The 54948-nt window shown below is 66.2% G+C and carries 53 protein-coding genes, 1 tRNA gene, 1 rRNA gene and 2 pseudogenes (2 of these 57 running past the window's edge); 40 read left to right on the top strand and 17 right to left on the bottom strand.

The features are described from left to right. From EH209_RS04835 to EH209_RS04825, 3 genes are all read left to right on the top strand, one after another. Positions 1–2394: the 3' portion of a PAS domain S-box protein gene (locus tag EH209_RS04835; RefSeq protein WP_126661790.1), read on the top strand. Its footprint begins 804 nt before the window's first position; only the last 2394 of its 3198 coding nucleotides appear in the window; its start codon lies off the left edge, out of view; it ends in the stop codon at positions 2392–2394. 162 nt (positions 2395–2556) lie between these two features. Further along, positions 2557–5976 (top strand): PAS domain-containing sensor histidine kinase, encoded by a 3420-nt coding sequence (locus EH209_RS04830; protein ID WP_126661789.1) that lies wholly within the window; start codon positions 2557–2559, stop codon positions 5974–5976. 895 nt (positions 5977–6871) lie between these two features. After that, positions 6872–8047 (top strand): enolase C-terminal domain-like protein, encoded by a 1176-nt coding sequence (locus EH209_RS04825; RefSeq protein WP_126661788.1) that lies wholly within the window; start codon positions 6872–6874, stop codon positions 8045–8047. A gap of 313 nt (positions 8048–8360) precedes the next feature. Here EH209_RS04825 and EH209_RS04820 read toward each other — a convergent pair. After that, positions 8361–8434, bottom strand: a tRNA-Tyr gene (locus EH209_RS04820). A gap of 126 nt (positions 8435–8560) precedes the next feature. Between EH209_RS04820 and EH209_RS04815 the strand changes: the two genes are divergently transcribed. The 4 genes from EH209_RS04815 to EH209_RS04800 all read left to right on the top strand — a co-directional run bounded on the left by EH209_RS04815 (position 8561) and on the right by EH209_RS04800 (position 11345). Next, complete coding sequence (locus EH209_RS04815; protein WP_126661787.1) at positions 8561–9172, top strand: double zinc ribbon domain-containing protein; 612 nt, start codon at positions 8561–8563, stop codon at positions 9170–9172. 196 nt (positions 9173–9368) lie between these two features. Next, a complete protein-coding gene (locus EH209_RS04810; protein ID WP_008894261.1) occupies positions 9369–9548 on the top strand; it encodes a ribbon-helix-helix domain-containing protein in 180 nt (59 codons plus the stop codon). Positions 9549–9550: 2 nt separating this feature from the next. Beyond that, positions 9551–10744 carry a cell division protein FtsZ gene (ftsZ, locus tag EH209_RS04805; RefSeq protein ID WP_126661786.1) on the top strand — a complete coding sequence of 398 codons (1194 nt, stop codon included), beginning with the start codon at positions 9551–9553 and terminating at the stop codon, positions 10742–10744. A 418-nt stretch (positions 10745–11162) separates the two neighbouring features. Next, positions 11163–11345: a double zinc ribbon domain-containing protein gene (locus tag EH209_RS04800; protein WP_249038748.1), complete on the top strand. Its 183-nt coding sequence runs from the start codon at positions 11163–11165 to the stop codon at positions 11343–11345. 28 nt (positions 11346–11373) lie between these two features. On the opposite strand, the gene ncsA is transcribed toward EH209_RS04800, so the two are convergent. Next, a complete protein-coding gene (ncsA, locus tag EH209_RS04795; protein ID WP_126661785.1) occupies positions 11374–12333 on the bottom strand; it encodes a tRNA 2-thiolation protein NcsA in 960 nt (319 codons plus the stop codon). Positions 12334–12471: 138 nt separating this feature from the next. Here ncsA and EH209_RS04790 point away from each other — a divergent pair, with 138 nt between their 5' ends. Then, positions 12472–13182 (top strand): hypothetical protein, encoded by a 711-nt coding sequence (locus EH209_RS04790; protein WP_126661784.1) that lies wholly within the window; start codon positions 12472–12474, stop codon positions 13180–13182. Between the two features lie 95 nt (positions 13183–13277). Continuing rightward, positions 13278–14171, top strand: coding sequence for a sensor histidine kinase (locus tag EH209_RS04785; protein WP_126661783.1), 894 nt, complete (start codon positions 13278–13280; stop codon positions 14169–14171). A gap of 57 nt (positions 14172–14228) precedes the next feature. Here the strand turns inward: EH209_RS04785 and EH209_RS04780 are convergent, their stop codons facing one another. After that, on the bottom strand, positions 14229–14969 hold the full coding sequence (locus tag EH209_RS04780) for an alpha/beta fold hydrolase (protein ID WP_126661782.1): 741 nt from the start codon (positions 14967–14969) through the stop codon (positions 14229–14231). A 158-nt stretch (positions 14970–15127) separates the two neighbouring features. Here EH209_RS04780 and EH209_RS04775 point away from each other — a divergent pair, with 158 nt between their 5' ends. The 3 genes from EH209_RS04775 to EH209_RS04765 all read left to right on the top strand — a co-directional run bounded on the left by EH209_RS04775 (position 15128) and on the right by EH209_RS04765 (position 17344). Beyond that, on the top strand, positions 15128–15793 hold the full coding sequence (locus EH209_RS04775) for a DUF7095 family protein (protein WP_126661781.1): 666 nt from the start codon (positions 15128–15130) through the stop codon (positions 15791–15793). Positions 15794–16155: 362 nt separating this feature from the next. Further along, positions 16156–16362, top strand: a complete 207-nt coding sequence (locus EH209_RS04770; protein ID WP_008894268.1) for a DUF2196 domain-containing protein — start codon at positions 16156–16158, stop codon at positions 16360–16362. 124 nt (positions 16363–16486) lie between these two features. Then, complete coding sequence (locus EH209_RS04765; protein WP_126661780.1) at positions 16487–17344, top strand: YihY/virulence factor BrkB family protein; 858 nt, start codon at positions 16487–16489, stop codon at positions 17342–17344. Positions 17345–17437: 93 nt separating this feature from the next. Here EH209_RS04765 and EH209_RS04760 read toward each other — a convergent pair whose 3' ends face one another. Both EH209_RS04760 and EH209_RS04755 read right to left on the bottom strand, forming a co-directional pair. Beyond that, positions 17438–17644, bottom strand: a complete 207-nt coding sequence (locus EH209_RS04760; protein ID WP_126661779.1) for a hypothetical protein — start codon at positions 17642–17644, stop codon at positions 17438–17440. A gap of 143 nt (positions 17645–17787) precedes the next feature. Continuing rightward, positions 17788–18450 carry an ERCC4 domain-containing protein gene (locus EH209_RS04755; protein WP_126661778.1) on the bottom strand — a complete coding sequence of 221 codons (663 nt, stop codon included), beginning with the start codon at positions 18448–18450 and terminating at the stop codon, positions 17788–17790. Positions 18451–18555: 105 nt separating this feature from the next. Here EH209_RS04755 and EH209_RS04750 point away from each other — a divergent pair, with 105 nt between their 5' ends. From EH209_RS04750 to EH209_RS04735, 4 genes are all read left to right on the top strand, one after another. Next, positions 18556–21534: a bacterio-opsin activator domain-containing protein gene (locus EH209_RS04750; RefSeq protein ID WP_126661777.1), complete on the top strand. Its 2979-nt coding sequence runs from the start codon at positions 18556–18558 to the stop codon at positions 21532–21534. A gap of 91 nt (positions 21535–21625) precedes the next feature. After that, entirely contained in the window at positions 21626–21766 is a 141-nt protein-coding gene (locus tag EH209_RS04745) for a rubrerythrin-like domain-containing protein (protein WP_126661776.1), read from the top strand. A gap of 16 nt (positions 21767–21782) precedes the next feature. Next, positions 21783–23096 (top strand): glutamate dehydrogenase GdhB, encoded by a 1314-nt coding sequence (gdhB, locus tag EH209_RS04740; protein ID WP_126661775.1) that lies wholly within the window; start codon positions 21783–21785, stop codon positions 23094–23096. Positions 23097–23177: 81 nt separating this feature from the next. Next, positions 23178–23975: a TraB domain-containing protein gene (locus EH209_RS04735; protein ID WP_126661774.1), complete on the top strand. Its 798-nt coding sequence runs from the start codon at positions 23178–23180 to the stop codon at positions 23973–23975. Between the two features lie 7 nt (positions 23976–23982). Here the strand turns inward: EH209_RS04735 and EH209_RS04730 are convergent, their stop codons facing one another. Continuing rightward, complete coding sequence (locus EH209_RS04730) at positions 23983–24612, bottom strand: phosphoribosyltransferase (RefSeq protein ID WP_126661773.1); 630 nt, start codon at positions 24610–24612, stop codon at positions 23983–23985. Positions 24613–24779: 167 nt separating this feature from the next. On the opposite strand from EH209_RS04730, the gene EH209_RS04725 reads away from it, so the two are divergent. From EH209_RS04725 to EH209_RS04715, 3 genes are all read left to right on the top strand, one after another. Next, positions 24780–25553 (top strand): NAD(P)H-hydrate dehydratase, encoded by a 774-nt coding sequence (locus tag EH209_RS04725; protein WP_126661772.1) that lies wholly within the window; start codon positions 24780–24782, stop codon positions 25551–25553. Positions 25554–25618: 65 nt separating this feature from the next. Beyond that, on the top strand, positions 25619–26299 hold the full coding sequence (locus EH209_RS04720; protein WP_126661771.1) for a class I SAM-dependent methyltransferase: 681 nt from the start codon (positions 25619–25621) through the stop codon (positions 26297–26299). Positions 26300–26423: 124 nt separating this feature from the next. Further along, the gene (locus EH209_RS04715; RefSeq protein ID WP_008894279.1) at positions 26424–26702 is read left to right on the top strand and encodes a hypothetical protein; all 279 of its coding nucleotides are present in this window, start codon (positions 26424–26426) and stop codon (positions 26700–26702) included. 58 nt (positions 26703–26760) lie between these two features. Here EH209_RS04715 and EH209_RS04710 read toward each other — a convergent pair whose 3' ends face one another. Next, positions 26761–27597 (bottom strand): lipoate--protein ligase family protein, encoded by an 837-nt coding sequence (locus EH209_RS04710; RefSeq protein WP_126661770.1) that lies wholly within the window; start codon positions 27595–27597, stop codon positions 26761–26763. Between the two features lie 177 nt (positions 27598–27774). Here EH209_RS04710 and EH209_RS04705 point away from each other — a divergent pair, with 177 nt between their 5' ends. From EH209_RS04705 to EH209_RS04680, 6 genes are all read left to right on the top strand, one after another. Further along, positions 27775–28812, top strand: coding sequence for an ABC transporter substrate-binding protein (locus EH209_RS04705; RefSeq protein ID WP_126661769.1), 1038 nt, complete (start codon positions 27775–27777; stop codon positions 28810–28812). Continuing rightward, the gene (locus EH209_RS04700) at positions 28809–29648 is read left to right on the top strand and encodes an ABC transporter permease (protein ID WP_126661768.1); all 840 of its coding nucleotides are present in this window, start codon (positions 28809–28811) and stop codon (positions 29646–29648) included. The genes EH209_RS04705 and EH209_RS04700 overlap by 4 nt, the downstream gene beginning before the upstream one ends. Further along, positions 29645–30427 (top strand): ABC transporter ATP-binding protein, encoded by a 783-nt coding sequence (locus tag EH209_RS04695; RefSeq protein ID WP_126662522.1) that lies wholly within the window; start codon positions 29645–29647, stop codon positions 30425–30427. The genes EH209_RS04700 and EH209_RS04695 overlap by 4 nt, the downstream gene beginning before the upstream one ends. Before the next feature lie 356 nt (positions 30428–30783). Next, the gene (locus EH209_RS04690) at positions 30784–31695 is read left to right on the top strand and encodes a serine/threonine-protein kinase RIO2 (RefSeq protein WP_126661767.1); all 912 of its coding nucleotides are present in this window, start codon (positions 30784–30786) and stop codon (positions 31693–31695) included. 465 nt (positions 31696–32160) lie between these two features. Next, positions 32161–32781 (top strand): TetR/AcrR family transcriptional regulator, encoded by a 621-nt coding sequence (locus EH209_RS04685; RefSeq protein ID WP_126661766.1) that lies wholly within the window; start codon positions 32161–32163, stop codon positions 32779–32781. A 179-nt stretch (positions 32782–32960) separates the two neighbouring features. Beyond that, positions 32961–34190 carry a cytochrome P450 gene (locus EH209_RS04680; RefSeq protein WP_126661765.1) on the top strand — a complete coding sequence of 410 codons (1230 nt, stop codon included), beginning with the start codon at positions 32961–32963 and terminating at the stop codon, positions 34188–34190. 82 nt (positions 34191–34272) lie between these two features. On the opposite strand, the gene EH209_RS04675 is transcribed toward EH209_RS04680, so the two are convergent. Continuing rightward, the gene (locus EH209_RS04675; RefSeq protein ID WP_126661764.1) at positions 34273–35043 is read right to left on the bottom strand and encodes an SDR family NAD(P)-dependent oxidoreductase; all 771 of its coding nucleotides are present in this window, start codon (positions 35041–35043) and stop codon (positions 34273–34275) included. A gap of 315 nt (positions 35044–35358) precedes the next feature. On the opposite strand from EH209_RS04675, the gene rrf reads away from it, so the two are divergent. Next, positions 35359–35480 (top strand): 5S ribosomal RNA (rrf, locus tag EH209_RS04670). 219 nt (positions 35481–35699) lie between these two features. Here the strand turns inward: rrf and EH209_RS04665 are convergent. Together EH209_RS04665 and EH209_RS25070 are read right to left on the bottom strand one after the other, a co-directional pair. After that, positions 35700–36047: pseudogene (locus tag EH209_RS04665) on the bottom strand (iron chelate uptake ABC transporter family permease subunit); the annotation flags it as partial. A 142-nt stretch (positions 36048–36189) separates the two neighbouring features. Continuing rightward, positions 36190–36291: pseudogene (locus EH209_RS25070) on the bottom strand (ArsR family transcriptional regulator); the annotation flags it as partial. Between the two features lie 289 nt (positions 36292–36580). Between EH209_RS25070 and EH209_RS04660 the strand changes: the two are divergent. From EH209_RS04660 to EH209_RS04640, 4 genes are all read left to right on the top strand, one after another. Further along, positions 36581–37114, top strand: a complete 534-nt coding sequence (locus tag EH209_RS04660; protein ID WP_126661763.1) for a hypothetical protein — start codon at positions 36581–36583, stop codon at positions 37112–37114. Positions 37115–37319: 205 nt separating this feature from the next. Beyond that, entirely contained in the window at positions 37320–37910 is a 591-nt protein-coding gene (locus EH209_RS04655; protein ID WP_126661762.1) for a 50S ribosomal protein L15e, read from the top strand. Between the two features lie 300 nt (positions 37911–38210). Next, the gene (gene pdhA, locus EH209_RS04645) at positions 38211–40322 is read left to right on the top strand and encodes a pyruvate dehydrogenase (acetyl-transferring) E1 component subunit alpha (RefSeq protein ID WP_126661761.1); all 2112 of its coding nucleotides are present in this window, start codon (positions 38211–38213) and stop codon (positions 40320–40322) included. A gap of 73 nt (positions 40323–40395) precedes the next feature. Next, on the top strand, positions 40396–40830 hold the full coding sequence (locus EH209_RS04640; RefSeq protein WP_126661760.1) for a universal stress protein: 435 nt from the start codon (positions 40396–40398) through the stop codon (positions 40828–40830). 106 nt (positions 40831–40936) lie between these two features. Here EH209_RS04640 and glmS read toward each other — a convergent pair whose 3' ends face one another. The 3 genes from glmS to EH209_RS04625 form a co-directional block, all read right to left on the bottom strand. Beyond that, positions 40937–41386, bottom strand: coding sequence for a methylaspartate mutase subunit S (gene glmS / locus EH209_RS04635; RefSeq protein WP_126661759.1), 450 nt, complete (start codon positions 41384–41386; stop codon positions 40937–40939). Between the two features lie 192 nt (positions 41387–41578). After that, positions 41579–42289, bottom strand: coding sequence for a phosphoribosyltransferase family protein (locus tag EH209_RS04630; RefSeq protein WP_126661758.1), 711 nt, complete (start codon positions 42287–42289; stop codon positions 41579–41581). 110 nt (positions 42290–42399) lie between these two features. Then, a complete protein-coding gene (locus EH209_RS04625; RefSeq protein ID WP_126661757.1) occupies positions 42400–43119 on the bottom strand; it encodes a helix-turn-helix domain-containing protein in 720 nt (239 codons plus the stop codon). 186 nt (positions 43120–43305) lie between these two features. Here EH209_RS04625 and EH209_RS04620 point away from each other — a divergent pair, with 186 nt between their 5' ends. Then, complete coding sequence (locus EH209_RS04620) at positions 43306–43926, top strand: methyltransferase family protein (protein WP_126662521.1); 621 nt, start codon at positions 43306–43308, stop codon at positions 43924–43926. 6 nt (positions 43927–43932) lie between these two features. On the opposite strand, the gene thrS is transcribed toward EH209_RS04620, so the two are convergent. Further along, a complete protein-coding gene (gene thrS, locus EH209_RS04615; protein WP_126661756.1) occupies positions 43933–45888 on the bottom strand; it encodes a threonine--tRNA ligase in 1956 nt (651 codons plus the stop codon). Positions 45889–46242: 354 nt separating this feature from the next. On the opposite strand from thrS, the gene EH209_RS04610 reads away from it, so the two are divergent. The 3 genes from EH209_RS04610 (at position 46243) to EH209_RS04600 (ending at position 48061) form a co-directional block, all read left to right on the top strand. After that, the gene (locus EH209_RS04610; protein ID WP_126661755.1) at positions 46243–46638 is read left to right on the top strand and encodes a DUF7322 domain-containing protein; all 396 of its coding nucleotides are present in this window, start codon (positions 46243–46245) and stop codon (positions 46636–46638) included. A gap of 77 nt (positions 46639–46715) precedes the next feature. Next, positions 46716–47423: an HAD family hydrolase gene (locus EH209_RS04605; protein ID WP_126661754.1), complete on the top strand. Its 708-nt coding sequence runs from the start codon at positions 46716–46718 to the stop codon at positions 47421–47423. Further along, the gene (locus EH209_RS04600; protein WP_126661753.1) at positions 47420–48061 is read left to right on the top strand and encodes a class II aldolase/adducin family protein; all 642 of its coding nucleotides are present in this window, start codon (positions 47420–47422) and stop codon (positions 48059–48061) included. Before EH209_RS04605 ends, EH209_RS04600 begins: the two co-directional genes overlap by 4 nt. A gap of 28 nt (positions 48062–48089) precedes the next feature. Here EH209_RS04600 and pyrE read toward each other — a convergent pair whose 3' ends face one another. After that, complete coding sequence (pyrE, locus tag EH209_RS04595; RefSeq protein ID WP_126661752.1) at positions 48090–48614, bottom strand: orotate phosphoribosyltransferase; 525 nt, start codon at positions 48612–48614, stop codon at positions 48090–48092. 108 nt (positions 48615–48722) lie between these two features. Between pyrE and EH209_RS04590 the strand changes: the two genes are divergently transcribed. Continuing rightward, entirely contained in the window at positions 48723–49691 is a 969-nt protein-coding gene (locus tag EH209_RS04590; RefSeq protein WP_126661751.1) for an alpha/beta hydrolase, read from the top strand. 63 nt (positions 49692–49754) lie between these two features. Here the strand turns inward: EH209_RS04590 and EH209_RS04585 are convergent, their stop codons facing one another. Then, positions 49755–50549 (bottom strand): alpha/beta fold hydrolase, encoded by a 795-nt coding sequence (locus tag EH209_RS04585; RefSeq protein WP_126661750.1) that lies wholly within the window; start codon positions 50547–50549, stop codon positions 49755–49757. Positions 50550–50723: 174 nt separating this feature from the next. On the opposite strand from EH209_RS04585, the gene EH209_RS04580 reads away from it, so the two are divergent. From EH209_RS04580 to aglJ, 3 genes are all read left to right on the top strand, one after another. After that, positions 50724–51410 (top strand): helix-turn-helix domain-containing protein, encoded by a 687-nt coding sequence (locus tag EH209_RS04580; RefSeq protein WP_126661749.1) that lies wholly within the window; start codon positions 50724–50726, stop codon positions 51408–51410. A gap of 104 nt (positions 51411–51514) precedes the next feature. Beyond that, entirely contained in the window at positions 51515–52804 is a 1290-nt protein-coding gene (aglM, locus tag EH209_RS04575) for a UDP-glucose 6-dehydrogenase AglM (RefSeq protein ID WP_126661748.1), read from the top strand. A gap of 136 nt (positions 52805–52940) precedes the next feature. After that, positions 52941–53963, top strand: a complete 1023-nt coding sequence (gene aglJ / locus EH209_RS04570; protein ID WP_126661747.1) for an S-layer glycoprotein N-glycosyltransferase AglJ — start codon at positions 52941–52943, stop codon at positions 53961–53963. A gap of 4 nt (positions 53964–53967) precedes the next feature. Here the strand turns inward: aglJ and EH209_RS04565 are convergent, their stop codons facing one another. Beyond that, positions 53968–54297: a DUF5789 family protein gene (locus EH209_RS04565; protein ID WP_126661746.1), complete on the bottom strand. Its 330-nt coding sequence runs from the start codon at positions 54295–54297 to the stop codon at positions 53968–53970. A 169-nt stretch (positions 54298–54466) separates the two neighbouring features. Between EH209_RS04565 and EH209_RS04560 the strand changes: the two genes are divergently transcribed. After that, entirely contained in the window at positions 54467–54676 is a 210-nt protein-coding gene (locus EH209_RS04560; protein ID WP_008894315.1) for a ribbon-helix-helix domain-containing protein, read from the top strand. 221 nt (positions 54677–54897) lie between these two features. Further along, a protein-coding gene (locus tag EH209_RS23895) for a hypothetical protein (RefSeq protein ID WP_164721997.1) crosses the window boundary here: on the top strand, positions 54898–54948 show its beginning. It continues 105 nt past the right edge of the window; the window shows 51 of its 156 coding nt (coding positions 1–51); its start codon is at positions 54898–54900; its stop codon lies beyond the right edge, outside the window.

Raw genomic sequence — 54948 nt, 5'->3', positions numbered from 1 at the left:
TACGACGTCACCGACCGACACCGCCGGGCCACCCAGTTGCGCCGGCTCAACGAAGCCGTCAGCGAGTGGCTCGAGGAGTCCTCGCGCGAGGCGGTCGCCGAGCGGGCCTCGGACCACCTCCGGGACATCCTCGGGATGACGCTCAACGGGATCTACCTCTACGACGACGAGGCGACGGCGCTCCGACCCGCGAGCTGGACGGAGGCGACCGAGCGCTTGCTGGGCGACCTGCCGACGTTCGAACCGAACGAGGGGATCGCCTGGCACGTCTTCGAGTCTGGCGAGCCGGCGTTTCACGCCGACGTGAGCGCGGCGCCGGACGCGTACGATCCGGACACGCCGATCGGCAGCGAGATGATCCTGCCCATCGGGGACCACGGCGTCGCCTTCATCAGCTCCGCGGAGCGCGGCGCCTTCGACGAGGGCGACCGGATGCTCGCGCGGGTCGTCGCCTCGAGCCTCGAGGCGACCTTCGATCGGCTCCGCCACGAGCGCCACCTCGAGCGCGAGCGGGATCTGACCGACCGCATTCTCGATACCATTCCCGTGGGCGGCCTCGTGCTCGACGCCGACGGGGAGATCACGCGGATCAACGACCGCGCCGCCGAACTCTTCGGAACCGAGGAGCCGGAGACGTTCTCCCGGGAGGATAGGCTGCTATACGACGACGACGGCCGACGGCTGTCGGCCGAGGAGTACCCGTCGTCCCGGGCGTTCGCGACGGGAGAACCGATCTACGATCGCGTGCTGCGGGTCGAACGCCCGGAGGGGGGCGAAGACGGGGACGGGGAGCGACACTGGCTGTCAGTCAGCGCCGCCCCAATCGCCGACGACGACGGCACGATCGATCGCGTCGTCACCGCCGTGGAGGACGTCACCGACCTCAAGGAGCGCGAACGCGAACTCGAGAGCGAACTGCGCGAGGTGTTCGGACGGGTCTCGGACGCGTTCTACGCGGTCGACGAGGAGTACCGCTTCACGCACGTCAACGAACGCGCGGCGGAGCTCCTCGGGGTCCCCGAGGACGAACTGCTGGGTCGGCGCCTCGGGGAGGTCTACCCGGAGACGGCGGAGCTCGAGCAGGTTCGAGACCGCTTCGACGAGGCGATGGAAACGCAGGAGTCGACCGGGCTGGAACACTACTCGGACCTGCTCGGGTTCTGGATCGAGGCGACCGTCTATCCCTCCGAGAGCGGCGTCTCGGTCTACTTCCGCGACGTCACCGAGCGCAAGGAGCGCGAGCAGGAACTCCGGGAGAGCGAGGCGAAGTTCCGAACCCTCGCCGAGAACTTGGACGAGACCGTCTGGATGTCGACGCCCGACACCGAGGAGATGCTGTACATCAACCCGGTCTACGAGGACGTCTGGGGCCGAAGTTGCGAGTCGCTCTACGACGAGCCGTACTCGCTTCTCGAGGCGATCCACCCGGACGATCAGGAGCGGGTTCGGGAGGCCTACGCGGCCCTGCCCGAGACCGAATACGACGAGGAGTTCCGCATCGTTCGGCCGGACGACTCCGTCCGGTGGGTCCACGCCCAGGCCGTTCCGGTCCGCAACGACGGCGAGATCGTCCGAGTCGTCGGCATCGCGACCGACATCACCGAGCGCCGGGCGTACCGGCGCAAACTCGAGGCGTCCAACGAGCGCCTCCAACAGTTCGCCTACGCCGTCTCCCACGACCTCCAGGAGCCCCTGCGGATGATCACGAGCTACCTCCAGTTGCTCGAGTCGCGGTACGAAGACGAGCTGGACGAGGACGCCGCGGAGTTCATCGACTTCGCGGTCGACGGCGCCGACCGGATGAAGGCGATGATCGAGGGCCTGCTCGAGTACTCCCGGGTCACCACCCGCGGCGACCCGCTCGACCCGGTCGACCTCGAGCGGGTCGTCGACGAGGCCCTCGCCGATCTGCAGTTCCGGATCGAAGACGAGAACGCCGAGATCGAGATCGGGCCGCTCCCCCGCGTCGAGGGCGATATCAACCAGCTCCGGCAGGTGTTCCAGAACCTCTTGGACAACGCCATCGAGTACAGCGGCGACGAACCGCCGCGGATCGAGATCACCGCTGAGCACCGCGAGGCCGGCCACGCGGCTGCGGACGGCTCGAACGAGAAGTATCCGCCAGCGGACGGTGTCGCCGCGGAGAGCGGCGACGAGTGGGTGATCTCGGTCGCGGACGAGGGGATCGGGATCGATCCGGAGGACACCGACCGCATCTTCGAGGTGTTCGAGCGGCTGCACACTCGCGAGGAACACGAGGGGACGGGGATCGGACTGGCGCTCTGCGAGCGGATCGTCGAGCGCCACGGCGGCGAGATCTGGGTCGAGCCAGAGCCCAGTGAGGGCGCGACGTTTTCGTTTACGCTGCCGGCTGTCGACGCGACCGACGAGTGAACGCTGGCAGTCGGTTCGATGGCTCGGCCGGGCCGGACGACGCCACGTCCGTCGGTCGGATCGCCATGCACACTGGACGACCGCTCCGGGAGAGGCGACAGCACCGTCGGTCGAGCGAATCGCGCGTGATACTTATCCGACCCGCCGGTCTTTTCCGACCATATGAGTGAACGAGTGGGGGCCTCCGACGCGGACTGGAACGGTGACGCGGAGGCGCTCCAGCAGTTTCGAACGCTGGTGGCGACCGTCGACGGCGGTGTTTACCAGCTCGATACTGACGGTCGCTTCGTCGCAGTCGACGCCGACTTCCGCGAACTGGTCGGTTACGAGCGCGACGACCTCCGCGGCGAACACGTTTCGTTCGTGCTCTCCGAGACCGACGCCGAACGACTCGAGGAACGACTCGCCGAGCGAGCGGCGACGCGCGACCGACGAGGCGAGCCGTTCGACCTCGAGGCGACGATCCGTACCGGCGAGGGCGACTCGATCCCGTGCGAGCTCCGGATCGGGCCGCTGACCGACGACGGCGAGTCGCAGGGGGCCATCGTCATCGTCCGGGACGTCGGCGAGCGACGACGGCGACGACGGCGCGACCGCGAACTGGAACAGTACCGCGCGATCACGGAGGCGGCCAGCGACGTGATCGTTACGATCGACGGGGAGAGCACGATTCGAACGATCAACCCCGCGGTCGAGACCGTCTTCGGCTACGAGCCGGACGACCTCGTCGGCGAGTCGCTGACGACGCTCATGCCCGACCGACTGGTCGACCGACACCGCGAGGTGCTGACTCGGTATCTGGAAGGGGGCGGCCAGACGCTCGACTGGGAGTACGTCGAACTGCCGGGGGTTCGCGCCGACGGTACCGAGATCCCGCTGGCGGTCTCGTTCAGCGAGGTCGAGTACGAGGGCGAGCGGTACTTCACCGGCATCATCCGCGACGTCTCCGAGCGGAAGGCCCGCGAGCGCGAACTCCAGCAGAAGGAGCGCCGGTACGAGGCGGTCTTCGAGGACCCGAACATCCTCGTCGGACTGCTCGAGCCCGACGGGACGGTCCTCGACATCAACGGGACGGCCATGGAGTACATCGACGCCGACCTCGAGGACGTGACCGGCGAGTTGTTCTGGGAGACGCCGTGGTGGGGCGAGGGCGACGACGCGAGAGCCGACGCCAAACGGTGGACCGAGCAGGCTGCGGCCGGCGAGTACGTCGACTTCGAGGCCGACCTCACTCGCCCCGACGGGGAGCGATACGCCTTGAGCGGCTACTTCAGGCCCGTCACGAACGACGACGGCGAGGTCGTCTCCATCATCGTCTCCGATCGCGACGTCACCGAACGCAAGGAACGCGAGCGCGAACTCGAGCTGTTTCGAACCCTGCTCGATCACTCCACCGACAGCGTGCTGGTGGTCGACCCGGAGACGGGCCGGTACCTCGACGTCAACGACACCGCCTGCGAGCGGCGGGGCTACTCGCGGTCGGAGTTCCTCGATCTCACGGTCCCCGATCTCGAGACCGAGATTCCCGACCACGAGGCGTGGCGGTCGTTCGTCGAGGAGCTTCGCGACGAGGGCCAGCTCACCTTCGGTGGCACCCACCGGCGCAAGGACGGCACCACCTACCCCGTGGAGGTCAACGCCGCCTACATCGAACTCGACCGGGAGTACGTCCTCGCCGTCGCCCGCGACGTCACCGAGCGCCGCCAGTACGAGCGCAAACTCGAGGAACGCGAGCGCCAGCTCTCGACGCTGATGGACAACGTCCCCGGGATGGTCTATCGCTGTCGCAACGAGCGGGGATGGCCGATGGAGTTCGTCAGCGACGCCTGCCTCGAGATCACCGGCTACGACCCCGCGGCCCTCGAGCGCGGCGACGTCAGCTACGGGGAGGACATCATGGTCGAGGCGGACCGCGACAGGGTGTGGAACGCGGTTCAGCGGGCGATCGACGATCGAGAACCGTTCTCGGAGACCTACCGGATCGAGACCGACGACGGCGACCGACGCTGGGTCTGGTCGTACGGCCGCGGCGTCTTCGACGACTCGGGAACGCTGATCGACCTCGAGGGGATCATCGCCGACGTCACCGAGCGCAAGCGACGCGAGCGCGAGCTCGAGCAGTACCGCCGGATCGTCGAGACGGTCGACGAAGGCGTCTACGTCCTCGACAGCGACAGCCGATTCGTCACGGTCAACGAGGCGTTCGCGTCGATGCTGGGGACCGATCGGGAGTCGCTGATCGGCACCCACGCGTCGGTCGCGTTTGGCGAGGAGCAGGTCGCGAAGGGCGACGACCTCCAGCGGGAGATTCTCGCGGGCGAGACCGACGCCGCCGAACTCGAGGAACGGCTCCTGACCGACGACGAGCCGATCCCAGTCGTGAGTCGATTTCAGCCGCTTGAAATCGGCGATGACGTCGGTCGCGTCGGCGTCGTCCGCGACGTCACCGACCGAAACCAGCGCAAACGCGAACTCGAGCGGTACGCGGAGCAACTCGAGACGCTGTTCGACGTGTTGCCGGTCGGCGTCGTCGTCGCGAACGCCGACGGCGAGATCGTCGAGGCCAACGACGTCGCTCACGAGATCTGGGGCGGCGACGTCTTCGACGCCGACTCCGTCGACGAGTACGCGCGGTATCCGGTCCGGTGGGCCGATTCCGGGGAGCCGGTCGCCCCCGAGGAGATGACGCCGGCCCGGGTCGCCGCCGGCGAGGCGGTCGCCGAACCCGACGTCGTCGAGATCGACGCCGACGGCACGGAACGGATCGTCGAACTCGAGGGGATGCCGATCCGCGACGAGGACGGTGACGTGATCCGCGGGGTCGTCACCATGAGCGACATCACCGAGCGGATCGAGCGCGAGCGCCGCCTCGAGGAACTGGTCGAGCGACTCGAAGAGTCAAATGAGCGCCTCGAGCAGTTCGCCTACGCGGCCAGCCACGACTTGCAGGAACCCCTGCGGATGGTCTCGAGCTACCTGCAACTGATCGAGAACCGCTACGGTGACGATCTCGACGCGGACGGGCGGGAGTTCCTCGAGTTCGCCGTCGACGGCGCCGAGCGCATGAAGGCGATGATCGAGGGCCTCCTCGAGTACTCCCGGGTCGATACGCGAGGCGACCCCCTCGAGCCGGTCGCCCTGGACGCCGTGCTCGAAGAGGTCCTCGCCGACCTGCAGTTCACGATCGAGGAGCACGACGCCGAAATCCGCAGTGAGCCGCTGCCCCGCGTCGACGGCGACGCCGGCCAGTTGCGCCAACTCTTCCAGAACCTGCTGGACAACGCCATCGAGTACAGCGGCGACGAGCCGCCGCGGATCGAGATCACCGCCGAGCGCCGCGGCGACCGGTGGACGATTTCGGTCGCGGACGAGGGGATCGGCCTCGAGGCCGAAGACCAGGAGCGGATCTTTGACGTCTTTCAACGTCTCCACAGCCGCGACGAACACGCTGGAACCGGAATCGGTTTGGCGCTCTGCGAGCGGATCGTCGAACGCCACGGCGGCGAGATCTGGGTCAAGTCGGAGCCCGGTGAGGGCGCGACGTTCTCGTTTACGCTGCTGGCGGCCGACGACGCGGCGTAACGCCCCGCTCGTGGATCGGTCGCGATCATGTCGGGCTGTCGTCCGACGACGTTCTCGTCCACCGCAGGACATCCCGTTTCCACCGCCGTCGACATTCGTCCGAGGGAGTCGAGAACGGCTCTCGCCGTCAACGGGACGCGGGTCGCGGTCGACGACACAGGAATCGACGTTCCCGAACTGATCGACCGGCTTCGCGCGTAGAACGGTCGATCGTCTCGAGCGGGCCAGCCGACACGACGCCGCGTTCGGGGACCTCTACTCGATCAAGAGCCCGATGCGCGCTGGCGGCGATCACCGCGGGAGCGAGCCAAACCCCTCCCGAGTGGACGTTCTGAAATATTTGGGCGCGTTTACCGTCGTGTGTTAACTAGTGTCGTAGAGTTAAAGGGCAACGATTCCTAATAGGAAACTGGGCTGGAGGGAACCACCACTATCACCTACCACTCCAGCCCGTTCTACCATTCGATAGATATATCAATAATAGTTCTGCCTACTGCTAGCAAGCCCCTCTCCCTCGCTCGAGGAGCCGACGATCCCAGGCGACAGCGTCGACGTCGCGGCCGCGCTCGCAATTCCGGGCGACCGTCACCGATCCCCCCGTATGCGATCTCTACTCGCACGAACTGAGAATCTGCCCGAATCTCACGCTGCTCGATCACACGGCGAGCGTCGGAATCGGTCGCGACAGGCGGGATGGACGACGGCGTCCGATCCGCGTGTCATACAGTTCGCGCGCCGGGACGAGCGCAGACATCGCCCTCACCTCCCTGCCGATCGAGCGACGTCTCCGGATCGGGAAACCTGTTCGCACACGCTTGTCTGAAGCGACTCGACAAGCGGTAAATATAGGACGCAGACGGAGCGCTTAAGCGACTTTGTTCAGATTGGTGGGAGCATGGCCCCGGAAATTACGCGTGTCGAGACGATGGAGTTCGAGTATCCCCTCGAAGACCTTGGAACGGACGGCAACGGCTTCAACCTGGTGTACGAACCGGGTTCCACCCTCCAGGCGACCCAACTCGCGCTCAAGGTTCACACCGACGTCGACGTCACCGGCGAGTACGTTCTCGTCACGTCGACCGCGCCCGACCAGATCGAGACGTACGCGGAGTACCTCGTCGAGAAGAACCCCTTGAAGCGCGAGCGCCACTGGAGCGAGATCAAACGCGCGCTCCGCAAGTACGACCGGATGGGGATCGGGCCGCTCGATATCGCGTTGTGGGACTTCGCCGGCAAGTACTACGACGCGCCAATCCACGAGCTGCTCGGCACCTACCAGACTGAATTTCCGGCCTACGCCTCCACCTACCACGGCGACGAGAACGGGGGCCTCGACTCGCCGGAGGCGTTTGCGGACTTCGCCGAGGAGTGTCTCGAGCTGGGCTACCAGGGGTTCAAGATCCACGGCTGGGGCGGCAGCGACGAAGCTCGCGACATCCAGCGGGAAGTCGAGACCGTCCACGCCGTCGGCGAGCGCGTCGGCGACGAGATGGATCTCATGTTCGATCCGGCCTGCGAGTACGAGACCTTCGCGGACGCGCTCAAGGTCGGCCGCGCCTGCGACGATCACGACTTCTTCTGGTACGAGGATCCCTACCGCGACGGCGGCATCTCCCAGCACGGCCACCGGAAACTCGGCGAGATGCTCGAGACGCCGCTTCTCCAGACCGAACACGTCCGCGGGCTGGAACCTCACGCGGACTTCGTCGTCAACGACGCGACCGACTTCGTCCGGACCGATCCCGAGTACGACGCCGGCATCACCGGCGCGATGAAAGTCGTCCACATGGCCGAAGCGTTCGGGCTGGACGTCGAGTTCCACGCGCCCGGGCCAGCCCACCGCCACTGTATCGCCGCCACCCGGAATACGAATTACTACGAACTCGCGCTGGTCCATCCCGACTGCAACAACACCACGCCGCCCATCTACGAGGGCGGGTACTCCGACCAACTCGAGGCCATCGACGAGACCGGTCGCGTCGAAGTCCCAGACGGCCCCGGACTCGGCGTCGACTATAACTGGGACTACATCGAGGACAACCTGACCGGCGACGTCCACGTCTTCGATTGATCCGCCAATCGGTGTCTGACAGCAACCTGCCGATACGACTCTTCAGTTGCTGTCTCCGTTGAGACGCACGGTGCGAGTTTGATCGGTTATTTGACCCAATAAATTGATGTGGGTCGCCGAGGCTGGAAACCGACTGTTTCCGGTCGAATGTAGTTCGTGAGGAAAACATTCCGCTTTCCCCGATTTGAACAGTTGAGAGACGGTCTCGCTCGCTTCGCTCGCGAGCGTGCGACTCTCATGTTCAAATCGTGTTGGGATCTCCTTTTCGGGATTCCAGCGACTCGCTCCGCTCGTCGTTTGGAATCCTGAAAAATCCGCCCTCCCCGATTTGAACGGGGGGCAAGTCGATCTACAGTCGACTGCTCTACCAGTCTGAGCTAAGGGCGGGCGTACCTCAACATAGTCGCCGTCGGTCACATAAGGGTTATTATTCGCGTCGGTGCGACCGCCGTGTCTTACAGCGCGATCAACATGATTGATATAGTTGGAGTTTCAATACTCGCGTAGCTCTGAATGAGTAAAATCACGTTCCGCGCCGACGACGACCTCGTCGACGAACTCGAGGCGCTCGAGATCTCCAAGAGCGAAGCGATGCGAGAGGCGCTGCGCTCGTATCTCGGGGCCGACGGGCGGTCGGAACGTGACGGCGCGGCGAGCGAGGCCGGGACGGGCGCGATCGACGAACTGATTCGCCGGCGGGTCGACGAACGGATCGACGAACGCCTTCGGGAGCTAGATGATCGGGGTGCCCGCACGCGCGACCGCCGCGGACCGAACGAGGTTTCCGTTACCGTTTCGCTCGCGGACGACGCCCGCGACGAGCGGCCAGAACCCGCGGGCGACCGCGAGCGTAGCGTCACCCATCAGTCGGACGATCAGGTTGAGAACACCGCCCCCGCCACTACGGACGAGCAGCCGGCGGTAGACGATGGTCCCGTCCAGTGTGGACAGTGTGGCGAGGAGGTTGCGGACGACCACGTCTTCTGTCCCAACTGCGGGGAGAAGGCGTCGCGGCGGCTGTTCTGTGAGTGCGGTGACGAGGTCCGTTCGGACTGGTCGTTCTGTCCCGGCTGCGGTCGTCGGACGCCGGCGGCGGACGTGCTTGGACGTGACACTCCGTCATAAGGACCTATGTAAGACACGGATAGTCGTGTCCGACGAAAGTTTTATTGTGTATGGCAGTATTCCACTTATTCGCGTAAGACGGTCGTCTTACAACGGTCGGCAAACACCGAAAAACGCCCGATGTCGGGCGGCTCCGTGTAAGACACGCCGCGTCTGACAGGGGCGCGCGCCGTCTTACCCCAAGGGGAATACAACAATGGAGCGTGTGACACTGCGAATTCCGAAACAGCAGATCGAGGAGGTCGAACAACTGGTCGACTCGGGCGAGTTCCCGAACCGGAGCGAAGCGATCCGGTCGGCCGTTCGCGAGATGATCAACGAACAGAGCGACGGACCGAGCGAGCAGTCCGGCAAACACAACTGGGCCAAGGTGTAACGATGCAGGATATCGTTCAAGACGCACTCGAAAACGCCGAACAGGAGTCCCGCGAGATGGAAGACATGGACGAGGACGAGTTCGGTGAACCTCGAATCGTCATCGTCGGTGCGGGCGGTGCGGGTAACAATACGATCAACCGGCTGTACAACATCGGCGTCGACGGTGCCGACACCGTGGCGATCAACACGGACAAGCAACACCTGAAGATGATCGAGGCCGACACGAAGATCTTGGTCGGCAAGTCCCTCACCAACGGGCTCGGCGCTGGCGGCGACCCATCGATGGGCGAACGCGCGACCGAGATGGCCCAGAGCACGATCAAGGAGGTCCTCGGCGACGCGGACCTCGTGTTCGTGACCGCCGGGATGGGTGGCGGAACCGGTACCGGTGCCGCTCCCGTCGTCTCCAAGATCGCCAAGGAGCAGGGTGCGATCGTCGTCGGCATGGTCTCGACGCCCTTTAACGTCGAACGTGCGCGTACGGTCAAGGCCGAGGAAGGCCTCGAGAAACTGCGCGAGCAGGCCGACTCGATCATCGTACTCGACAACAATCGACTGCTCGACTACGTCCCGAACCTCCCGATCGGCAAGGCGTTCTCGGTGATGGACCAGATCATCGCCGAGACCGTCAAGGGCATCTCGGAGACGATCACCCAGCCCTCGCTGATCAACCTGGACTACGCCGACATGTCGACGATCATGAACCAGGGCGGCGTTGCCGTCATGCTGGTCGGCGAAACCCAGGACAAGAACAAGACCGACGAGGTCGTCAAGGACGCGATGAACCACCCGCTGCTGGACGTCGACTACCGCGGCGCCTCCGGCGGATTGGTCCACATCACTGGCGGCCCCGACCTCACGCTGAAAGAGGCCGAGGGCATCGCGGACAACATCACCGAGCGTCTCGAGGCCTCGGCGAACGTCATCTGGGGCGCGCGGATCCAGGACAACTACAAGGGCAAGGTGCGGGTCATGGCGATCATGACCGGCGTCCAGAGCGCGCAGGTGCTCGGTCCGACGACTCAGAAGCAGGCCGACAAGTCCCGCAAGAGCATCGAGGGATTCAACCAGGCCGACTTCGACGCGAGCAACAACGTCGAGGAGGCGGGCTCGCGGACGCGAGGCTCCAACGCGCACAGCGACGGCGGCCGCGAAGAGGTCGAGAAACAGCACGGCGTCGACGTGATCCGGTAATCGACGCGCCGCGCGAGAACGCTGCTCGAACCGCCACTGCGACGGCATCGATACACCTGACACACCATCCGCCGTCCGCGGCAGGCGGTCCGCGATACGACACACCACTACTCGCGGATCGATCGACGGATCGGATCCGTTTTTCGGCGTTCGTCTCGAGTCCCTGAGTGACGAGTCTCGAGAACGATAGCAGTCGCTTTCCCTCCCGTTTACGACCGTATACGACGGTCGATCTCCAGCTCTATCAGCCGAACGGGTAGGATCCTCGCAGCGTTGTCGGTCGCTCGGCGGCAGCGACGGGCACATTGCTCGTTCTCGTCGCGATGGGGCCGATCGGCTGGGCGATATTCGTGCCGCTGCTCGCGATCGGCATCGTGCAAGTGTACCGAACCGGGTTCGAGAGGGCGAGAGTACCGGATTGCCCAACTACTGTCCCTACTGCGGTTCGCACCTCGAGTACGACAGGATCGGCGAAGAAACGGATCGCGACGGCCACGCGGACGAGACGAGAGGCGCCGAGCGGCCGACGAACTGTCCGGATTGCGGCGCGCCGAACGATCCAGATCGCACGACGTGTGACTACTGCGATGCCGCCTTGTGAGATACGAGTGGCTAAGCCTCGAGTCAGTTCAGGCCAGCGACTCGAGCAGCGAACACTTTCGACAGATCTCGCGGGTCGTCGTCGAGCCGCATTCGACGCACTCCCGGAGGTCGGCGCCGTCGTCGCCGCTGAACTCGTCGGCGGCGATCGAGGCCAGATCCTCGTAGCCCGCGAGGATCGAGTGGCGGGTACCGGGATGGTTCTCCTCCAAGTCGTACAGCAACTGCTGGATCTCGCCGCGGTAGGCCTCGCTCGCGTGGGGACACTCCGTGATGTGGGCGGGGAGGTCGTTTATGTGGGCGTAGAGGGCGACCTCCTTTTCGGGGACGTCCCGCAGCGGCTTGGCACGCGGAACGAACTCCACCTGTTCCTCGCGTTCGGAGAGGGCACCGAGGCTGGCGTCGAAGTGTTTCGCGATCTGCTCGACGTCGCCCTCGAGGAAGTTCATCAGCGCCGTCTGGGCCTCGTCGTCGAGATTGTGGCCGGTCAGCAGGAGGTCGGCCTCGAGTTTCTCGGCGTACTCCTCCAGGAGGTCACGGCGGAAGACGCCGCAGTAGGCGCAGGCGGCCATGTTCTCGGGGTCGTCCTCGACGACGTCGTCCATCCGGACGCCGAACTCCTCCTCGTAGGAGACGAGTTCGTGGCGGATCTCCAGGTCGTCGGCGAGTTCGACGCAGGCGTCGATCGACTTGTCGCGGTAGCCCTCGATCCCCTCGTGGATCGTCAAGCCGACGAGTTCGATACGCGGGTCCTCGGCGAACGTGTCGTGAAGGATCTGCGTCAGGACGACGCTGTCCTTGCCGCCGGAGAGGCCGATCACCCACGTCTGGGGGTTTTCGGGCGTCGCGTCTCGCGGAACCAGATCGTCCCGCCGCACCCGGCGGCGCACTCGCTTCTCGACCGACTCGCGGAAGTGATCCGCACAGAGGTGTGCCCCAGAGTAGGCGGCGTGCATCACCGCCTCCTCGCCACACCGGTTACAGTCCATTAGCGGTCCGTTGTCGGTCGCCGCCCATCACGGTTTCGTCTACGAGAGGGTGACTCGAGCCCGTCGATAGTCGCTGGCGAGGTCCGAGTCCGCGATTCGACAGAAACGCCTTTCAGGCGCCCTCGAGACGGGCCAGACATGACGGCCTACGATAGGTCCCCGTCGACCGGCTACCGACTCGTCGACGAGTTCGACGACGGGATCGGCTGGCTCGCTCATCCCGATGAGACCGGTCAACGTGCCAGTCACGCGCTGGTCGGCGCGGACGATCGGCTCTGGCTGTTCGACCCGCTCGAGGCGCCCGGAATCGACGACGAACTCGAGCGCAGGGGCGAGGTCGCGGGCGTCGTCGTCTGTTCGGACTACCACGCTCGCGACGCGGCCGCGTTCGCCCGCCGATACGACGTTCCGGTCTTCGTTCCGTCATGGCTCGACCGGGCCGTCGATCGATTGTCCGAGATCGACCTCGAGTTCGAGTCCGTCACCGACGAGATCGGTGCGTCCGGATTCGCCGTCCGCGAGGCGAGTCCGTTCCCCGGCTGGCACGAAGCAATCGCGTATCGTCGATCGAACGGGACGCTGTACGTGCCCGATCTCCTGGGGACGGCGCCCCCGTACCTTGCCGGCGACGAACGGCTCGCCGTCTACCTGCTGGCGCGTCTCACGCCACCGACGGCGGCGTTTACGGGGATCGCGCCGGAGCAGATTCTCCTCGGGCACGGTACAGGAATTTTGGAGGATGCTACAGCGGCACTCGCCGACGCGTTCGCGACCGCGCGCCCCAGGTTCCTCCGCGCACTGGTCACTAACAGTCGGTCGCAGTTCCGGGTGCTGGTCGACGCGCTCTGACCGACGGTGACGGGACAAGTCTTTTAGTAATTGTTTGATGTTCCCACACATATAGAAGTGAATCGTCGACGAGTGCCGTCGTTCCCGAACACACAATGGAATCGAGGACCAGTCGACTTCGAAGCGCCGTCGGAATCGCGTTCACGTACCTTCTCGTCGGGGTGTCGTGGATCATCGTTACTGACTACGTCGTGCTGGAACTGGTCGGCGATCCGCAGACGACGGCGCGGCTCCAGACTGCGAAGGGCTGGCTCTTCGTCATCGGGTCGACCGGTCTGGTCTACGCGCTCGTACGCTCGAATCAACGGCGCCACGAACGGACGACCGACCGACTCGAGCACGCGCTCCAGCAGACGAGCGTGCTGCACCGACTCCTGCGGCACAACCTGCGGAACAACTGTAACGTCATCCGGGGCAACGCCGAACTCCTCGAGGCGAACGACGAGGTTCCGGCGGACGTCGACCCGTACCTCGCGGAGATCAAACACCAGACGGATCGACTGGTCGAACTCGGATCCAAGACGCGGTGTCTCCGGGACGCCGTCCTCGACGGGGACGAGCCGGTTCGCCGGCTGGACCTCACCGCGGCGATCGACGCCGTCGTCGACGACGTCCGCGATGGCTATCCGGCAGTGACGATCGACACCGACCGTCCCGAGACGTGTTACGTGCGGACGACGCCGAAGATCGAACGCGCGCTCCGGGAACTGCTCGGCAACGCCATCGAACACAGCGAGCGGGCGGATCCCGCGGTTCGCATCGCGGTTCGGCGAACGGGCGAGGGCGTCGATATCGTCGTCGACGACGACGGCCCCGGGCTGCCGGCGACCGAGCGAACCGTCCTCGAGGAGGGGATCGAGTCGCCGATGATCCACTCGGAGGGGCTTGGCCTCTGGATCGTTCGGACGATCGTCGTGCAGGCCGGCGGTAGTGTGAAACTGGTCGAGAAGTCGTCGGGGACGACCATCGTGCTCTCGCTTCCGGACTGATGGACTCGAGTGAGAGCGTCACGGGCTTGTCGTCGTATGACGGGTGAGCCGCGACCTTCAGGCCGGTACCGGATCCGTCTCTTCTTCGGATTCGTCGTCCGTTTCGACGGCCACGGCGCCGTCCTCGAGGGCGGCAAGCAGGGTCTCGAGGTGGCGCTCGCGGCTTGCGGAGGAAAACAGTTCGTGGCCGCCGTCGTAGAGCACGACGTGTTCGGCGGGGACGCGCTCGCCGATCGGCCGGAGGCTGATCACGGGGTCGCGCAGCGAGCAGAAGACGACCGCGTCGTGATCGATCGTCAGCAGTTCCTCCTGGGCGCGGCGCGTCTCGCGGACGAACGCTGGCGAGACCCAGTTCGGCGTCGTCTCGAGCTGGTGGTCGGTGGCCTCCTCGCCGATCGCCTCGCGGTCGAGCCCGGACACTGGGAGGCAGGGCAGCGTCGTCGGTAGCTTCGAGACGGCCTCGAGCAGCGGCTCGGGGAACGTCTCGCCGTAGCCCCACCACGGGCTCAGGTAGACGTGATTGTCCGCGCCGTCTAGGGCCTGTGCGATCAGCGCGCCAGCGCTGTGGCCAAGCAGCTGATACCCCTCGAGATCGCGGACGTACTCGGCGATCGGCTCGAGCCAGTCGGCTTTGAAGTCGTCGATGTTCGTCGGGAGTTCGAACGCGTGGATCCGGTAGCCGGCCTCGGTCAGCTTCCCGATGAGCCAGCTGACGTTCTCGTGGGTCCAGCGGTTGCCCCAGCCCATGACGAACACGAGTTCTTCCTCGCCGTCCTCGTTGAATATCCGGTGTCGCATAGGATTCCGTTCTCCGGGAACCGATAAAAAGGTGCTCTCCTGACACAAGCGTCGCAGCCGGCTCGAGTCTCGATCGACAATCGACGGTTCCATCGCCCGCCGCGGGCTCGAGCGCTCTGAAGAAACCGTTTTGCGACTCGAGCCCGCACGTACGCGTCATGAATGGATTTGACCGCGACGACGCGGTCGACCGTCTCGAAGCCCTCGTCGACACCGTCGAGAGCGAGCGCATGCCGGTCCCGGTCCGGGAAGTATGGGCCTTCGGCGACATCGCGCTCGGACTCAATCCCGTCGAGCGACTGGACATCTACGTGACGAAGGACGTGCTGATGCGCGACGACAGTGGCGATAGCGGGGTCGATGTCGACGAACTCGCCGCCGAGTACGATATCGAGGGGATTGGCAAGTCCGTTCGGGCCGACTGGGCCGCCGCGCATCCGGAGTACCTGCGGGCCAACGCGAACGGCCACGCCGCCCCCGAGAAGTGTCTCGCCGCCCACCTGCTGGGCGACGACGAGCCGATCCACCTCGAGGTCTGTAACTCGCCGTTCGAGGATAACGTCACCCAGCGGCTGCGCGGGGCGCAACTGCGCGAGGATTACACCCAGTTGCTCGACCCCCGCGGCGTCTGTCTCTGGGCCGACGGCACCACGAGCGAGGAGGCGTTTCGCAAGCTCCGGGAGAGCGAACTGGCGCTGCCGACGCTCTCGCAGGCCCTCGAGATGCTCGGGTTGGACGAAGCCGACGCCGAGACCGCGGCCCAGGAGCTTCACGCCTGGCGCGAACAACAGGACGGTGTGACCGTTCGCGGCGACGTCGTCTGAACGCTCGGCTGCATTTTGTGTACTCGGTTCTTGAGTTCGGATTCGACTGGCTGAGTGCTCGAGCTACGAATGGAACGAGAGTCAACGGAACTGGATACAACGGGAGTTCTGCTCATCCTGGCAGCGGGGGATTGCCACTCCCTCCCCAACCGATTCGTTCGCTCTCTCCGGTCGCTCACTCATCCCTCGCACGGCTTCGTGCCGCGGTTCGCTTCGCTACGGGCTTCGCTCACCACGGCACAGCGCGCGCCACCGCTGGCTGGAGTTCAGGTCGATGCCGCCCCTCGGTTACCCGGAGCGAGCGACCGGCTCCGACGACTGCAGGCACTACGCTTTTCGACGCGACCGACCCACCATCGCCCATGTCCAACGAACGACCGACAGCCGAGGAACTGCGACAGGGCGTCACCGTCGAGATCGTGCAGGGCGATCAGGACGTCGAGTCGACGGACACGGAACCGATTATCGGCGAGGTCGGGACGATCTACGGCGACGATCCCCAGGGACCGGAGGTCGAACTGAAAAGCGGCGTCGTCGGCCACGTACAGGCCATTCGCCACGACGAGTAGCGCTCGAGTTCCAGTTCTTCGCGACGGTCTCCCTCTAACCGGGAGACGGAGGCCGGTTCTGTGCCCGTCGGAAAGCGGAGTCTGCCGGCCGAATCCATTTCCGACCGATCGTTGAGGTCAGGACATGGCGGACTCGAGTCATCTCGCGCTCGTTCGTGACGTCGTCGCGGTCGCTCACGAACGCCAGCTCAGCGTCACGGCCGCGGGACTGGCCTACCACGCGTTCAACACGCTCGTTCCGCTGGTCATCCTGGCGCTGGTCGGCGCCTCGCTGGTCGACGGCCTCGAGCCGCTGGTGTCCACGCTCGAGACGGCGGCCGGACTCGAAGGGACGGTGACCGACGGCGGCCTCGAGGGGATGACCGGGGGCAGCGCTCGGACGCGGGCGGCGCTGCTCGCCGTGGCGGTCCTGCTCTGGAGCGCCGTCCGGCTGTTCCAGGCGATCAACAGCGCGTTCACGGGCGTGTACGGCGGCCGGACGGACGAGTCGTACGTGGCGACGGCGGCGACGGTCACGCTCGTCACGGCTCTCTACACCGTCCTCGTCACGGTGACGATCGCGGTCGGCGTCGCACTGGTCACCGTCGTCGGCGTCAGCCTCTCGGTGGTCGTCGACGGCGGCTGGACGACGGCCGGCAGCACCCTGCTGCTGGCCGTGCTGCTGCTCGCGGTCTTCTTCCCGATGTACTACCTCTTTCCCCAGCCCGACGTCTCGGTCGGCGAGGTGCTCCCCGGGACGGCCTTCGCGGCGGTCTCCTGGACCGTCCTGGCCGTCGGGTTCCGATTCTATGTCTCGGCGTCCGAGAGCGTCGCCCTGTTCGGGATCGCCGGCGCCGTCCTGTTGCTCCTGACGTGGGTGTACCTGGGCGGGCTCTGTCTCCTGCTCGGGGCCGTCCTCAACGCCGTCCGCGCGGGTCGCGTCGATCCCGAAGAGAAGTGGATTCCAATGGAGACGGCATGGCCGGTCGATCGAACCGACTAGACGCTGGATTCGATCTCGTCGTTCGATGCCCCTCGAGTCAGGTCGCTACGGACGGTGCCAGACGACTACGGTCGTCGTCAGCCCCCACGGACGTCACGAGTCAAATTCCTGGTCCTGCGATTCGTACCACCCTGCGGCGATCAGCGAGAGCACCAGCAGCGAGACGCCCGTGACGACGCCGGAACTCACCCGGTCGCCGATTCCGACGTCGACGAGGCCGCTGCTGGCCAGTACGGCACCGATCGCAATCGCGGTCGCGCCACCGGTCAGTAGCAGTAAGCGGTCTCGAAAACCAACCATCGCGTCAGCCCGTAGCCAGTCGGCCGGGATAAGGGGCCGGCCTGAGTCTGAACGGTCCGCTGGCCGCGTGAACGTTACACGCCGGTGGTACCGACACAATCGAACCGTTCGACCTGCGCTCCTGACCGCTGCTCGCTGCGGCGTTACTCCGGACGTCCGTCCTCGCGAAACGCGGCGTCGATCGTCCGCGCCCGCCGCTCGCCGATCCCCTCGATCTCCGTGAGGTCCTCGAGAGAGGCCTCGAGCAGCGACTCGACAGTAGGGTAGCGCTTGTAGAGGGTCGCAGCGAGTTCGGGACCGATCCCCTCGATACAACCGTACATGCGCTTGGTCGTGGGTTCGCGACGGCTCGGAACGGAGCCGACCGGGAGCCGGCGATTCGAGGGCTCCTCGACGTGCTTTCGTCCCAACCGGATCGCGTAGTCGACGAGGTGCGCGCGGTCTGTACAGGGGACGACCGGCACCTCGTGGCGGGCCGTGATCGAAGCCATCGACCCCCGGACCGACTCGGGGGAGACGGCCGTCCGCAGGGTCGCGAGATCGGCGAAGTCGCCCTCGAGGAGGACGTAGGAGTGGTCGTATGCGGCGGCCATGCGCTCGACCTGATCGGTGAGGTCCGATCCCGAGCGGCCCATCGCGCTGTTGACGTAGTCCCGTAGAGTCTTGCGTTCGATACCGACCGAATCGATCGCGAGGTCGCCGGTCGACAGCCGGTCGACGACGACCTCCGTCACGTCGGGGTGGTCGCGGACGGCCTCGACGAGGCCCGCGGGCTCCCGATCGTCGACGGTGACGGCGACGCGCATACCCGATACCAGGGCCTCGAGACGGGAACGCGTATCGGTCCGTCGCCTCGCACGGGCCGAGGAGAAGCGATGGATTCTATCGCTCCGAGCCCCTACACACGACGAATGGTTACCGCAGGAACCGACGACGGAACCGTGCTCGTCGTCGAACCGTCCGGAGCGGACCCGGCGCCACTGCTCGATTCGCTCGACTCGCGGCGGAGCGACGAGGGGGTCTCGAGCGCGGCGGCGGCCCTCGAGGCCCTCGAGACGCGGTCGGTCGACTGCGTCCTGACGCCCCAGTCGGTGGCCGACGCCACCGGCCTCGAACTCGTCGAACGGATCCGCGACCGCGATCCGGACGTTCCGATCGTCCTCGCGCCCCGGGAGGGCAACGGCGGCGAGGCTCTCGCCGCCGATGCGATCGCCGCGGGCGTCACGGAGTACGTGCCGGCCGATTGCGACGCCTCGGCTCTCGAGGCGGCCGTCGAACGGGCGATCGAGGCGGGCCGCGACCGGCGCGAGCGCCGCGAGCGCGCCCGCCAGTTCGGCGCGGTGTTCGACGATCCCGAGACGTACGCGTGGGTGCTGGAGCCGGACGGACGAGTGCGTCGGGCCAACGAGCGCGCCCTCGAGGCGCGCGGAACGCCCGACGCGGCCGGCGCCGACGTTCGCGGGGAGCCGTTCGCGGCGCTCCCGCTGTGGAACCGCCTCAAGGAGGATCGATCGACGATCGGGACCGCGGTCGACCGAGCGGCGAACGGGACGGTCGTCTACCGCGAGGTGACCCTCGTACTCGACCGCGGGGCGCGGACGAACGGCGCGGGTACGGACACCGATGCCGGCGTCGAAACCGAAACTGACGCCGGAGCCGATACGGCCGACGACTCGCGGACGCTCGAGGTGATAGTCCGACCCGTTCGCGACGAGTCCGGGACCGTCGTCTCCCTGCTTGCGCGGGCGAACGACGTCACCGAACGGGCCCGACTCGAGCGGGAACTGCGCGAGTCGGAGGAGCTCCACCGGGTGACGCTGAACAACATGACCGACACCGTCCTCATCGCGGACGACGACGGCGCGTTCACCTACGTCTGTCCGAACGTCCACTTCATCTTCGGCTACACCGACGAGGAGATCTACGAGATGGGGACGATCGACGAGCTCCTGGGGTCGGAGCTCTTCGACCGCGAGGAGCTGGAGCGGGAGGGCGTGCTCACCAACATCGAGTGTACGGCCACCGACAGGGCCGGCCGCGAGCACACGCTGCTGGTCAACATCCGCGAGGTCGCGATCCAGGGTGGGACGACCCTATACAGCTGTCGCGACGTCACGACGCGAAAGCGCCGCGAGGAGGCCCTGACCGCCCTCCACCGGACCGCACGCGAACTGCTCTACGCCGAGAGCGACCGCGAGATCGCCGACCGCGTCGCGGCCGACGCCGCCGACGTACTCGATCTCGAGGCCAGCGGCGTCTACCTCTTCGACGGCGACAAAAACGTCCTCGAGCCGGTCGCCGCATCGCCGGGGATGAACCGCCTCCACGGACCGCTTTCGCGGCATCCGGTCGGCGAAGAGAGCGTCTCGGGTCGGGCTTTCATCGACGGCGAGTCCCGGTTTTTCACGGACGTCCGCGACGCCGAGGCGCTGGCGGACCCGACGACCGATATCCGGGGCGCGGCGGTCGTCCCGCTGGGCGATCACGGCGTCTTCCTCGCGGGCTCGTCGGAGCGCGACGCGTTCGACGATGTCGACCGCGAACTGACCGACCTGCTGGCGGCGACGGCCGAGGCCGCCCTCGATCGGGTCGAACGCGAGCGGTCCCTCCGTGAGCGCGACCGGGAACTCAAGCGCCAGAACCGGCGGCTCACGCGGCTCGATCGGATCAACGAGATCATCCGCGAGATCGACGCGGCGCTGGTTCGGGCCGAGACCCGCGAGGAGATCGAGACCGCCGTCTGCGAGCGACTGACCGCGGCCGATCGGTTCGCGTTCGCCTGGATCGGAACGACCGACGCCCCGGGCGAGCGACTCGAGCCGAGCACCCACGACGGGACCGGCCGCGGCCGGGACTACCTCGACGGCGTCTCACTCTCGCTGGCCGACGCGGCCGAACCCGCGGCCCGCGCGGCGGCCGACGGCGAGGTAACGGTCGTCTCGAACGTCGCTGACGGGCTCCGCGAGGAGCCGTGGCGCTCGGCGGCGCTCTCGCGGGAGTACCAGTCCGTCGCGGGCGTGCCCCTGGCTTACGACGAATTCACCTACGGCATGCTGGCCGTCTACGCTGATCGCCCCGACGCCTTCGACGAGGTCACGCGGAGCGTCCTCGCGGAACTGGGCGAGACGATCGCCTCCGCCATCGCCGCCGTCGAGCGCAAACAGGCGCTGCTGACTGACTCCCGGACCCGCCTCGAGTTCGACGTCGGCGACGAGAGCTTCGTCTTCTCCCGGTTGGCCCGGCGAGCCGACTGTGTCCTCTCGTTCGACGGCGGCGTCCGCCTCCACGAGGACGGCGCCGCGGTGTTCGCGACTGTCGAGGGCGCCCCGGCGGACGCCGTCGTAGAGGCAGCCGCCGATCTCGTCGCCGTCGAGGGCGCTCGAGCGGTCGGTTTCGGGGACGGCGAGACCGAGGCCACGGACGATCACAGGGGGACGGTCCTGCTCGAACTGGCGCCGCCGTTTCTGGCGTTGCGCCTCGCGGACCACGGCGTTGTGCTCCGCAGCGTGGAGGCGTCCCCCGACGGTGCGCGCGTCGTCGTCGACGTTCCGCCGACCGTCGACGCGGGCAACAGCGTCGACGTCGTCTCGAACGCGCTCGACGATGTCGACCTCCACGCCAAGCGGACCGTCGACAGAACGACCGCGCGCGACCTCCGGAGCGAACTGCTCGAGCGACTGACCGAGCGCCAACTTGAGGTCGTCCAGCTGGCCTACTACGGCGGCTACTTCGAGTCGCCCCGTGAGCAGTCCGGCGAGGAGATGGCCGCCACGCTCGGCATCTCCTCGGCCGCGTTCTACCGTCACGTGCGGGCGGTCCAGCGGAAACTCTTCGTTCTCCTGTTCGACGAGCTCGGACTCCCGGCAAATGCTGCGCTGGGGGTTGAATAGTGAACCCCGGCTACCCATCGACGCTAGCTATCCTACGAATATACCTATCCTAATATCCTTATTATTCCTAAGTGCCGTGACCGATCTCTCCATGAAAGACGTTCAACTCGCCCCCGACGAGGAATCGACCTACGAGTGTTTCGACTGCGGAACCGTCGTTCGCGCGCCGTCGGGAACGACCTGCCCCGACTGCGGCGGCGACATGCGTAATCGCGGTACACCGATCGAATAACCCCCGTTTCGACTTCATGGCTTCGAACCAGCAGTCGACGACACCACCCAAGGAGCACCGCCCGGTTGAGTCGACCGAAACCGCCCTCGAGACCGCGCGCAGACAACTCGATCGCGCCGCGACCCACCTCGAGATCGACGACGCCGTCCTCGAGCGGCTCAAACACCCCGCGGCGGTCCACGAGGTGGCCGTTCCGCTCAAGCGCGACGACGGGAGCGTCGACGTCTTCACCGGCTACCGCGCCCAGCACGACAGCGTCCGCGGGCCGTACAAGGGCGGCCTCCGATACCATCCTGAGGTGACGCGCGACGAGTGCGTCGGCCTCTCGATGTGGATGACCTGGAAGTGCGCGGTGATGGACCTCCCCTTCGGCGGCGCGAAGGGGGGCGTCGTGGTCGACCCCAAGTCCCTGTCCGACGAGGAGACCGAGCGGCTCACGCGCCGGTTCGCCCAAGAGATCCGCGACGTGATCGGACCAACGACGGACATCCCCGCCCCCGATATGGGGACCGGTCCGGAGGCGATGGCCTGGCTGATGGACGCCTACAGCATGCAGGAGGGCGAGACCATCCCCGGCGTCGTCACCGGCAAACCGCCCGTCGTCGGCGGCTCCCACGGCCGCGAGGAGGCGCCCGGCCGCAGCGTCGCCATCATCACGCGCGAGACCTGCGACTACTACGGCTACCCGCTCGAGGACGTCACCGTCGCCGTCCAGGGCTTCGGCAGCGTCGGCGCGAACGCGGCGCGCCTGCTCGACGAGTGGGGTGCGACCGTCGTCGCCGTCTCTGACGTCAACGGCGCCGTTTACGACCCAGACGGGATCGACGTCGCCGACATCCCGTCCCACGACGAGGAGCCCGAGGCGGTCACCGCCTACGCCGCCGCCGTCGGCACGGACGTCGACCGGCTCTCGAACGACGAACTGCTCGAACTCGACGTCGACGTCCTCGTACCGGCCGCCGTCGGCAACGTGATCACCGCGGACAACGCCGACGCGATCGACGCGGACGTCGTCGTCGAGGGCGCCAACGGCCCGACGACGTTCGCCGCCGACACCATTCTCGAGGAGCGTGGAATTCACGTGGTCCCCGACATCCTCGCCAACGCCGGCGGCGTGACGGTGAGTTACTTCGAGTGGCTCCAGGACATCAACCGCCGCGCCTGGAGCCTAGAACGGGTCCACGAGGAACTCGAGACCGAGATGGTCGACGCCTGGTCGGCCGTCCGCGACGAGGTCGAGGCGAAGGACCTCACGTGGCGCGACGCGGCCTACGCCGTCGCGCTCTCGCGGGTCGCCGAGGCCCACGAAGCGCGCGGCCTCTGGCCCTGAGACGGGTTGTTCTTCCAGTTCTATCCTCCCGGCGCGGTCGGGTCACCGTTTCAAGGCCGTGGCGAGCGTACCACGACGAGCATGTCCGCCCAGGGAACCATTACGATCGTTCCGAGCGTCCACTTCTCGCCGACCCACCGGCGTCGGGTCCGGTCGACGATCCGCGAGACCGAACCGGACGTCGTCGCCGTCGAACTCGACGACCGGCGATACGACCGCCTCGAGGAGCGAAGCGGCCGCAGCCCCCTCGAACTGGCCCAGGAGCTGCCGCCGGCGACGGCGGCGGCCTACACCGTGTTGCAGGCGGTCCAGCGGACGGTCGTCCGGCTATACGGGCTCGATCCCGGCCAGACCGACATGGAGGCGGCCGTCGAGACCGCGGCCGAACTGGATATAGACGTCGCGCTGATCGACGATCCGATCGCGGAGACGCTTTCCGCGCTCGCCGACCGCGTCGGACCGGAGCTGCTCCCGAAGCTGTTCGCGCGCACCCAGCGGATGGGGCCGGACCGACAGGCCAAACAGCTCGAGCTGCTGACGACGTCGTTCGAGGAGATCACCAGCGGCGAGGACGTCCAGCCGGCGATCGAACAGATGCGGCTGCTCCTCCCGGAACTGACCGAGATCATGATCGACCGCCGCGATCGATCGATGGGCCGGCGGCTCCACGCGCTCCGCAGCGAGGGCCACGACGTCGTCGCCGTCGTCGGCGCGGGCCACCATCTGGGTATCAAACGAACGCTCGAGGACCTCGAGGTGCGGGCCCGCGACGCGGGCCCGCTCGAGTCGGCAGAGACCGAGTACTGGGAGTTCGACGCGGACACGACCGTACCGATCCGTTCACCCGCCCGGAGCGTCACCCGGATTCCGATCGAATGACGTCCGCTCAGCGGTCGAGGTACGCCATCGCTTCCTCGTCGGTTACCTGTCCGAACTCGCGATAGAACTGGCCGACCGCGCGGAACGACTCGGGCGTCTCGAGGGCGATCACCTCGTCGGCTTCGCGCTCGAGGTCGGCGACGCCGCGTGGCGAGCCGACCGGAACTGCCAGCGCGACGTACTCGGCGCCCGAATCCTGCACCTGTCGGAGACAGGCCGTCGCGGTCGCGCCGGTCGCGACGCCGTCGTCGACGACGACCGCGCGCTTCCCCTCGAGGTCGGGCAGTCCCGACCGATCCCGCGGCCGGTAGCGGTCCGCTTTGTCCGCGGCGTTTTCGGCCTCCTCTTCGCGGATCTCTTCGAGGTAGCCCTCGGAGACGCCGAGTCGCTCGAGGAGGTCGTCGTTGTACCAGACGCTGCCGTCACTGGCAACCGCGCCGATCGCCAGCTCGGGATTCCCCGGCGCGCCCATCTTCCGGGCGACCACCACGTCGAGGTCCGCGTCCAGCGCGTCCGCGACCGGCCGCGCGACGGGCAAGGCGCCGCGGGGAATCCCGAGGACGACGTCGGCCTCGAGGCCGCGGGACTCGAGTTTGGCGGCGAGCCGTTCGCCAGCGTCGGTTCTGTCGTTGAACATACAGCTAGCTACGGCGGCCACGTACTATGGTTTATCGTAGCACACGATGGGGGCGATCGAGCGGCCGGAGACGGGATGTGGGACCGCTCCCGACCGGAACGATCGAATCGAAAACGACCGTAACTCGCCTGCCGAACGTCTACCCGTCCCGCTTCTCGAGGTGCGGTATGGGACGATTGCAGCGAACGCTCTCGAACATCTCCGAGGAAGAGATCGACAACGGCCGGATCGGCATCGTCGCCGGGTCGATCGAGTACCCCAACCAGCCGGCGCTCGTCGGCCGCGCGGCGCTGCGAACCGGCTCCGACCACGTTCGAACGTTCGTTCCCGATCCGATCTACGAGATCGTCGCGGGGCAGGATCCGAACCTGCTGGTCGACCGCTACGCGGGCGAACAGTTCGAGGAGAGCGCGGTCGAACGCACCCGCGAGATGGGCGAGTGGGCCGACGCGCTCGTGATCGGCCCCGGCCTCGTCGACGCCGATCCCGAGGCCGTCTACGAGGCGATCGACACCGTCGACGTTCCGATGGTCGTCGACGCCCTTGCCCTCGAGCCGTCGCTCGATGCCGACCTCTCGAACGCCGTGCTCACACCCAGCGGCGCGGAGGTCGGACCGATCCGCGACGAGTACGGCTCGCTTGACGAGTTCACGACGGAGACCGGCGCCGTGGTGGCGCTGACCGGCGACGTCGACGAGATCGTGGCCGACGGCGAGCGGCTCGAAAACGAGACGGGGACGTCCGCGATGACCGTCGCCGGCACCGGCGACACGATGGTCGGCATCATCGCCTCGCTGCTCGGCCAGGGGATGGACCGGCGCGAGGCGGCCGAACTGGGCGCGTGGATCCTCGGAAAGTCCGGCGAACTGGCGACGGCCGACCACGGACCGGGCGTCGTCGCGACCGACGTAATCGAGCGCATTCCGGACACGATCCGCTGAGACGCGATCGAACACTCCTGCCACGGGAAACCATTACACATCAGTCCGTCGTCACCTCGAGTGAGATGTCCGACTTGACTCCCGAATCCGCGACGCGATCGGCAGACGAATACGAGGTCGACCACCCGCTCTTCGCCGCCTGCTACGACTTCCTCCCGGAACCGGAGGCCCTCGAGGCCGAGCGCGGCTACCTCGCCCGGGACCTCTCGGGTCGCGCGCTCGAACTGGGCTGTGGCACCGGGGACATGTTCCCGTTCGTCGTCGACGGCACCGCGGGGGATCTCGAGTACCACGCGATCGAACCGGACCCGAACATGCGCAAGCGGGCGGCCGAGGCCGCCCGTGAGGCCGGCCTCGCGGTCGACCTCCGGGACGCCCGCGCCGAGTCGCTGCCCTATCCCGACGACAGCTTCGACGTCGTCCTCGCCGGCGTCGTCTTCTGTACCGTTCAGGATCCCGACGCCGCGCTCGAGGAGGTCGTCCGGGTGCTGAAACCGGGCGGCGAGTTCCGCTTCCTCGAGCACGTCGGCGCCGACGGCTGGCGCGGGAGCGGGCAGCGACTGCTCGATCCCGTCTGGAAGCGCGTCGCGGGCGGCTGTCACCTCACCCGAGACACGGTCACGCGCTTCGTCGACCACGAGGCGCTGGCGGTCGAGGAGATCGATCGCCTCGACGACGGCGTCTTCCCGGCGACGCCGATCGTCCGGGGCACGCTGCGACGACGGCAGGACGGCGTTCTCGAGTGACTCGCCCCTCGAAGAGCGATCGATTCGCCACTCGAGACGGTCCGGGGTCGCTTTCGGCGGAATCGATCGAACCCCGGATCCTGCAGGTGGAACCGTTTCCCGCGCGTCCGTGGTAGGCACCACTATGTCCGAACCGGATCGAGAGCCGACGGAGAAGCCGACGACCTCCAAGGAGGAGGCCGAGGCGGAGACGAAGTGGATGACCCGCAACTGGATCGGGATCGCGGTCGTCTCGATCCTGGGTCTGTGGCTACTCGTGCTCGGTGCGATGCAGGCGACCGGGCTGGTCGATATCTTCGCCCCGATCGCCGACTCCGGAGCCGCGCAGTGGGGCGTGTTCTTCGCCATGGCAGTCGTCCTGATCATCCTCGCCGGTTGGAGTTGGAAGGCCATCGCCAGCTAAGGGCCTCGCCGCCTCGCGGCCGATCCGCGCCGCTTCGCAACCGATCCGTTTCTCGTGGTCACTCGCCGTCCGCTTCCAGCACCGCTCGATTCCGGATCCACGCGTCCGCGCCGAACTTCCGATCGGCGAGGTCGCGGGCCGCCTCGAGTTCCCCGTTGCGCCACGTCCCTTCATCGGCGTCACACCACTCCCCCAGCGCCATCGCCAGCGTCTCGACAGCCGCCTCGCGATCGATTCCCGCCTGCTCGCGGACGCTCGTCACGCGGTCAGCGAACGTCTCCGGCTCGAGGTCGGTATCGAAGACGCCGACGTGGCGCTCGGGCTCGAGGTCGTAGCTGATCGACCCGTGCTGGATGACGACGTCGCGCTGGCGGTACTGTGCGTTGCCGCTGATCTTCTTCGCCTCCGCGCCCGCATCGGCGGGTGCGACCACGTCGTGGGCCGGGTTGATGTCCCGCAGGTAGCAGGAGGGCTGGTAGATCGACGCCTGCTCGGTCGCGGCGAAGTCGGCGTCGACGCCCATCTCCCGGAGCCCCTCGAGGATCGGCTCGCAGAACAGTTCATAACAGTCCATCAGATCCCCCGGCACCTCGTCGGCGGGCGCGACGATCGTGTAGGAGATGTCCGCGTCCCGATCGTGGTAGATCCCGCCCCCGCCGGTCTGGCGACGGGTGACGTCGATCCCCTCGCGCTCGCAGTACTCCCAGTCGACGGTGTCGGCGTCCTGGCGGTACCCCAGCGACAGCGTGCTCGGCTCCCACGAGTAGACTCGAACCGTCCGCAGGTCGTCCTCGAGAGCCGTTTGCGCCGCGATCTCCTCGAGGGACATCTGGACGGCTCCCTCGCGGGGCTCGTCCCGGATCAGCCGCCACTCCCGATCGGCGAGGTCGTTCATACGTCACCGGTCGCCGGCGACCGTGTTAGTGGTTGCGTCGTTTCGCTGTCGATCGCTGGGACCGTCCACCGTATTGGAACTGTATCGCGTCTTCGGTGAGCCAGAGAGCGAGAGCTGTATCAACTCACTAGAGTGGATTAGCAATATATATTATCTACGTACAGAATTTTATTATCAATGCTGGATCAGCGCCGTCGAACCGTCCTGAAGCGCGGTACGGCAGTCGCATCGCTCGGCCTCTCGACGGCCGGTTGCCTCGATTCGCTCGCCGGGAGCGGTGACCTCGATACGCTGTCGGTCGCGTACGTGCCGATCTATCCGAACATGCACCACTACGTGATGACCGAGGAGGGGCTCTACGACGACGTCTCAGCGGACGTGACGCCCGAACGGTTCGCGTCGGGGCCGGACGTCGTCAAAGCCTTCGCCGGCGACGAGATCGACGTCGCTTTCTTCGGCGTCACGCCGGCGATGGTGCTTGTCGACCGGGGGAAACCGGCAGGCGTTCTGACCGTGAACTCCTGCGAGGGATTCCGCGTGATGGGTACGTCGACGTTTGCGGACCTATACGACGAGCACGGTCGCGACGCGTTCTCGCGATTCGAGTCTCGAGAGGGCCGAAAACCGCGGATCGGTGCGGCACCCGACGGCAGCGTTCCAGACGCGGTGTTGCGCTACTGGATCGAGCGAGACCTCGACCTCGGCGAGCTGGAATCGGTCGTCTCGAAACCGACGGTGCCGCCGGCGAGGACCCCGCAGGCGATGGCGTCGGGCGACCTCGACGCGACAATGATTCAGGAACCGTACGCGACCGCCATCGGCGACGGGGACGACGGTTTTCGGTCGCTCGCCTGGTCGGGCGACGTCTTCCCCGACCACCCCGTCACCGTCATGTTCGCTCAGGAGCGCGTCCTCGAGGCGACCGACCTCGCGAGGGCACTCGTCTCGGCGCACCTCGAGGCGACCGAGTTCATCCGCGAGAACCCGGAGACAGCCGCCGAACACGCGAGTACAGTCATCGGTTCCGGAACGAGTGACGAACGCGCCGCGGCGGCGATGGAGTCGAAGGCGGCGAACTTCTACTCGGACCCGCATCGGATCGCCGATCCAACCGAACGGATCGCACGGTACGTCGCCGACGTCGGCAACACCGATGCGGTGGTCTCGAATGAGGACCTGTTCCACTTCGACGCGTACGACGCGGTGAGCGAATGAGCGTCGACCTCGACCTCGAGGCGGACGGTCGGACGGCGCGACTCGTCGGCGGCGATCCAACCCGACTCGTCCGCGGGACGATCGGAATCGCCGCCTTCCTCGCCCTCTGGTGGCTCGCTGCGCGGGCGACGACGCCGTCGTATCTCCTGCCGGGACCGGTCGCGTCGGCGAGCGCGTTCGTCGACCTCTTCGTCCGGCGGACCTCCGTCGACCTTCCGGTCGCGGGGACCACGGCGGTCCCGATCGGACTGTACAAACTCAGTCAGAGTCTGTTTCACTACGTTCCCGGTCTGGTCGTCGGGAACGTCGCCGGAATCGCAGTCGGCGTGGCGATGGGCTGGTCGACTCGCGTCGACGACTACCTCCGGCCGGTCGTCCGGCTCCTCCGCCCGATTCCGCCGCTGGCGTGGGTGGTCTTCGCCGTCCTCTGGTTCGGTATCCACCACACCGGTGCGGCGTTTATCGTCTTCGTCGGGGCGTTCTGGATCACCCTTTATGGCGCCTACAGCGGCGTCGAGGGGGTCTCGAGGGAGTACATCGAAGTCGCTTCCGGGCTCGGCGTCGAGTCCGACTGGCAGATGATCCGGCTCGTCGTCCTGCCGGCCGCCGCGCCGAGCGTGCTCACCGCCGTTCGAACGAGCATCGGTCGGTGCTGGATGATCGTCGTCGGCGCGGAACTGTTCGGTGCGCCCGGCGTCGGCTACGAAATTGTCAACGCCTCGAACAACCTCGCGCTGGACACCAGTATCGCGTACATGTTCCTCATCAGCGTCGTTTACGTCGGCATGGACGTCGCGTTTCGCGCGGTCGAACGGAGGGTTCTCGCGTGGCAGTGATCGACTCCGATACCGATCCGAATCGGAAGTCCGCCGCGGCGAAGATCGTCGTCGACGGCCTCTCGAAGCGGTACGACTCCCGCGGCGCTCGCCTCGAGGCGCTGGCCGACGTCTCGCTCGAGGTAGCCGACGGCGAGTTCTGCTGCGTGGTCGGTCCGTCGGGCTGCGGGAAGACGACGCTGCTCCGACTCATCGCCGGCCTCGAGTCGCCGACGGCGGGCCGGGTCCTCGTCGACGGCGATCCCGTTACGGAACCCGGCGTCGATCGCGGGATGGTCTTCCAGGAGGACGCCCTCTTCCCGTGGCGAACCGTCCGCGGAAACGTCCGGTTCGGACTCGATCGCCCCGCCTGCGACTGTCCGGACTGCGAGGCGCGAGTCCGCGACCTGCTCGAACTCGTCGGACTGTCGGGGTTCGGAGACGCGTATCCGCGCGACCTCTCCGGCGGGATGAAACAGCGGGTTGGGATCGCTCGCGCCCTCGCCGTCGATCCCGAGGTGTTACTGCTGGACGAACCGTTCGCGAGCCTCGATTCGGGCACGCGCGAACGACTGCACGGCGAACTGCTCGAGATCTGGCGCGAGACCGACAAAACCGTGCTATTCGTCACCCACGACATCGAGGAGGCGATCGCACTCGGTGACCGCGTCGTCGTCATGGACGACCGGCCGGGCCGCGTCGACGACGTTGTCGACGTCCGACTGGAGCGGCCTCGAGATCGAGCGAGCACCGCGTTCGTCGAAACCGTCGCTCGGATTCGCGATCGGATCGCGCGCTGAACGCGCTATCTGATCCGATTGTTGGACTCGGCTCTGCCCTCTTACGTCTGAGTTCTCCACTCACGGCCGGTCTCATGGAGATCTCCGGTTCCGGATTCGCGGCGAAATCGTTGGACGGCGATCGATACGTGGGCCCGGCTAGCCCAGCTATCGACTGGTTCGACTGAGCCGCCGCAGTCGCTCGAGGCCCGAACATCGGATTCTATATCGCAATATCTGATTTATTGGGTGCGATGTGCGGACGTACGCTGCCGTCACCGCCGCGCGTTCCGTCGTAGATACCTCGGCTGCCGCCTGCCGCCCTGTAGTCGCCCCACGTCACGACGTTTTTACGTACTCACCGGCTATCCCGGGCTATGGTGCGGAACGTCGCCGGGGAACTCCCGGAGCTCGAGGACGAAGACTTCTATCTCCTCTCGGGGGTCGAACAGGGGATGCGCTTCTCGGAGTGGGTCCAGCGGGAGAAGCTCCCAAAGTTCGCCAGTCTGACCGAAGAGGAGGTCGACTACCGCCTCGAGCGCTGTCTGAAACGCGGGTTGATCGAGAAGAAGACGATTCAGTACGAGGGGTACACCCTCCAATTCGAGGGGTACGATACGCTCGCGTTGCGCGCGCTCGTCGAGCGCGATACCATCGGCGAGTTCGGCTCGCCGCTCGGCGTCGGCAAGGAGAGCGACGTCTACGAAGTGCGCTCGTACAAGCCCCTGGCCCTGAAGTACCACCGCGAGGGGTACACGAACTTCCGGGAGGTCCACAAGGAACGCGACTACACCTCGGAGAACGACCACGTCTCGTGGATGTACACCGCCCGGAAGGCCGCCGAGCGGGAACACGAGATCTTGGAAGAGCTCTACCCGGACGTTTCGGTCCCCCAGCCGATCGGCCAGAACCGCCACGCCATCGTCATGGAGAAGATGGACGGCGTCGAACTCTCCCGGACGCGACTCGAGGACGATCAGGTGCTGGGGGTCCTCGATCTGCTCGTCTCCGAGATCGCCAACGCGCACGCGAACGGATATGTCCACGCGGACATGAGCGAGTACAACGTCTTCGTCAACGAGGAGGGCGTGAAGATCTTCGACTGGCCCCAGGCCGTGCCGACCGACCACGAGAACGCCGGCGAGTTCCTCCGGCGGGATCTGACGAACATCGTGGGCTACTTCCGTCGGAAGTACCCCCAGCACGTCCCCGACGACCTCGAGAGCGACGACCTCGCCAACTCAATCGAGGACGAGTCGTTCGAGACGATCACCGAGTTCGTCGCCTGACGGTCCGGTCGACTCCTCGCGGCGTCCGTGCGCGAACTCCGCCTCCGTTCTGGTTCTCGAGTCCCGTTCGATCGCGTAGAGCGAGCAGTCTCGAGCGGCCTCGAGACGCGGTGTCATCCGAGATCGAGATACACGCCTCTCGCCTCACTGTTGTCTCTCGTTTTCCAAAAGTCGCGTACCGGACAGCTCGGAAGCCTACGAGCAGGTTCTGGACGTCGGATAGTACCAACCGACGCGAGTCAAACACGACGTTCTCGCGGTCGACAAACCACATACAGATATACGAAACCTAGTATTTCACGATCGCTGGCGTCGATCGCTCCGTCGGTCCTTCGGACGTTCGACGACCGAGACGACCGAAGCTCTCTCTTCGACGGTCCATCAACCCAGATCGTACCGCTCGGAAGCGTGCGTCGCAACGGTCGACTAGATATCGGCTTATGAGGGGATTCCCTACGTACGAGTATGAGCGGTCAGCCCGAAACCGAACAACGAATCAGAGAGGCCGCGTTTCGCGCGCTCGTCAAACACGGGTACGCGGACCTCTCAATCAAGGATATCGGCGACGAACTGGGCCAGAACCCGTCGCTGATCTACCACTACTTCGATAGCAAAGATGAATTGTTACTGTCGATGCTCGACGTCTTCGTCGAGATATTCCTCGGCCAGCGGGCCGAGGAACCGATCACCGACGCGGAGACGGAACTTCGACGGTTCGTCGGCCAAATCCTGCACCCGGAACCGGCGCAGGTCGAAGCGGTGATGTCCGCTCCGCCGTCCGATATCGAGACGGCGATCGCGCGGGTTTTCGTCGAACTGTGGGCGCACGCGACGTGGGACGACGATTTCCGTAGTAAAACGACGGCAGTGGAGGACGGGCTCCGAGACGCGGTCGTGCAGATCATCCGCGCCGGTATCGAACGCGAGCAGTTCCGGCCGGTCGATCCCGAACAGACCGCGGATCACCTCCTCTTCCTCCTCAAACAGGGGATCCACACGCAGACGACGACGGATCGCTCTGACGCCGTCGATCAGGTGCAGGCGATCGTCGACGAGATTCTCGCCGATATCTCTCGCGAGAGCTAGCGAGCGACCAGTTCCGATTGCGTCTGGGTCGCATTCGGTCGCTACGTCGACTCGAGTCCCTTCGATTCGTCCCGAATCCGTCTCTGCGAAAGCGATGGTTCTCCCGCGTATCAGATCGAATTCCACAGCCGGAGTACGACACCAAAAGAGCTATGACTGATTAATTGGTCAATTAAATCATGCAGTCCCCCGATTCAGTCGTCGGCGTGGGCCGGTCACCGAACGCGATCCGAAGCCGCGAGGGGCAACTCTCGCCGTTCGAGTGGTACGCCGAGATGCGAGCGGAGCGTCCGGTCCACTTCGACGAGCAGCGAGAGACGTGGGACGTATTCCGGTACGAAGACGTCGAGCGCGTGCTCAAAGACCACGATACGTTCACGGCGAACCGCGCGTTCGATCCCGAGAAGTCCTCGAACGACGGCGACAGCGACGGTGACGAGGACCTCCCGATGCTGCAGACGATGATCTCGACCGACCCGCCGGAACAGACTCGACTCCGCGGGGTCGTCAACGAACGATTTCAGCCCGGAGCCATCCGGGAGTATCAGCCGCGAGTGGCGGCGGTGACGGAGGAGTTGTTGGACGACCTCGAGGGCGAGGACGAGTTCGACTTCGTTGACGAGTTCGCGACTCCGCTTCCCGTCATCGTGATCGCCGAACTGCTGGGGATCCCCGCCGAACGCCGCGAGGAGTTCAAAGCCTGGTCGGACGCGCTTGTCGCGCGACCCGAAGATGACACCGAGGCGGAACTGGAACGGGTGCAACGGGAACAGGAGCGGGCCCAGCGAGAGATGGGCGGCTACTTCGCGACGCTGCTTGAAGAGCGCGACGGCGGCAGCGGGGACGATCTGATCACGCTCGCGGCGAACGCGGAGAAGCTGACCAGGGGCGAGCAGGTCGGGTTCTGTATGCTGTTGCTCCTCGCGGGTAACATCACGACGACGAACCTCCTCACCAACGCGATCTGGTCCGTCAAGGAGGCGGAGGTGACGGACGCGATCCGAACCGGAGCGGTCGACCGCCAACGGGCCATCGAGGAGGTGCTCCGATACCGGTCGCCGATCCAATCACTGAAGCGGATCGCCGTGGAGGACGTCGAGCTAAACGGGCGACGGATCGAAACCGGCGACGTCGTCACACTCTGGCTGGGCGCCGCGAACCGCGATCCGGCCGTCTTCGACGCGCCCGAGGAGTTTCGGCCCGAGCGGCATCCGAACCGCCACATGGCGTTCGGGACGGGGGTTCACTTCTGTCTCGGCGCCCACCTCGCGCGGATGGAAGCCGACGTCGCCCTGGGGCAACTGCTCGAGCGCTTCGAACGACTGGAGGCGGATCTATCGGATCTCCAGCCGTTGAACGGCCTCTACGGTCTCGAGTCGCTCCCTTGCGACGTGAGTAGAACCACATAGCTCGAACTGCGGCACCGATACCGCTGAACGGTTGGATATCGCCGCGCTAACTTTTCCGAATCGTGACGATGAGGTTGAGCGGTCAGTCCGCTGCCTGCCCGCCGTCGACCGGGAGCGTGTGCCCGGTGATGTAGGAAGCGTCGTCGGAACAGAGGAACGCGACCGCGCCGGCCATCTCCTCCGGTTCCGCGATGCGGTCCATCGGGACGTCGATCATCGCCGATGTGTCGAACTCCATGCTCGAGGGGTCGCCGTCTCCCGACATCCTGGATTGGATGTTCGTGTTCGTCGGCCCCGGTGCGATAGCGTTGACCCGCACGCCCCGCGTTGCGTATTCGAGCGCGACCGTCTTCGTGAGTCCGACGACGCCGTGTTTACTGGCGGAATAGCTGGCGAGACCGCCCATCCCGACGAGCCCGGACTCAGAGGCCGTGTTGACGATCGCCCCGCCGCCGCGTTCCGCCATGACGGCAAGCTCGGCCTTCAGGCACGTCCAGATTCCCTTCAGGTTGACCTCGAGGAGCGCGTCCCAGTCGTCGGCGTCGATGTCGGCGACGTCTGCGAATCCCGTGAGAATTCCCGCGTTGTTGTGCGCGAAATCGAGGCTCCCGTACGCGTCGAGCGCGACATCGACCATTCGCTCGACCGACTCGAGGTCGGAGACGTCGACGTCGACGAATGTCGCGTTACTGCCGGCGTCCTCGATCAGATCTACCGTTTCGCGACCGGTCTCCGCGTCGATGTCCGCGACGACGACGTTCGCCCCCTCGTCGGCGAAGCGTTTCGCCGACGCGCGCCCGATTCCGGATCCGCCGCCCGTTACCACGGCCGTCTTCCCGTCTAATCCGTTCATGAGTAGTTCTCGTCGCTAATTAATTATTCAATTAATATAGTCCTTCGCTTCGAACGTCCAGTCGCGGCTCCGCCATCGGTTCGATCTCGATAGGGACCCGTTGTCCGCCGGAACGATCTTGAGTAGCGATTGCCGAGAAGACGGCTGAAGAGGACGATGCCGGACAAGCAGGAACCGAGCACCGCCAAAGGAGCCGGGAACGAACCGAGTCGGCGTTCGACGGAAAGATCAGAAGTGTTAAACCGACGTACCCCTGATATCGGGGTGAACACACCGGCGCAGGCGTTACCGCGGTTCGATTCCGCGGGTCGGCGTTGAGGCGGCCACAGCGGCGGGGAACCACCCGTACCCATCCCGAACACGGACGTTAAGCCCGCCTGCGTCCCGGCGAGTACTGGAGTGCGCGAGCCTCTGGGAGACCCGGTTCGCTGCCTCGCTCTTCATACCTCATTTCCACCCGACGAGCGACGGCTTTCAGGTCGTTCCTCGTTTCGGGTTGTTACTCGTCGTCAGTTCGGTACTCGGTCGACCGTCCGTCGCTCGAGCCACTGCAGTCCCTTCCCTATCGGTCCGCCTCGAGCGACGGGACGTTCGAACTGCGACGTAATCCTCGACTCGAGGCCAGTGAATCGACCGTGGCCTCGAGGCTGAGTCCCCTAGATCTCGCCCATGTTCTCCTGTTTGCACATCAGGTAGAGGACGTACGGCCCGCCGACGAGCCCGGTGATGATCCCGACCGGCAACTGGACGGGATTCAGGGCGAGGCGGGCGCCGACGTCGGTGCCGACCAGCAGCGCGGGGCCGACGAACAGACAGCCCATGAGGAGCCGCTTCGTATCGCCGCCGCCGAGGTTCCGATCCATGTGCGGGACGTTCAGTCCGACGAAGCCGACGAGCCTGGCGACGGCGATCGCGGCCGCGGTCGACAGGATCGCGATGCCGGCGGCGACGAACCGGACGCGCTCGACGGACATCCCGAGCAAGCGGGCGGTCTTCTCGCCGAGCCACCGGTCGACGAGTTCCGAGTTCTCGAGTGTGACGTCGCTCGCATTCCGATCGAAGAAGACCTCGACGTCCAGCCGGTCGCCGGCGGCCAGCGTCTCGCCGTAGGTGTACATCAGAAGGCTCGTAACGGAGTCGACGATGGCCGTCCGCGAGCAACTCGAGGACGCGAACGCGGTGCTCCGACCGCGCGAGAAACGCCGCGCTCTCGATGGCGTCGCTCGTCGCGTTCGTCCCCCCCCCCACCTGACGATCTGTCCGTCGATACGTTCTTGCTCATTGTCAGCACCTGTTACCACTCTCTTGTTTGGGCCAACCTGAAAACTGTCGCCTAGTGAGACGATCGCGCCATCCCTGTTCCGACATATCTATCGGATGGAACGGATCCAGGATACCGGCCGTACAACGCCGTCGCAGCCACAGCCGAATTCGACCGGTTTTCCGGTGACCTGGTGGCGACTTATTTGGTTATCAGACCCTCGTACAACCCAATCAATGGTTGGTTTGATTACACTCGCGTTCGTACCCGTTATATATGGGTGAGAATGACAACCACGATCTCGACGGCGTCGGCGTCTGGGGTGGCGGCTTTACCGGCGGACTGGTCGGCGGCATCGCCATGGGGCTGGTCCTCCACCTCGGCGCGGGCCAGATCGAACTGCTCGGCGCGCTGATCGCCGGTTCCGAAACGGCGGTCGGCGTCGGCTGGACGGTCCACATGGTCCTCAGCGCCCTATTCGGGCTGGCGTTCGCCGCCCTGGTCTCGCGGCGAGCGGTCCAGGACCTGGTGGACTCGTTTAGCGACTACCTCGTCGTCGGACTGGTGTTCGGGGCCCTCCTCGGCCTCTTCGCCGGCGGCCTCCTGTTCCCACTGGCGATGCAGCAGGCGGGCGTCGCGGCGTTGCCGCTGCCGTTTCTCCCCATTCCGGGCGTCGCGGGGGAACTGGTCAGCGCGCTCCTGTTCGCGATCGGCCACTTGGTCTACGGACTGGTCCTCGGTGCCGTGTTCGCGACGGTCAACGGCGTCGTCCCCGGCGGCGTCGGCGAGTACGTCCCGCTCGAGCGGTGATCGACCCACGAACATTCCTCGTTTTTCGGCTCGCCGTTCCCGCAGTTCGAAGCCCTTATACTCGAGAGTTCGGAAGATAGGGTAGACTCGCTGGGTCGCGGGCGCCAGCGGGCACCTGTACGGCACCGCCGCCACAGGTCGGGATGTGATCCGCGGGGACGGGCCCCGGCCGGGATTGAACCAGGAAACGCCCGCGGTGATTACGATGGCAGAAAGCTTCTACTCCCACATCAAGGACGCATGGAAGGACCCTGACGACGGCAAACTCGGGGAACTACAGTGGCAGCGAAAGCAGGAATGGCGCAAACAGGGCGCTATCGAGCGTATCGATCGTCCGACCCGTCTGGACAAGGCGCGCGAACTCGGCTACAAGGCCAAGCAGGGCATTATCGTGGTCCGCATGTCGGTCCGCAAGGGGACGGCTCGGAAGGAACGCTTCACGGCCGGCCGACGCTCGAAGCGCCAGGGTGTCAACCGCATCGGGCGGCGCAAGAACATCCAGCGCATCGGCGAAGAGCGCGTCTCCCGGAAGTACCCCAACCTGCGGGTGCTCAACAGCTACTGGGTCGGCGAAGACGGCAGCCAGAAGTGGTTCGAAGCGATCCTCGTTGATCCGAACCACCCGGCGATCGAGAACGACGACGATCTCAACTGGATCTGCGACGACGACCACACGAACCGCGCGTTCCGCGGTCTCACCAACGCTGGCAAGGCCAACCGCGGCCTCAACAACCGCGGCAAGGGCGCCGAGAAGGTCCGTCCGTCCAACAACGGCGGACAGGGTCGCGCGAAGTAACGACCGGTCGGTTTCGACGATCCGAACCTCGATTTTTCTGCGACTCGCCTCGAGAACGATGGCTACGTGAATCGACGAGCGACTGCGCCTCCGGCTATCGACACCGCTGTCACTGCTGGCGGCGCTCGGCGCGACATCTCTTTCGTCGAGCGTCGCGAACTCGCCCGCCTCGGCGCGTTCGACGGCCGCCTGAACGTCCACGTACCCTGCTCCAACGGACTCCGTAGTGTATGACTCGAGCGCCGCAAAGCGTGCGATAGCCGACTCGAGCACTAAGTGGCCGTCCGTCGTACCGCCCGTATGCCACGATCGACGGTCGCCGACTTCTCGATCGACCGCGTCCAGATTCTCGATCAGGACGGCCGCGTCGACGAGTCCATGGAGCCGGACCTCGAGGGGGAGCGGTTGCGCGAGTGGTATCGGACGATGAAGCTGTCCCGGCGCCTCGACGAGCGGACGATCGCCCTCCAGCGCCGGGGCGAACTGGGAACCTTCGCGCCGGCGACGGGCCAAGAGGCCGCACAGGTCGGCAGCACCGCCGCGCTGGCCGACGACGACTGGACGGTGCCGGCCTTCCGCGAGCACCCGTCGGCGCTGGCCCGCGGGCTCTCACCCCAGGGGATCTTCGAGTACGCGATGGGGCTCGAGGAGGGCGGCGAACCGCCCGACGACGTGCCGATCATGCCGCCGGCCATCGCGGTGGGGTCCCAGCCGCTCCACGCCACAGGGATCGGCTGGGCCGAGGCAATGAACGACAGCGACCGGGTCGCGCTGACCTACTTCGGCGACGGCGCGACCAGCGAGGGCGAGGTCTACGAGGCGATGAACCTGGCGGGAGTCTACGAGGCCCAGACGATCTTCTGCTGCCAGAACAACCAGTACGCCATCTCGACGCCGCTGTCGAAGCAGACGCGGGCCGCGACGCTCGCCCAGAAGGCCGTCGCCGCGGGCATCGAACCGATCCAGGTCGACGGCAACGACGTGCTGGGCGTCTACGCGGTCACGAAGGAAGCCAGGGAGCGCGCTCTGCGAGGCGTCCCGACGCTGATCGAGGCGACGACCTACCGGCGAGAGATGCACACGACCGCGGACGACCCCTCCGTCTACCGCACTACCGAGGAAGAGGCGGAGTGGGAGCCGCTGGACCCGATACTGCGATTCGAACAGTACCTCCGCGACCGGGGAGTGCTGGACGACGACGTCGTCTCGACGATCGAGGACAAGATCGAGACGGAACTCGAGGAGGCCCTCGAGGCGGCCCGTGAGACCAAAGCGAACGCCGATCCGGTCGACATGTTCGACACCGCCTACGCGGAACTCCCCGACTACCTCGAGCGCCAGCGGGAGGCGTTCACCGGCGGCGCCGACGGCGAGATCGCGCCGCCTCGAGCGGCGGAGGGGGCCCGCGGCGACGGCGGGACGGCGACCGAGTCGGGCGTCACGGAGGGGGTCGACCGGCTGAACATGGTCGAGGCGATCCGCGAGACCCTGCACGCGGAACTGGACCGCGACGAGGACGTGGTCGTCTACGGGCAGGACGTCGGCGTCGACGGCGGCGTCTTCCGGGCGACGCAGGGACTGCTCGACGCGTTCCCCGGCCGCGTCCACGACGCGCCGGTCGCGGAGGCCGGCATCGTCGGACTGGGCGTCGGCCTCGCGGCCGCGGGCTACCGACCCGTCGCGGAGATCCAGTTCGCCGGCTTCACTTTCCAGGCGTTCGACCAGATCCACCAGCACGTCTCGCGCCTGCGCAGTCGCTCGCGCGGGAAGCTCACCTGCCCCATGGTGATCCGTGCGCCGTACGGGCTGGGCGTGAAGGCTCTAGAGCACCACTCCGAGAGCTACGAGGCCGGCTATGCCCACATTCCCGGTCTCAAAACCGTGATTCCCTCGACCGCGCGGGACGCCGCCGGACTGCTTCGGTCGGCGATCCGCAGTCCAGATCCCGTCCTCTTCCTTGAGCCGATGCCGCTCTATCGGGCGGCCCGTCGGCCCGTTCCCGCCGACAACGAGGTCCCTCTCGGCGAGGCCCGCGTCGTCGAGGCGGGCACCGACGTCACGGTCATCACCTGGGGCGCGATGGTCCGGGAGGTCGAAGGCGCCCTCAAGGAGAGCGAGGCGTCGGCCGACGTGATCGACCTGCGGACGATCAGCCCGATGGACACCGAGACGGTCCGCGAGTCGGTCCGGAAGACCGGCCGGTGCGTCGTCGTCCACGAGGCGCCGCGCTCGGGCGGGTTCGGCGCTGAGGTCGCGGCCCGCATCTCCGACGAGGCCGTCTGGCACCTCGAGGCGCCGATCGAGCGCATCGCCGGTTACGACGTCCCGGTGCCGCTGCCGGGACGGGAAGAGGCGTACCGGCCCGACCAGGAGCGCATTCGGGGGGCGATCGAACGCGTCACGTCGCCGTAGGCGCCGGGCTGTCCCGTCGATGGCAGGAACCGTCGGCCCGACGTTTATTTTGAGGGCCAACGTAGTATCACTCATGGCAACACACGTTCTCGTTCCCGTCGACGACTCGAACCAGTCGACCGAAGCCCTCGAGTTCGCCTGCGAGGAGTATCCCGAGGCCCGCATCACGGCGCTGCACGTCCTCGATCCCGGCGACTTCTACGCCGCGACTGGTATCGAAGGCGGCGCCGTGGCGAACTACGAGGAACTCCAGGACCACCACCAGGACCGGGCGGAGGCGATCCTCGAGGCGGCGCGCGAACAGGCCGCCGAGCACGGCGTCGAGATCGAGACGGACCACGTCGTCGGCGGAATCTCGCGATCGATTGTCGACTACGCCGCCGAACACGACGTCGATCACATCGCGATCGGGAGCCACGGCCGCACGGGCGCGAGCCGGATCCTGCTGGGCAGCGTCGCCGAAAAGGTGGCTCGCCGCTCGCCCGTTCCGGTGACGATCGTCCGCTGAGCGGTCGGGAGAACACGACTCGAGCCGCGACGCCTCAGCATGAGCGACTGCAACAGCGGTCGCTCCGTCGCGTAGCGACAGCGAAAACGGCGCCCGGCGGATCGGTTCAGGCGGAGACGGTCTGGCTCTCCCGCTCGGACTCCGTGGACCGCATATCCAGGTCGGCCCGCAGCGCCTCGATCGCGTCCTCGGGGTCGGTCTCGGAGTCGAAGACGCGGTCGAATCCGAGTTCGCGGAAGAACGCGCGGGTCTCCTCGAAGTCGTCCTGACCGACGGCGAGGTTGCCGCCGATGTAGGTCGTGACGTTCTCGAGGTCGGCGTCGGCGAGTTCGCCGTGGAAACCCTGACAGTCCTGTTTGGCGTGACCGTAGAGCGAGGAGACGAGTACCGCCGCGGCGTCGTGTTCGGTCGCGGCGTCGACAAACTCCGTCTGGGAGGTCTGGACCCCGAGGTTGACGACATCGAACCCCGCGGCCTCGAACGCTTGCTCCAGGATGGTGATCCCGACGACGTGGGCGTCGGAGCCGATCACGCCGAGGATGACTGTCTTCGTCATGGTCGTACCACCACAAACTGGCGGGAGTACAATAAACCTAATGATTAATCATGTGGTAGTGGTTCACACGGTTTCCCTGCGGCGGGAGACGCTTCGGTCAACGACGCCCGAACGGAACGCAGTCAGCGATGAACGCGTGGAACGCGGCGAGGGATCAACGAACGAAACGACTCGAGACGGCCGTCGGACCGCTCAGACCGTCGTGAGGGCGTCGACGGGTGCGTCGGTGCGATTCTGAGCCCGCTGGATGCCGTCCTCGCCGGCCGCGATGAGCGCGAAGACGCCGGCGACCTCCGCGTCTGCGGTGCCGACGATGTCCAACAGGAGTTCCTGGGTCTCGCCCGACCGGATGAGGTCGTCGACGACTAGCACCGACTCGCCGGCGTCGATGGCCGACTCGGGCAGGTAGTAGGTGAGTTCGATTCCCGACTGGAGGCGTTCGCGGGCCTCAATGAACTCCTCGACGGCGGTCTCCTTGCTCTTCTTCGCGTAGGCACAGCGCGTCCCGTAGTAGCTCGCGAGCGAGGCGGCGAGCGTGATCCCGTCGGTCGCCGCGGTGAGGACGACGTCGGGTCGATCGAAGTCGAACGCGTTGGCCACGACGGGCGCGACGAGGTCGAGAAACGACTGGTCGAAGACCGCCGCGCTGTTGTCGACGTAGCCCTCGTCGTCGACCCGGATGCGGGCCTCGAGTTCGCCGGCCAGCGCCTCGCGGCCGAGGTCCTCGACGACCTCACGTGCGCGCTCGGTTCCCGGCAGCACGTGTCCGTTGACGTACCGATTGAGGTCGCCCGCCGGCAGTCCCGTCGTCTCGGCGAGTTCGTCGTAGGTCCGGGTCTCCTTCAGCATCCGCAACACGTCGACGGCCCGTAACTGCAGGGCTGCCTTCTCGGCTCTGTTCATATGGGATATGCACGATTCTGCAAGTATGGGGGTTTCGATCGGATTACGCGCTCGAGATAGCCACGTCCGTGATCAGCGGCCGCAAGTCGGCCGAACCGGCCAGGTCACTTCTATTTTCCCGCATCGAGAGCGGTCGCGTTCGTCTCGTTCTCGAGGAGACCTCGCCCGCGCTGTCGGACGAGTCGCTGCATCACCCGCGCCTGCGCCTTTTGGAGGAGCGTTCCGGCCGTGCTCGCGGCACAGTTCAGCCGCTCGGCGACGGCCTCGAGTCCCGCCTCGCGCGGAACCGCGTAGTAGCCGACCTCGACTGCGGCTGCAACGGCCTCGAGCTGGCGCTCGGTGAGACCACCGGTCAGCGGCGCGTGCCGGCGGTCGTACTCCCCGATCGCGCGGACGGTGACGTCGATCTCGTCGGGGAGCCTCTCGAGCATCGCCTGCAGGTCCTCGCCGGCGCCGACGACGGTCATGTAGAACGCGGCCTCGGAATCGTAGATCACGGGCGGGACGATAACGAGATCGAGCGTGGCGAACGATTGCCGCCAGCGCACGTCTTCCTCGCGAGTCTCTTGGCAGATGTAGACGTAGAACGAGTCGTCGTCGATCGGCGTCAGGTCGTACCAGCGGATCGAATCGACGGCCTCGATGGCGTCGACGTACGCCTCGCGGTCGGCCTCGGCGTAGAACAGTTCGTACTCGCGGTCGCCCTCGGGGCCGAGGATGTTCCACGTGCGCAGTTCCTCGTAGCGGACCGCGTCTCCCTCGCGGATGAACAGCTGCATGGGATGGAGCATCCAGTCAGGCTGGCGGAGCCGAACGTCGAGGTACTTCATCGCGGTGTGTCGACGGCAGGACGGGGTAACATATAAATCACCTAGTGTATCCGTGAGAAGCGACAGTGCGATCGATGGCCGACGTGCGCGTATGAGGCGCTATCAAGCACGGCTGCCGACGGTCGATCCAGGACAGGGACAGGTGTGGTCGCTCGAGTCGCTGACAGCGACGGCGGTGATGCATCGATGATCAACGCGCTGACGAGTGCCGTCTTCGTCGTGGGCGTTGGCCTCGCACTGGCGAATCTCATGGGAATCGTCGCCAGCGCGTTGGGGCTGGTCTCGTACTGGCCGCCGGGCGAACGGGACAGGACCTACTACGTCCACTGGGGGATCTCGCACTCACTCAACGTCGTCATGCTCGCGCTCACCTATCTCAGCTGGAACAGTCTCGGCCTTCCCCGCGGCCCGTCGCTGGCCGCGGGCGCCGCGCTGTTCGTCGCCGGCTACGGCGTCGCTATCACGGCCGGCCTGGACCTCGGCGTCGAGGAGACGAAGGGACTCGCCGGTGACCTGCGAACCGGCGGCTGGTACCGCTACTCGAGAAATCCCCAGTACGTCGGCTACGTCGTCGCGACGGTCGGCTTCGCGCTACTGGCGAACTCCGGGCTGGTGGCCGTCGTCTGTGCGATTTACCTGGGTTGGTGGCTCTCGCTGCCGTTCGCCGAGGAGCCCTGGCTACGTGAGCAGTACGGCGAGGAGTACAAGCGCTACGCCGAGCGCGTGCCGCGATTCGTGGGGAGACGGACCGTTCGCGCACTCGTCGGGAATCGGGCAGACGAAACGGCGGTCAGCGACCGCGGGTGACCGCGATCAGTCCTGCAGGAAGTCCGGCTGCGTGCGCTGCTCCTCGATTTCTGTCTCGAGGTGCTGCTTGAACTCCTCGATCTCGACGTCGTACTCCTGGTCCTCGAAGCGGTCGCGGACGGAGATGTTGCCGTCTTCCTCCTCGTTGTCGCCGACGATGATCTGGTAGGGGACCCGATCGTCGTGAGCCGCGCGGATCTTCCGCTCGAGCGTGGAGTCGCGACCGTCGACCTCGACGCGGAAGTCGTCGAACTCGTTGGCGACGCGGTGAGCGTAGCCGAGGTTATCGTCCGAGATCGGTAGCACGCGGATCTGTTCGGGCGCGAGCCACAGCGGGAACCGACCCTCGTAGTGCTCGATGAGCATCATGAAGAACCGCTCGTAGCTGCCGTACAGCGCGCGGTGGATCATGACCGGGCGGTGTTCCTCGTTGTCTTCGCCGACGTAGTTGAGGTCGAACCGCTCGGGCATGTTGAAGTCGAGTTGGACCGTCGGGCCGTCCCACGAGCGGCCGATGGCGTCCTCGAACGCGAAGTCGATCTTTGGTCCGTAGAAGGCGCCGTCGCCCTCCTCGACTTCGTAGTCGTGGGCGCGGTTCTCGAGGACGTTCTCGAGTTGCTCCTCGGCGCGGTCCCAGATTTTGTCGGAGCCGACCGACTTCTCGGGCCGCGTTGCGAGCGCCATCTCGTACTCGAGGTCGAACGTCTCGAGGACGTCCGTGATCATGTCCATGATCTCCTCGACCTCCTGTCTGATCTGGTCGGGCCGGATGAACAGGTGGCCGTCGTCAATCGTGAACGCCCAGACTCTCGAGAGCCCCGAGAGTTCGCCGCGCTGCTCCTTGCGGTAGACCTTCCCGTTCTCGGCGTACCGGATGGGGAGGTCGCGGTAGCTCCAGGACTGGTCCTGGAAGATGGCGGCGTGGCCGGGACAGTTCATCGGCTTCAGGCCGAACTCGTCGTCGCCGACGTCGAAGATGAACATGTCGTCCTGGTAGTTCTCGTAGTGGCCCGAGCGGTGCCAGAGATCCGTCTTGAAAACGTGGGGCGTCTCGACGTAGTCGTAGCCCGCGTCCTTGTTTAAGTCCTCGACGAAGTCCTCGAGCTCCTTTAGGACGGTCTTCCCCGGCGGGTGATACAGCGGCAGTCCGGGGCCGGTGACGTCCTGGATCGAGAACAGGTTCATCTCGTTGCCGATCCGGCGGTGGTCGCGCTTCTCGGCCTCCTGCTTGCGCTCGAGGAAGTCCTCTAAGTCGCTCTCGTCCTCGAAAGCCGTCCCGTAGATCCGCGTCTGCATCGTGTTCTCCTCGTTGCCGCGCCAGTAGGCGCCGGCGATCTCGAGCAATTCGACGACGCCGATCTCGCCCGTCGAGTCGACGTGGGGGCCGGCACAGAGGTCCTCCCACTCGCCCTGTTTGTAGAAGGAGACGGTGTCGTTCTCGTCGGCGAATTCCTCGAGCAACTCGAGCTTGTAGGGCTCGCCTTCGAGGCGCTCCTCGGCCTCCTCGATCGAGACGTCTTCGCGCTCGATTTCGTAGTCCTCGGCGATGATCTCCTCGATTTCGTCCTCGAGCGCTGCGAGGTCCTCCTCGTCGACGTCGAGATTATCGAAGTCGTAGTAGAAGCCCTCGTCCGTCGGCGGTCCGATCGCGAGTTTGACCTCGTCCTCGTCGTACAGTCGCTCGACTGCTTGTGCGAGACAGTGCGACGCGGAGTGGCGCATGACTTCGAGGTACTCCTCGGAGCCGTCGGTGACGATCTCGAGTTCGACGCCGTCGTAGACGGGTTCCTCCTTGGCGACGAGTTCGCCGTCGAGTTTGCCGGCGACCGTGTCGCTGCCGAGGCCGGGGCCGATCTCATAGGCGCAGTCCTCGACCGTCGCGTCGGGTGCGACCTCGAGTTCGGAGCCGTCGGGCAGTACAACCGTTATCTGTTCCTGTGACTGGGAATCTGGTTCTGACATGGGTGTTCGTGTGGGTGCGGCTGCGAGTAGTGCTGTGGCCGCTGCTGATCGGGGAACTTCGGTGAGAAGTTCGGCGGGTGGTCCGCTCGTCCCACCGTGCTGTGGATCGAATCGAGCACAGCCAGCGGTAGATGTAGGTTAGAAGCGGGCGAGAGCCCCTGTAAAGCGGACACCTACCATCGTGGATACGCGTAGTCTCGAGCGGGATAAAAACATTGTGATGAACCGTCGAGATCCCGGTTCGCCGGACGACCGTCATCGCGACTCGCGACCGGCCGCGACGGATATCGGCGCTGGCTCCAGACAGTCCTCGTCGGGCGAACGGTTTTCCCGCCGAACGGGGTACGTCCGTTCGTGGGCCCCAATCCATCAGACGACGATCCGTTCGACGACCCGTTCGGCGGAGATCACCTCAGGGACCCGTTCGAGAACGATCCTCTCGAGGATCCGTTCGAAGGCCCGGCCGGGGGTAGCGAGAGCGACGAGGATCTCGAGCGCGCGTTCGACGAACTCTCGTCCGAGACGCTGCTCGCGTTCATCGGCGCCGGGGCCCTCGTCCACGTCGGGGTGTTCGCCGTAGCGCTCGGCCTGATGCTCCTCGGGTTCCGCGGCCAGTGGTTCGTCGGCGGCAGTCTCGCGAGTGTCGGACTCGTCGCGCTCGGCCTCGCCGTCGTGACCTACCGCCGCTATCGCGCCCGTAAGGAAAGCGAGAGCGAGACGTCCTCGGCCAGTGGCTCCGCTCGCGAGTGAGCCGACCGATACCGAGGCCGCTACCGCGCGGTTCCGCGACCGATACTCGTTTTGTCCCTGCCGGTGACGGGTCCGGTATGTCGATCGACGCGGCGCTGTTCGACCTCGACGATACGCTGTACCCGTATCCGCCGTGCAAGGTGGCGGGAACGGAGGCCGCGTTCGAGGCCGCTCGCGAACTGGGGTACGATCTCGATCGCGCCGGGTTCGAGTCGCTCTATCGGGCCGGCCGTCGCGAAGTCAAACGCGAGGTCCCCGGCACAGCGGCGAGCCACGAACGGTTCCTCTACTTCAAGCGCGGGCTCGAACTGCACGCGGAAACGGCCAGACCGGGCGACGCGAAGGCGCTGGGCGAGGCGTTCTGGGACGCCTACCTCGCGGAGATGACGTGCTATCCGAAGGTCGAGGAGACGCTCGCAGACCTGCGGAACCGCGGTATCGACGTCGGAATCGTGACCAATCTGACGACCCGGATCCAGCTCGCGAAACTCGAGCGCTTGGGGCTCGCGGACGGGATCGATCTCCTCCTGACGTCCGAGGAGACAGGCCGCGAGAAGCCGGGGTCGGTCATGTTCACGCTCCCGCTCGCACGCCTCGACCGGCGTGCCTCGGAGACAGTGATGGTGGGAGACAACGTCGACGCGGACGTTGTCGGCGCGAACGCGGTCGGCCTCGAGACGGTCCTGTTCGATCCGCGCGGCGAGGTAGACGGAGCGCTCGAGGGCGACCGGAAACCGGACCACAGAATCGACGCGTTCGACGAACTGCTGGAGGTGATCCGATGAGTCTCGAGGACGAACGCCGAGCGGTGGTCGAGCACGCCCCGGAGCTCGCGGCGCTGACGCCGGGCCGGACAGGCAACCTGAGCGTTCGCGACGGCGAGACCGGCGACGCATTCGCGATCACGCCGACCGGCGTCCCGTACGACGGCTTCGACGCCGCGGACGTTCCGGTTGTCGGCGTCGACGGCGAGGACCGCAGCGGACGGATGGCCCCGAGCAGCGAGGTGCCGATGCACGCCGCGATCTACCGCCGCGAGGACGTCGGCGCGATCGTCCACACCCACTCGCCGTGGTCGACGACGCTGGCGGTCGCCCGTGAGCCGCTGCCGCCGATCCACTACATGATCGTCGCGGTCGGCAAGCGCGTCCCCGTCGCCGAGTACGCGCCCTACGGCACCGACGAGTTGGCCGAGAACATCGTCCGGACGATGGACGAGGCCGAGGCGACCGCGACGCTCATCGAAAACCACGGTCTCGTCGTCACGGCGTCGGACCTCGAGACCGCGCTCGAGAACGCCCACCACATCGAGAGCCTCGCGCGGCTGTACCTCCAGACCCGCGCCGCCGGCCTCGAGCCGCGGACGCTTTCGGACGCCCAACTCGAGACGGTCGTCGAGAAGTTCGAGTCCTACGGGCAGTAGCCGTCGGTTCCGTCGGTTGCCGGGGGATTTACTGTGATTCGAGCAGGTCGCTCGCGGTCACCAGCGCCTCCATCTCCACGCCCGCCTCCTCGACGGTCTCGCGGCCGCCCTCCTCGCGGTCGACGACGACCAGCGCGCGCTCGACGGTCGCGCCCGCCTCCCGGAGCGCCTCGACGGCCTCGACCAGACTTGTCCCCGTCGTCACGATGTCCTCGACGACGACGACCTCCTCGCCGTCCTCGAGTCGGCCCTCGATCAGGTTTCCGGTGCCGTACTCCTTGCGCTGCTTGCGCGCGATGACGTAGGGGACGCCCGCGGCGACGCTGGTCGCGGCGGCGAGGGGGACGCCGCCCAGCGCGACGCCGCCGAGCTTGTCGTCGGCCGCGAGCCGGTCGGCGAATGCCTCCGCGATGGCCTCGAGACAGTCGGGATCGGTCTCGAAGAGGTACTTGTCGACGTAGTATTCGCTGGTGCCGCCGTGGGAGAGTTCGAACTCGCCGAACTTGACCGCCTCCGCGTCCCGCAGGGCCTCGATGAGTGCCTCGTTCGTCATTGCTCGAAGGGCCGCGCCGAACCGAAATAAGCGGTGTGGAACGGATCGACGGCCGCGCCGGCGACCGATGCGCATACCTTTTTGTTCCGCCGGTGAGAGTCTCGTGATATGACACCAACCCGCGCTCCGGAGCCCCATCCGGCCCTCAAGCCGCTCCTCGAGACCATCGACTCGGCGGAGACGCCGGCGCTGCACGAACTGCCGGTTGACGAGGCGCGCGCAGTGCTCGATGACATGTTCGACGACAACGCCGACGCCGACGGCCCGTCGATCGACCTCGAGTCGGTCGAGGATCGAACGATCGATGGACCGGCCGGAGACCTCCTGATCCGCGTCTACCAGCCCGCGGGCGAGACGCCGCGACCGACGATCTGCTACTTCCACGGCGGCGGCTTCGTCGTCGGGAGCGTCGACGAACACGACGACACCTGCCGGAAACTCGCCGCCGAGACCGGCTACACCGTCGCCAGCGTCGAGTATCGATTGGCGCCTGAACACCCGTTCCCCGCCGCGCTCGAGGACTGTTACGCCGCGCTGGAGTGGGTCGACGACGAGATCGAGACGCTCGGCGGCGATCGGGATCGCATCGTCCTCGCCGGCGACAGCGCCGGCGGCAATCTCGCGACGGCGACGAGCCTGCTCTCGCGCGATCGCGGCGGCGTCGAACCCGCCCACCAACTCCTGATCTACCCCATCACCGGCGACATCACCGAAACCGACGCCTACGAGGAGAACGCCGATGGCTACTTCCTCGAGCGGGAGACTATGGAGTGGTTCGACGACTGTTACTTCGGACGCGAGATCGATCGGGGGAACGTCTATGCCCGCCCGCGGCTGGCTGCCGACCTCTCGGGCCTCCCGCCGGCGACGGTTGTCACCGCCGGCTTCGACCCGCTGCGCGACGACGGCGCGCGCTACGCCGAGCGCCTCGAGGCAGACGGCGTCCCGGTCACGCACTACCACTACGACGACATGATCCACGGGTTCTTCGGGATGTTCGCTGAGCCGATGAACCTCGGGCGCGCCCACGAGGCCTACGACGACGTCGTTCGCGATCTGCAGCAGGCGCTCGAGTGACGAGCCGTCGATCCGATTGGTAGCGTTCGTCCCGAGAGCGAAGGCGCCCGAAACGGCGACAGACTACTGCCTGCCGAGGAACGACTCGATTTCCGCCGCGATCGGTTCCGGTGCTTCGGCGGGACCGCTGTGGCTGATCCCGTCGAACTCAACGAGGCGACTGTGCGGCAGCGTGTCGTGGACCGCGCGGGCGCTGTTCCGGAGGAAGTCGGGACCATCGGTGCCGGTCAGCACGAGCGCAGGGGCGTCGACGTCGAGCGAATCTGGGAGTCGGTACCGCTCGACGGCGCGGTTCATCCGCAGGACTTCCTCGGCGAGGTCGACGCAGTCCGGCCAGACCGGCCACTTGGACAACCAGGCGTCGAGGTCATCGATTCCATCGGGATGGAGGACCAGTTTCACGTAGCGTTTCACCGCCTCGTGGCGTCGGCCGTCCTCGATGAGCGCCTCCATCCGATCGGCGAGATCGGCTCGCTTCCGGAACTCGTCGGGGAGCACCGCCGGTTCGTAGGTGACGACCGCGTCGACCGCCGCGTCGGCCGCGGCCTCGAGCGCCGTGAGCGCGCCGTAGGAGTGGCCAAAGAGGATCGGAACGCCATCGACATCGTCGGCGAGCGCTCGGACGTACCGGGTTTCGCGTTCCAATACCTCATCCGCGCTCGTCTCGGCTGGATCGTCGAGGCAGGTACCGAATCCCGGCCGCTGGGGGACGATCGTCGCATATTCCTCAAGGTGGGGGACGACGGGCGTCCAGTACTCTCGAGGGACCATCCCGCCGTGGAGCAGGATCAACGGTCGACCGTCGCCGCGTCGTTCGTACTCGACTCTCCGGCCGTCTTCGAATCGCGTCGTCTGCATGGGTCGCTACCGAGGGGTACGACCAGGCTAAGTCGTTCTCTCAGTGATCCGGCCGTTTAAGTCGGAGGTCAGGCGGACGCCGAAGTCGGCCGTCGAACGCCCGATCGGCGAGCGGACCCGTCGCCCGGCTGACCGTTTCGATGTTCCCATTTGCCTCGACGGAAACGGTCACGTATGAGCCTCGTCGCCGAATTCGAGATTCGCTGCGATGCGCTCCCGCTTGTCGGGGTCGCGGCGACGGTTCCCGACGCGACTGTTCTCCTCGAGTTGCAGTACAACCACGGTAATCGACCGCTGTTTATCGCCACCGTAACCGGGGGGTCTCGAACCACAATCGAGGCCGCGTTTGCTGACGCCGTCGACGTCGCGGACTGGTCCCTGATCGGACGGGCCGGAGAGACGCGTCGCTATCAGCTCACGCCGGCGTTGAGCTTCGAAGAACAGCTCGGCAACGAGATCGACGACCTTGCGGGCCTCGAGGCCCTCGCCACGGCCGAGGCCGTCATCGAACGGATCGAGGTGGAACCGAACGGGTGGCGGCAGACGGGATGGTTCGCCGACCGTGACGCCTTCACCGCGTTCTCGTCGTTCTGGCAGCACAATGCCGGGTTCCGATTGCACCGTCTCACTCGCGACCGGACGCCCGAGCCGCCGGGCGATGGGTTAACCGATTGCCAGCACGAGGCACTCCGAACGGCCTACGAACTGGGCCACTTCGACGTTCCACGCCGCGCGTCCCTCGAGGAGGTCGCCGCGGAACTGGATATCTCCGCCTCCTCGGTCTCTGAGCGCCTCCGTCGGGCGCAGACGCGACTCATTCGAGAGACGATCGCGACGACGTGGCCGCCGCTCTCGACGTAACGGGCGGTGTCGCCGTCGAGTACGGGTGACGATCGGGTGGGTTCCACGCGCAGTCTCGACCGGAACCCAAAAGCATCTACCGACGGCCGATATTGCGATACAGCATGGACGTCTCTATCATCGGCAGCGGCTACGTCGGCACCACCATCGCCGCCTGCCTTGCCGACCTCGGTCACGACGTGCTGAACGTCGAGATCGACGAGGACATCGTCGCGACGATCAACGCGGGCGAAGCCCCGATCCACGAATCGGGCCTCGAAGAGCGCATCGCCGAGCACGCGGGCACGAACCTCCGCGCGACGACCGACTACGACGAGATCCGGGAAACCGACGTCACCTTCCTCTGTCTCCCGACGCCCCAGACCGACGACGGCAGCCTCGATCTGGCGCCCATGCGGGCGGGCGCCGAGTCGCTGGGGCGGACGCTCGCCGAGAAGGACGGCGACCACCTCGTGGTCGTCAAGAGCACGGTTCTCCCCGGAACCACGGAGGAGGTCGTCGGCCCGATCCTCGAAGAGGAGTCCGGCCGCCGAATCGGCGACGGGCTCGAGATCGCGATGAACCCCGAGTTCCTCCGGATGAGCACGGCCGTCGAGGACTTCCTCGAGCCCGATAAGGTCGTGCTCGGCGCCTCGAGCGAGGGCGCCGCTGGCACTCTCCGCGAGTTGTACGCGCCAATTCTCGAGCGTGAGGAAACCGACCTCGTCGAGACCGACGTTCGGGAGGCGGAACTCATCAAGTACGCCAACAACGCCTTCCTCGCGTCGAAGGTCTCGCTGGTCAACGAACTTGGGAACATCGCGAAGGAGTACGGCGCGGACGCCTACGAGGTGCTCGCGGCGGTCGGGCTCGACGACCGCATCTCCGACCGCTTCATGCGCTCGGGGTTGGGCTGGGGCGGCTCCTGTTTCCCGAAGGACGTCAACGCCTTGCGGGCCGGCGCCCGCGAGCAGGGGTACGACCCCGATCTGCTCGACGCCGTCGTCTCGGTCAACGACGAACAACCCCGCCGGCTCGTCGCCCTACTCGCTGAGCACGTCCCGCTGGAGGGTGCCCGCGTCGCGGTGCTGGGACTCTCCTTTAAGCCCGGAACCGACGACGTTCGCAAGTCCCGCGCGCTCGACGTGATCGAGCACCTCCGCGAGCGCGGCGCCGAGGTCGTCGCCTACGACCCAGTCGCGATCGAGAACGTCCGGCCGGACTACCCCGAGATCGAGTACGCCGACTCCGCGGACGCGGCCCTCGAGGGAGCCGACGGTGCGGTCGTCGCGACCGACTGGCCCGAGTTCGACGATTTCGCGTTCGACGGGATGGCGAACCGGGTACTGGTCGACGGCCGCCGGATCGACGTCGACCGGGACGCCCTCGAGGTCTACGAGGGACTCACCTGGTAGCGCCGATGCCGATGATGGAGTCGCTCGAGTCGGACCGGAGAACCGCGACGCGCGACGGGCCGTCTACGGGAGCCGTTATAACACGCGTATTACGCAATCAGTATCCTTTTGCGGCCGCGCACGGGAATGATCGTCGATGGGAAATGACGCGGTTCGCGCGGATGCGATGCTCTCGAGCGGCGACGGCGAGGTCATCGCTATGAGTTCCGAGACGCGGGAGATCTCTCCCGACGACGTTTGCGTTCTTATTCCGACCCTCGACGAGGCGGCGACGATCGGTAACGTCATCGACGGTTTCCACGAACAGGGCTACACGAACGTCCTCGTCGCCGACGGCGGGAGTAACGACGACACCCGGGAAATCGCCCGCGATCGCGGCGCCCACGTTTTCGTCCAGTCCGGCGACGGAAAGGGCCAGGCCGTCCGCGAGGCCATCGAGTACGTCAACGTCCCCTACGTGGTGATGTTAGACGGCGACGGGACCTACGATCCCGCCGACGTCGATACCATGATCGAGCCCCTCTCACGGGGGTACGAGCACGTGGTCGGCAACCGGTTTGCCAACATGGACGACGACGCGATGAAGACGTTGAATGGCTTCGGCAACCAAATGATCAACCGCTCGTTCAGCGTCATTCACGGCGCCGACTACGAGGATATCCTCTCGGGGTACCGAGCGTTTACCGTCGACTCGTTCGACCGGCTCTCGATCGACTCGGACGGCTTCACCCTCGAGACGGAACTTGCCGTCGAGTGCGTCAAACACGGCATCGACACGACCGTCGTGCCGATCAGTTACCGCGCCCGTCCCGACGAGTCGGAAACGAACCTTCACCCGGTCAAGGACGGCGGCACGATCATCCTCGCGCTGTACTCGCTGGCCAAGACGAACAATCCGCTGTTTTACTTCGGTAGTTTCGGCGTCGGCGGGATCCTCTTTGGCGGTGCGATCGCGTCGTACGTCCTCTGGGAGTGGGTGCAGTATCAGGTCGGCCACGAGATCATGGCGTTGGTCTCCGCGGCCGCGATCTTGCTTGGCGTTCAGTTGCTCATCTTCGGCGTCCTCTCCGATATGCTCCTCTCCTTGCACCGCGAGCAACGGCGCCGTCTCGAGCAGATCACTCGCAAGAGCCGCGAGCGAGACGACAACGGACGATAGCGCGTTAAAAGGGCAGCATCGAGCGGACCTGCTGGAAGACGCCGTTCGAGTTGTTCCGCCGATACTCCTCGAACGGTCCGTGCAGCTCGTTCAACAGTTCCTGACGCGAGCGAAACTCCTCGATGTCGACTTCCGCGAGCATCTCGCTCAGCGCAACGTCGTTTCCGTGGACGTTGTACGGAATGCGTTCGTGGCCGAGTTCGGCCGCGACGTCGTCCTTGGTCGCCGGAAACGATAGCTCCGCGTCCTTGAGATGAGCGTCGACGGCGGCGATACCGAACTCGACGCTCTCGGGTTCGTCGTCGTCTCCGCTCGATGGTGGCCGGACTCCCATACGATCACGTACCGTGTCAGGCCGCAAAACCGCTACGAAGACGACCACGGAATCGCGCTCTCAGTCGCGGTCGAATCGCGCTCCCGATTCGGGAGCAAAGCGACGCTACCGGACCGCGATGGACGCCCGCTCCCGACACGCATTTGTCGCCGGCGATGAAGACACCTGTATGACCGAATACACCACGGTCTCGATCCCGAAGGACCTGGCCGACCGCGTTGAGGAGACGATCGACGGCACTAGCTTCCAGAGCACGAGCGACCTCGTCCGATTCCTGCTCCGGAGCATCGTCATCCAGCACCAGAAGGAGGGCGAACTCACCGAAGCCGAGTTCGAGGAGATCACCGAACAGCTTCGCGGCCTCGGCTACCTCGAGTAGCGCGGGCGCCACCGCTCTCGAAGCCGGTCGCGTGTCGAGTCAGCGGCGCTCGATCCTCGAGGTAGCGGCGTCCGCGTTATCGAACCAGCGGTCGTCCGATCGCAGTTCGGTGCCAGCCGGCACGAGACGGCCCGTGACACCGCTCTTCTCGCCACCCCGGTAGAACAGGCACGGTTATTATCTGGTTCGAGGCGCTAGCTCCGAGTGGAGGTCGAAGACGGATGCCACACATCCCGGACTTCCCATCGCCGTCGGACGACGCCGACGACGAT

It is taken from the genome of Haloterrigena salifodinae, assembly GCF_003977755.1.
Lineage (GTDB): Archaea > Halobacteriota > Halobacteria > Halobacteriales > Natrialbaceae > Haloterrigena > Haloterrigena salifodinae.
Note: the sequence above shows the minus strand (reverse complement) of the source record. Positions and strands in the feature narration are given on the sequence as shown.

What these genes read in the sequence shown, in the direction of transcription:
- pdhA (WP_126661761.1), top strand. Translation starts at nt 38,211, where the DNA reads ATGCCACGATCGACGGTCGCCGACTTCTCGATCGACCGCGTCCAGATT.
- ncsA (WP_126661785.1), bottom strand. Translation starts at nt 12,333, where the DNA reads ATGGACTGTAACCGGTGTGGCGAGGAGGCGGTGATGCACGCCGCCTAC.
- EH209_RS04680 (WP_126661765.1), top strand. Translation starts at nt 32,961, where the DNA reads ATGCAGTCCCCCGATTCAGTCGTCGGCGTGGGCCGGTCACCGAACGCG.
- EH209_RS04585 (WP_126661750.1), bottom strand. Translation starts at nt 50,549, where the DNA reads ATGCAGACGACGCGATTCGAAGACGGCCGGAGAGTCGAGTACGAACGA.
- EH209_RS04825 (WP_126661788.1), top strand. Translation starts at nt 6,872, where the DNA reads ATGGCCCCGGAAATTACGCGTGTCGAGACGATGGAGTTCGAGTATCCC.
- EH209_RS04750 (WP_126661777.1), top strand. Translation starts at nt 18,556, where the DNA reads ATGGTTACCGCAGGAACCGACGACGGAACCGTGCTCGTCGTCGAACCG.
- EH209_RS04705 (WP_126661769.1), top strand. Translation starts at nt 27,775, where the DNA reads ATGCTGGATCAGCGCCGTCGAACCGTCCTGAAGCGCGGTACGGCAGTC.
- EH209_RS04630 (WP_126661758.1), bottom strand. Translation starts at nt 42,289, where the DNA reads ATGAACAGAGCCGAGAAGGCAGCCCTGCAGTTACGGGCCGTCGACGTG.
- aglJ (WP_126661747.1), top strand. Translation starts at nt 52,941, where the DNA reads ATGGGAAATGACGCGGTTCGCGCGGATGCGATGCTCTCGAGCGGCGAC.
- EH209_RS04710 (WP_126661770.1), bottom strand. Translation starts at nt 27,597, where the DNA reads ATGAACGACCTCGCCGATCGGGAGTGGCGGCTGATCCGGGACGAGCCC.
- EH209_RS04565 (WP_126661746.1), bottom strand. Translation starts at nt 54,297, where the DNA reads ATGGGAGTCCGGCCACCATCGAGCGGAGACGACGACGAACCCGAGAGC.
- EH209_RS04690 (WP_126661767.1), top strand. Translation starts at nt 30,784, where the DNA reads ATGGTGCGGAACGTCGCCGGGGAACTCCCGGAGCTCGAGGACGAAGAC.
- EH209_RS04605 (WP_126661754.1), top strand. Translation starts at nt 46,716, where the DNA reads ATGTCGATCGACGCGGCGCTGTTCGACCTCGACGATACGCTGTACCCG.
- EH209_RS04640 (WP_126661760.1), top strand. Translation starts at nt 40,396, where the DNA reads ATGGCAACACACGTTCTCGTTCCCGTCGACGACTCGAACCAGTCGACC.
- EH209_RS04725 (WP_126661772.1), top strand. Translation starts at nt 24,780, where the DNA reads ATGGGACGATTGCAGCGAACGCTCTCGAACATCTCCGAGGAAGAGATC.
- EH209_RS04660 (WP_126661763.1), top strand. Translation starts at nt 36,581, where the DNA reads ATGGGTGAGAATGACAACCACGATCTCGACGGCGTCGGCGTCTGGGGT.
- EH209_RS04580 (WP_126661749.1), top strand. Translation starts at nt 50,724, where the DNA reads ATGAGCCTCGTCGCCGAATTCGAGATTCGCTGCGATGCGCTCCCGCTT.
- EH209_RS04735 (WP_126661774.1), top strand. Translation starts at nt 23,178, where the DNA reads ATGTCCGCCCAGGGAACCATTACGATCGTTCCGAGCGTCCACTTCTCG.
- EH209_RS04625 (WP_126661757.1), bottom strand. Translation starts at nt 43,119, where the DNA reads ATGAAGTACCTCGACGTTCGGCTCCGCCAGCCTGACTGGATGCTCCAT.
- EH209_RS04745 (WP_126661776.1), top strand. Translation starts at nt 21,626, where the DNA reads ATGAAAGACGTTCAACTCGCCCCCGACGAGGAATCGACCTACGAGTGT.
- pyrE (WP_126661752.1), bottom strand. Translation starts at nt 48,614, where the DNA reads ATGACGAACGAGGCACTCATCGAGGCCCTGCGGGACGCGGAGGCGGTC.
- EH209_RS04815 (WP_126661787.1), top strand. Translation starts at nt 8,561, where the DNA reads ATGAGTAAAATCACGTTCCGCGCCGACGACGACCTCGTCGACGAACTC.
- EH209_RS04775 (WP_126661781.1), top strand. Translation starts at nt 15,128, where the DNA reads ATGAATGGATTTGACCGCGACGACGCGGTCGACCGTCTCGAAGCCCTC.
- EH209_RS04700 (WP_126661768.1), top strand. Translation starts at nt 28,809, where the DNA reads ATGAGCGTCGACCTCGACCTCGAGGCGGACGGTCGGACGGCGCGACTC.
- EH209_RS04755 (WP_126661778.1), bottom strand. Translation starts at nt 18,450, where the DNA reads ATGCGCGTCGCCGTCACCGTCGACGATCGGGAGCCCGCGGGCCTCGTC.
- EH209_RS04810 (WP_008894261.1), top strand. Translation starts at nt 9,369, where the DNA reads ATGGAGCGTGTGACACTGCGAATTCCGAAACAGCAGATCGAGGAGGTC.
- EH209_RS04730 (WP_126661773.1), bottom strand. Translation starts at nt 24,612, where the DNA reads ATGTTCAACGACAGAACCGACGCTGGCGAACGGCTCGCCGCCAAACTC.
- gdhB (WP_126661775.1), top strand. Translation starts at nt 21,783, where the DNA reads ATGGCTTCGAACCAGCAGTCGACGACACCACCCAAGGAGCACCGCCCG.
- thrS (WP_126661756.1), bottom strand. Translation starts at nt 45,888, where the DNA reads ATGTCAGAACCAGATTCCCAGTCACAGGAACAGATAACGGTTGTACTG.
- EH209_RS04765 (WP_126661780.1), top strand. Translation starts at nt 16,487, where the DNA reads ATGGCGGACTCGAGTCATCTCGCGCTCGTTCGTGACGTCGTCGCGGTC.
- EH209_RS04590 (WP_126661751.1), top strand. Translation starts at nt 48,723, where the DNA reads ATGACACCAACCCGCGCTCCGGAGCCCCATCCGGCCCTCAAGCCGCTC.
- EH209_RS04685 (WP_126661766.1), top strand. Translation starts at nt 32,161, where the DNA reads ATGAGCGGTCAGCCCGAAACCGAACAACGAATCAGAGAGGCCGCGTTT.
- EH209_RS04620 (WP_126662521.1), top strand. Translation starts at nt 43,306, where the DNA reads ATGATCAACGCGCTGACGAGTGCCGTCTTCGTCGTGGGCGTTGGCCTC.
- EH209_RS04830 (WP_126661789.1), top strand. Translation starts at nt 2,557, where the DNA reads ATGAGTGAACGAGTGGGGGCCTCCGACGCGGACTGGAACGGTGACGCG.
- EH209_RS04770 (WP_008894268.1), top strand. Translation starts at nt 16,156, where the DNA reads ATGTCCAACGAACGACCGACAGCCGAGGAACTGCGACAGGGCGTCACC.
- EH209_RS04785 (WP_126661783.1), top strand. Translation starts at nt 13,278, where the DNA reads ATGGAATCGAGGACCAGTCGACTTCGAAGCGCCGTCGGAATCGCGTTC.
- aglM (WP_126661748.1), top strand. Translation starts at nt 51,515, where the DNA reads ATGGACGTCTCTATCATCGGCAGCGGCTACGTCGGCACCACCATCGCC.
- EH209_RS04655 (WP_126661762.1), top strand. Translation starts at nt 37,320, where the DNA reads ATGGCAGAAAGCTTCTACTCCCACATCAAGGACGCATGGAAGGACCCT.
- EH209_RS04760 (WP_126661779.1), bottom strand. Translation starts at nt 17,644, where the DNA reads ATGGTTGGTTTTCGAGACCGCTTACTGCTACTGACCGGTGGCGCGACC.
- EH209_RS04600 (WP_126661753.1), top strand. Translation starts at nt 47,420, where the DNA reads ATGAGTCTCGAGGACGAACGCCGAGCGGTGGTCGAGCACGCCCCGGAG.
- EH209_RS04560 (WP_008894315.1), top strand. Translation starts at nt 54,467, where the DNA reads ATGACCGAATACACCACGGTCTCGATCCCGAAGGACCTGGCCGACCGC.
- EH209_RS04790 (WP_126661784.1), top strand. Translation starts at nt 12,472, where the DNA reads ATGACGGCCTACGATAGGTCCCCGTCGACCGGCTACCGACTCGTCGAC.
- ftsZ (WP_126661786.1), top strand. Translation starts at nt 9,551, where the DNA reads ATGCAGGATATCGTTCAAGACGCACTCGAAAACGCCGAACAGGAGTCC.
- glmS (WP_126661759.1), bottom strand. Translation starts at nt 41,386, where the DNA reads ATGACGAAGACAGTCATCCTCGGCGTGATCGGCTCCGACGCCCACGTC.
- EH209_RS04715 (WP_008894279.1), top strand. Translation starts at nt 26,424, where the DNA reads ATGTCCGAACCGGATCGAGAGCCGACGGAGAAGCCGACGACCTCCAAG.
- EH209_RS04780 (WP_126661782.1), bottom strand. Translation starts at nt 14,969, where the DNA reads ATGCGACACCGGATATTCAACGAGGACGGCGAGGAAGAACTCGTGTTC.
- EH209_RS04720 (WP_126661771.1), top strand. Translation starts at nt 25,619, where the DNA reads ATGTCCGACTTGACTCCCGAATCCGCGACGCGATCGGCAGACGAATAC.
- EH209_RS04675 (WP_126661764.1), bottom strand. Translation starts at nt 35,043, where the DNA reads ATGAACGGATTAGACGGGAAGACGGCCGTGGTAACGGGCGGCGGATCC.